We start from the raw sequence: 46,641 nt of genomic DNA, 5'->3' as shown, positions 1-46,641 counted from the left end.
GCATCGTTGCCTTGGTGAGCCGTTACCTCACCAACTAGCTAATGCGACGCGGGTCCATCCATAAGTGACAGCCGAAGCCGCCTTTCAATTTCGAACCATGCAGTTCAAAATATTATCCGGTATTAGCCCCGGTTTCCCGGAGTTATCCCAGTCTTATGGGCAGGTTACCCACGTGTTACTCACCCGTCCGCCGCTAACTTCTTGAGAGCAAGCTCTCAATCCATTCGCTCGACTTGCATGTATTAGGCACGCCGCCAGCGTTCATCCTGAGCCAGGATCAAACTCTCCAATAAAGTTAGTTTGTCTAGCATCTAAAAATAAAAATTGACGTTTCACGTTGTTTGTTTCGTTCAGTTTTCAAAGAACTACTTGGTCGCTCATTTGCGACTTCCTTATGTTAACATCTTCATTTTTCGATGTCAACTAAGTTTTTTAATTTCTTTTTTGTCGTTTTCTGCGTTTCCGCATCAGCGACGGTTATTAATATATCATGGTGAAAATTGAAATGCAACACCTTTTATAAACTTTTTTTAAAACCACCCACATTTCTTTTTTAATATCATATACTTAAACGAAATATCTCTTTCATGTATAAGCAATTCCTACATATATTCTATATAAAGTTACTCTATCAAAAACCGTTTCTTTCTATAATAAACGTTTTATTCCTATAAAATATCATACAAGGAGGAATACATATGGACTATACCGATTTATTACTCAAACTAGGTCTCTCGGCTATTTTAGGATTCGCCATCGGTTTAGAACGTGAATTAAAACGTAAACCACTTGGTTTAAAAACTTGTTTAGTTATCTCTATTATTAGTTGCCTCCTCACTATTGTTTCTATTAAAGCAGCTTACAATTTACCACATACCGACCATATGAATATGGACCCCCTTCGACTTGCTGCTCAAATTGTATCAGGAATTGGTTTTTTAGGTGCAGGTGTTATTTTACGAAGAGGAAACGATAGTATTGCTGGGCTAACGACCGCCGCCATGATTTGGGGTGCTTCTGGTATTGGCATTGCCGTTGGAGCTGGTTTCTATATTGAAGCGATTTTCGGAATGTGCTTCCTTATGATTAGTGTAGAACTTATACCATTAACGATGAAATTTATAGGACCTAGGTCATTTCGTCAACGTGATATCGCAGTGAAACTTGTTGTACGAAATATGGACAATATCCCGATCGTAATTGAAGAAATAAAAGAAATGGATATAAAAGTTAAGAACATGAAGCTCAAAACATTGGAAAATGGTTCGCACTATTTACATTTAAAATTATCTATCGATCAAAAAAGACATACTGCTGATGTTTATTATGCTCTTCAACACCTTGAAAGTGTTCAACAAACTGAAGTTGAAAGTATGTAATAGAAAACAAACTCTCTTTTAAATTAGAGAGTTTTTCTTTTTTCTATAATGGTAACAATGAATGTAGTCCTGCAAAGTAAGGAGGAATTGGCAATTGAAATCCCGTCCAAATTTAGTAGATACATTTCGTGATTCCATTATTTTTCGTTTAATTTGCTTTATTGTTGTACTTACTGCTTTTTCCGGCTTTCTTATACATAGATTAGAACCATCGCACTTCACCACATGGTTTGATGGAATTTGGTGGTCAATCGTTACAATTTTCACTGTTGGCTATGGTGACTTTGCCCCACATACACTAATAGGCAAACTCATCGGTATGAGTATTATTTTATTTGGAACCGGTTTTTGTTCTTATTATATGGTTCTATTCGCCACTGATATGATTAATAAACAATATATGAAAGTTAAAGGAGAAGAAGCTGCGACTGCTAGCGGTCATATGATTATTGTCGGCTGGAACGAACGGGCAAAACATGTTGTAAAACAAATGCACATCTTACAACCAAACCTTGATATCGTTTTAATTGATGAAACACTTTCTTTACTTCCAAAACCATTTCATCATTTAGAGTTTATAAAAGGTTGTCCACATCACGATCAAACGTTATTAAAAGCTAACATTACAACGGCACACACCATATTAATAACGGCTGATAAAGAAAAAAATGAAAGCTTAGCTGATACACAGTCCATCTTAAATATTTTAACTGCAAAAGGACTTAATCCAAACATTCATTGCATCGCTGAACTTCTTACTTCGGATCAAATTCAAAATGCAACGAGAGCTGGTGTATCAGAAATTATAGAAGGAAATAAATTAACGAGCTATGTATTTACCGCTTCTCTTTTATTTCCTTCTATTTCAGGTGTACTATTCTCACTTTACGATGAAATCTCTGATAACAAATTACAACTGATGGAGCTTTCTCCGCCTTGCACCGGACAAACTTTTGCAAATTGTAGCTATACTCTTTTAAAACAAAACATTCTCTTACTAGGTATAAAGCGTGACGACCAATATATGATTAACCCAGTCCATACCTTCATTCTTATCGAAAGCGACATACTCATTGTTATTCACCATTAAAAAAGTGACGCTCTAGTTCCTGTACTAATACTTTCCCAATATTAATATACTTACTTTTCACATCTCCATCTGGATCTTTCGGCTCAGCAAATTGATCAAATCCGCTCGTTCCAGCTGTTAACGCATTCACATTATCATCTAGTTCGTCTTGATACACATGCGAAAGAATATACGGCGTTTCAAGACGGACTATTACACCAGGCACATCTAATTCCCCATCCACAGCTGTAAATGGCACTCGTAAAAATTGATAGCCATCTTCTTCGTCGATTTTGTAATCAAAGCACCCTTTATCGTAATCCCAATTGCCACCAATACTATATCCAAGTGGTTTCATAACCTCTTCTAACTTATATAACGCATATGTATGTCCTTTTAACTTTGATTGAATCGGAATCAAGCCCATCCCTCCAAGACTTTTCCTTTAGCATACCCATTCTAGTTTGAATATACCGATGGACATTTCAGTAAAATAATAAAAAGCGACCGGAGATCCGGTCGCTTTTTATTATTTTAAACGCTCTTCTAATTCTGCTTTTAATTCTTCAAATCCTGGTTTACCAAGTAAAGCAAACATGTTTTTCTTGTATGCTTCTACTCCTGGTTGGTCAAATGGATTTACGCCTAATAAGTAGCCGCTCATCGCACATGCTTTTTCGAAGAAGTACACAAGGTAACCGAATGTGTACTCATTTAATTCAGGAATATTTACGATTAAGTTTGGTACTCCACCATCGCTATGTGCAAGTAATGTACCTTCGTATGCTTTTGTGTTTACGAAGTCTACAGTTTCACCAGCAAGGTAGTTTAATCCATCTAAATCGTTTTCTTCTGATTCGATTGTCAGTTCATGTGTAGATTTACCCACTTTAAGAACTGTTTCAAATAAGTCACGACGACCTTCTTGAACGTATTGACCTAATGAGTGTAAGTCAGTTGAGAAATTTGCTGAAGATGGGAAAATACCTTTTTGATCTTTTCCTTCACTTTCACCAAATAACTGTTTCCACCACTCAGCGAAGTATTGAAGTGCTGGCTCATAGTTAACAAGCATTTCAATTGTTTTTCCTTTATTGTATAAAGCGTTACGAACTACTGCGTATTGATAAGCTGGGTTTTCTTCTAGTTCTGATGCCCCGAAGTCGTCATGGCCAGCAGCTGCACCTTTCATCATCTCTTCAATATTTAAGCCACTTACTGCGATTGGTAATAAACCAACTGGCGTTAATACAGAGAAACGTCCTCCAACATCATCTGGAATTACGAATGTTTCGTAACCTTCGTTATCAGCTAATGTTTTTAATGCACCACGCGCTTTATCTGTAGTTGCATAAATACGTTTGCGAGCTTCTTCTTTTCCATACTTCTCTTCTAATAACTTACGGAAAATACGGAATGCAAGTGCAGGCTCTGTTGTTGTACCTGATTTGGAAATAACGTTAATAGAGAAGTCTTTACCTTCTAATACATCCATTAAATCTTTCATGTAAGTGGAGCTAATGTTTTGTCCAACAAATAGCACTTGTGGAGTTTTACGTTGTTCTTTAGAAAGCGTATTGTAGAATGAATGGTTTAACATTTCAATTGCTGCACGTGCTCCTAGGTAAGAACCACCGATACCTACAACAAGTAAAATGTCAGAGTCATTTTTAATTTTTTCTGCGCATTTTTGAATGCGAGCAAATTCTTCTTTGTCATATTGAAGCGGAAGCTCTACCCACCCAAGGAAATCGTTCCCAGCTCCAGTTTTTTCGTGGATTGCATGATGTGTTACTTTCACTGCATCACGTAAATAAGTGATTTCATGTTCACCGATGAAGGATAACGCTTTAGAATAGTCGAACGTTACATGTGTACTCATCTTTTTCCCTCCAATTATGGATATGTATTTCTGTATTCACTTTAGCGAAACTGAAGTTGTAAATCAAGCGATTCAACCAGTGTAAACGTAACCAATATATATTTTTTAGAAAAAGTTCATTTTTTGCATAAAAATTCGCATTTTTCGGTATAGATGTATATACATCCTTTTTTCACACATTTTTTATGTATAAAAACAACATAACTGCACCATTCTATAAAAGAGTTGATTAACTCAGCGCTTGCTCATGCTTCACAATTAAGGGGGGCTTTTTCATGAGTACATTGCAACGTATCGCATTAGTCTTTACTGTAATTGGTGCAGTAAACTGGGGACTAATCGGGTTCTTCCAGTTTGACTTAGTAGCAGCCATTTTCGGCGGACAAAACTCAGCTCTTGCACGTATTATTTACGGCATCGTTGGTATATCTGGGCTTATCAATCTTGGTTTACTGTTTAAACCATCTGAAAATCTTGGTACACACCCAGAAACAAACGAAATTCGATAACCAGTATGTCCTTTCACCTCCGACATACGAATATGATTGCATGCAATCATATTTGCAAATATATATCATAAGATAAAGTAAAAGAGGAACGCTCATATGCGCTCCTCTTTTACTTTGTTAACTCGGACTCTTCAATCCATTCTGTCAGCTTTTCTCGCAACGTATTAAATCCGTCCTTAGATGGATTCGGTATAAGAATCCTTCCTTGTTTTCTTTTCGCCGCTTTTAACGATAAACTCATTTTTCTGTGCTCTTCATCAATTGAAAGTACTTTTACTTCTACTGTATCGCCGACTTTCAAAAAGTCATGAATATCCTTTACATATCCATTTGTAATTTCAGATATATGCACAAGTCCTTGTGTTTCTGCATCTAACGCTACAAATGCACCGTAATCTTGAATTCCAGTCACTTTCCCTGTTACAACCACTCCTGTTGTATATTGTTCTGACATATGAAACACTCCCATACGTTTACCATTTTCTCTACAAATGTAGATTGCAAAACAGATGTACTTATTTTAAATATCCGATTAATTAGTACGCCTGTTACGTATCGCTACCTAACAGGCGCATACCTTATATTAGTAAATTATACCACTATGACAGAACTCATTCAAAATTCACGAAAAAATTTCCTGTAGCACGTATAATTCTCCAATATTGGGATAGAATACTAACACATGGCTTTCTAGTATTCCCCCCCTTTTATGGACAAAACGTATTATGTTTTGTCCTTTTTTTATTCTCGACGAACCGTTCCATTCTCTTCATTGCTTCTATAAGTTGTTCAAGCGATGTTGCATACGAACAACGAATAAATCCTTCACCACTTTCTCCAAATACACTTCCAGGTACAACAGCCACTTTTTCTTCTAGTAATAACTGTTCTGCAAATTCCACTGAAGTTAGTCCAGTTGAGGCAACAGAAGGAAAGACATAAAACGCTCCGCCCGGCACATGACACGTTAATCCCATCTCATTGAAAGATGTCGCCATAAAATTACGGCGTTTCTTATAGCTATCTCTCATTCGAATGACTTCATCATTCCCTCCGCGTAATGCTTCAAGAGCTGCGAACTGGGACATCGTCGGTGCACACATCATAGAATATTGATGAATTTTAAGCATCAACTCTGAAAATTGAACGGGAGCTGCGATCATACCGAGACGCCATCCTGTCATCGCAAATCCTTTTGAAAATCCCGAAATTAAAATCGTATGTTCGCGCATGTTTTGAATGCTCGCGAAACTCGTATACACTTCGTCATATACAAGCTCTGCATAAATTTCATCAGATAATACGATTAAATTGTACTTCTCAACCATTACTGCTAACTTTTCTAGTTCGGATTTGTTTAACATTGCACCTGTTGGATTATTTGGGGAACAAAGTAAAATTGCCTTTGTTTTCGCTGTAATAGCTGCTTCAATTTGTTCGGGTTGTAATTTAAACTCTTTTTCTAAAGTAGTCGCTATAGGAACTGGAACTCCTCCAGCTAATGTTACAAGCGGTGCATAAGAAACGAAGCTCGGTTCAATAATGAGTACTTCATCATCAGGATTTATAATGGCACGCATCGCTACATCTAACGCTTGGCTCGCTCCAACCGTAACAATGATTTCATCGTTTGGATCATAAGATACTGCAAATTGTTTTTTTAGATACTTTGCTATTTCTTGACGGAGCTCCAATAATCCTGCATTTGCTGTATACGCTGTATATCCTTGCTCTAAAGAACGGATACATGCTTGCCTTACATTCCAAGGTGTAACAAAGTCAGGCTCTCCCACTCCAAGTGAAATAACACCTTTCATACTTGCGGCTAAATCGAAAAACTTTCGAATACCAGACGGTTGTAAAGATTCTGCTACTCTAGATAGTTCAAACTGCTTCATGGTGTCACCACAATTCGCTTATCATCATCGTTTTTTTCATAAATAATTCCCTCATGTTTATACTTCTTCAAAATGAAATGAGTTGTTGTAGAAACGACAGATTCAATCGTTGCTAATTTCTCAGAAACAAACATCGCTACTTCTCCCATCGTCTTTCCTTCTAATGTAATAGAAAGATCATATGTCCCTGACATTAAATACACGGATTTCACTTCTGAATAGCGATAAATTTGTTCAGCAACTGCATCAAACCCAACACCGTGCTTCGGCGTAACTTTCACATCAATCATCGCTGTTAAACCCGTATATTCTTTTACTTTTGTCCAATCAATATGTGTTACATAATCCACAATAATCTTTTCACTTTCTAATTTCGCAACCATCTTCTTCACTTCTTCTACTTCTATATTTAATAGCTTCGCCAATGTATCTACAGACAAACGACTACTTTTTTCAAGACAAGCCAATAATTCTAATTCCTTTTCAGTCACCGTATAAATCATCCTTCCTTTTCGTTTCTGTCTAAATTATACAAATACCCTTTCCAATTTGAAAAGAAGATTTTTTTAGAGAATTATGTCAAAATAAAGTGAAACTTTAATCAGTGGAAAGGTTCATCCCGCTGATTATTAGTTGATCCAATCGGGCATTTACGGACAGTTGCTTTCCAACTTATATTCTTTGCCTTAGCTGTTCTTCAAGGCGGAAAGCTTACTGTCCGTTAATGCGGGGTAAAGTGAAACTTTAATCAGCGGAAAGGTTCATCCCGCTGATTATTAGCCCACACCAATCGGGCTTTTACGGGCAGTTAGTCTCCCCCTACCTTCTTTGCTTCAGGCATTTTTAGGGGCGGGAGGCTTATTGTCCGTTAACAAGGGATAAAAGTGAGAGGGGATGGAACCGTGAAACCAAAAGTATATATCGCTGAACCAGTTCCAACATTTGTAGAAAACTATTTATCAGAACACTGTGATTATGAAACATGGAATCAAAATGAGAAAGTACCTCGTGATGTTCTATTAGAGAAGATACAAGATAAAGATGGGTTATTAAATTTCGGATCTGCCATAAATGAAGAATTGTTAAATGTAGCACCGAAATTAAAAGTAGTGAGTAACATTTCTGTTGGCTATGATAATTTTGATTTACTAGCGATGGAAAAGCGAAATGTCATCGGAACGAATACACCATACGTATTGGATGATACAGTAGCTGACCTCGTTTTCGCTCTTATGTTATCTGCAGGTCGTCGTGTTTGCGAACTCGATTCCTATGTGAAAAATGGTGAGTGGAACGCTGAAATCGGAAAAGAACATTTCGGACTAGATGTGCATCATAGTACAATCGGTATTATCGGAATGGGACGAATTGGAGAAGCTGTTGCAAAGCGAGCAAAATTCGGATTTGATATGAACGTCCTGTATTATAACCGTCGTCGTAAAGAAGAAGCAGAACAAAAATTTGATGCTACATATTGTGATTTACATACGCTACTAAAACAGTCTGACTTTATTGTTCTTCTTACTCCATTAACAGATGAAACGTATCATCTTATCGGAGAAAAGGAATTTTCATTAATGAAAGAAACAGCAATCTTCATTAATGCTTCTCGCGGGAAAACAGTAGATGAAGAAGCTTTAATCCATGCCTTAACAGAAAAGAAAATCTTTGCAGCAGGCATTGATACTTTTACACAAGAGCCGATTCAAAAAGATAATCCGCTCTTATCATTACAAAATGTTGTGACTTTACCGCACATCGGATCTGCGACATTAAAAACTCGGCAGCAAATGGCCATGACAGCCGCTGAAAATTTAGTTGCAGGGTTACAAGGAAAAACACCGCCTAATATTGTTCGCGGGTAATGATGAATAAGCGAAAGGCAAGATGACAATGTCATCTTGCCTTTTTTTGTTAACATATTTTTTTCTACCTTGGAGATGATATGAACAAAAATCAATGGAGTGACAAAAAATGAATCATGAATATACTTGTCCTTATTTCACTTTTTCCACTCGCGGCACTACTATTCATTACGAATTGTATGAACATAAAAATAAAACAAAACGTCCTACTTTCGTACTCGTTCACGGCTTTTTATCTTCCTCATTCAGTTACCGCCGTCTCATTCCTTTACTATCGACAGCAGGAACAGTACTGGCTCTTGATTTGCCTCCATTCGGAAAAAGTGATAAGTCTCATCTCTTTAAGTATTCTTATCACAATTTAGCAACCATTATTATCGATTTAATCGAACATTTATCTCTCTCAAATATTGTGTTAATTGGGCATTCTATGGGCGGGCAAATTTCTCTCTATGTAAACCGTATACGTCCTGAACTAATCTCAAAGACGATTTTACTATGTAGCTCTAGCTATTTAGCACGCGCAACCTTACCTTTACTGTATTCTTCTTATTTACCGTTCTTTCATTTATACGTAAAGAACTGGATTATAAGGCGCGGGATTGTTCATAACTTAATGAATGTCGTTCATGATCACTCATTAATTGATGATGAAATGAAGGAAGGCTACTCCGCTCCTTTTTATGACAACCGTATATTCCCCGCCCTAACTCGCATGATACGAGACCGTGAAGGTGACTTATCTTCAACTGAATTACAAAAAATTGAAACGCCTATACTACTCATTTGGGGTGAAAAAGATCGCGTCGTCCCTGTACATGTAGGACACCGTCTCCATAAAGATTTACCGAATTCAACATTCATCTCTTACGAAAATACAGGGCATTTACTACCTGAGGAAAAGCCTGAACATGTTTATGAAGAAATTATCGCTTTTTCCGCGCAATAAAGTGAAACTTTAATCAGCGGAATGTTTCACCCCGCTGATTATTAGCCCGCACCAATTGGGCTTTTACGAGCAGTGGATCTCCCACCTCACTTCTTTGCCTCAACCGTCTTTTTAGGTGGGGGTCTTACTGCCCGGCAAATAGCGAGATAATATTAAAAAGGCTGTCGGAAATTCCGACAGCCTATAATGAGCAACTTCCGCCTTCTTTTAATACAAGTAACTCTTCAGCTAATTTCTCACATTTTTCAAGCGCAGGTACTTCCTCAAAAGACATAAAGTATATATGTTGAATCTTCTTTGCAATATATTTCGAATCGTCAAACACAGTTACGACGTTCACTACATCGCTCGCTTCTGTTTCATAAAACTCCGGTCCCATTCGAAACGGATCCCAATTCTTCACAACCTCTATCATCTTTTCATATGTACCCATCTACTTCCCGCCTTTTCACTTTTTAATACTTTTCTTTATCCTATCACATCAGCTATTCTATAAGAAGAGAGAGAACTTTCATAACTTAGCAGTTTCACAGAAGAAAGGGGCAAACATATGCAGCTATTTCATAAAACGGTAAATCGGCGCGGAACACATAGTACAAAATGGGATACTTATAAAAACGAAGAACTCATTCATGCCTGGATTGCCGATATGGATTTTGAAGTACCAAAACCAATTCAAACTGCATTACAAAAACGTATCGAACACCCTATTTTTGGCTATACACTTCCACCTGAACATATTGGAGACATTATTTGTAACTGGACAAAAAAACAGTACGACTGGGATATTCAAAAAGAATGGATCGTATTTAGTGCGGGGATCGTTCCAGCTCTTAGTACGAGCGTACAAGCTTTCACAAAGGAAAACGAACCCGTTCTTGTACAACCACCTATTTATCCTCCATTTTTCGAAATGGTTACAACAAACAACAGACAATTATGCGTGAGCCCATTATATAAACAAAATGGCGCATATATGATAGACTTCGATCATTTAGAAAAACAATTTCAACAAGGGATTAAACTAATGCTTCTTTGTAGTCCTCACAATCCTATTGGACGCGTTTGGACGAAAGACGAGCTAATGAAGCTCGGAGCGTTATGTACAAAATATAATGTAATTGTTGTCTCAGATGAAATTCATGCCGATATTATTTACGGAGATCGTACTCATACACCATTCGCCTCTTTATCTGAAGAATTAGCAGCACGTACCATTACTTGTATGGCTCCAAGTAAAACATTTAATATAGCTGGATTACAAGCATCTATCATTATTATTCCAAATGAAAAACTACGTAATACCTTTACGTCTATTCAATATAGACAAGGGTTCCATGGGCTAAATACATTTGCTTATACCGCGATGCAAAGCGCCTATACAGAATGTAATGATTGGCTAAATGAAATCCGACTATATATAGAAGATAACGCTCAATTCGCTTGTGAATATATCAAAAATCACATACCTACTCTTTCCGTAACGAAGCCAGAAGGTAGCTTTTTATTATGGATTGATTGTTCTCACCTAAAACTTTCTCAAAACGAGCGCACCACGTTACTTGAGGAAAAAGGAAAACTTATCGTCGAACCTGGTGAAAAGTACGGATTAGGCGGCGAAGAACATATTCGAATTAACATTGGCTGCCCACGATCTGTTTTAGAAGAAATTTTAAACAGACTGCGCCATACGTTTTCATAATAAGAAAGGAGCCTGCCCACGAATCAATTTGGGGCAGGCTCCTTTCTCAATTTTTGTCGGTAAATCGATATATTTTAAAAATCGCTGATATATTTTGAGTTACGGTCGATATATTTCAATAATCGCCGATATATTTTGAGTTGCGGTCGATATATCCCAATAATTGCTGATATATTTCCAATTACGTTTCACAAAGAAAGCTACCATCCACGGTAGCTTTTACTTTTTCTTCATATCCGACGCTTTTTTTACAATCACACCGCAAGCAATTCGATCACCAGATTTACCCGTTGGTTGTGTCATGCCATCATCAGGGTTTTCAGTAATAATAATAGACGCTCCATCTTTTCTATGAATCGTCGTTTTCCCTTCTTCAAGCGTTATGTGCGGTGCATCGATATCCGCTTTAATCTTTCCAGAACCATCTGCAATTACATTCGGTAAATCACCATTTTCCGCACCCTTCGGATTGAGTAAGCCATGCTTTTTATTATCTGGATTAAAATGATTACCAGACGATTCAAAACGAGGCGCTTTACACTCTCCAATTTCATGTACATGTATGCCGTGCGGACCAGGCGCGAAACCTTCCCCTTTAATCGTAATTTTCACTCCACTTGTTTGCTGAACTACTTTCGCAGTCCCTACTTCATCTCCTGAAGCATTATGTAATTTCACTTCAATTTCTTTCGGCTTTCCTTGGTCACAACCTGCCATCAGAAATAATAAACAACAACTGAAAAAAAGCCGTCTTTTCATTCTATTCCCTCCAAAATACATTCTGCCCTTAGATTGTCCGAGCATAGAGGGAAACATACAAAAATGAATTACCGTTTCTTTTCAGCTAAAAGCTTTTCTTCTACTTTCTGTAATCGCTCTGCTTCTCGTTTGGATACACGAATGAACATACGCCACGTAGCAACGGCACCAATGATAAATAGAACGCAAACAATCCCTGGAATAATATATTCTGTTTTATCTTCCGGAAAATATAAAGGCATCATATGAAACACTCCTTATTGTAGGATTCAAAAACCATCAGAATTTTCTGTTATATTATTTTAAATTATAGTTGAACCAATTCATATTCTCAAGGGGGCGTTCCGAAAGCGAATGATTTCTTTGACTCCTTCTCCTACTTTCCTTACTATAAACTTGAGGTGAAAAATATGAGAGAAACATTTGAAATTGGTGAAATCGTTACTGGTATTTATAAAACGGGAAAATACATCGGCGAAGTCACAAATAGCCGCCCGGGCAGTTACGTCGTAAAAGTATTAGCTGTTTTAAAACATCCGGTGCAAGGTGACTTACATAACGTAAAACAAGCTGACGTACCATTTTTCCATGAAAGACGTGCTTTAGCTTTCCGGGAACAGACGAACATTCCAGAACAAATGGTGAAGAAATATGAAGGAGAGATTCTAGATTATACAGATTCACTCAAATTAGCATTAGAAACTCAAATGAATTCATTTTCTGAAGATGATTCACCTTTTGCGGTTCGTAGTCTAGAAACATTAGAGCAGTTAAAAAAAGACTACAAACTTTAAAAAAACAAAACGACCAAATTACATACTGTGCAATTTGGTCGTTACTGTGTACTCACTTTCTTTAACACTTTTGAAAAGTCCACGAGTTCCCCTAATGTTGGAGGTGCTGGTTTCACTAAATACTCTTTATCTTTTTCTACTAATTTAAAAATATTGTACGTCGTCATCGCATCATCTAGCGCACAATGATGCTTACCCGTTCCTACTTTTCCATACGCCTCAATCGCTTTCCATAATCCTGTTTGATTTCTTTCTCCAAAAAACTTCTTATACTCAAGCGATAAATCACGACACTGTCCGAAAAACGGAAAAGCTACTCCCGACATTTCACAATTATGCTTCAGCACTTTCATATCCATATTTCCCCACGTTACAATGGTCGGTTTACATCTTTTTTCGTATTCTGCAAGTTTATCAATGAGTTCAGGAAATGAAATTCCTTTATCCACGATTTCTTGTTTAATTCCTAAAAATTTCTTGCATCGATCTGTTAAAGAAGGAAATGTTTTCGGCCTGACATGTGATGAATACGTATCTTCTACCTTACAACCTACAACCGAGACGAGTCCTACCTCAATAATTTCCGGGAAAAATCCTTTTGGTTTCTTTCGATGCTGGGGCATCGTAAACTCAAAATCTAAAAATAAAAATCGTTGTTCATCCATACGATCCCTTCCTTATCATCTTTGTCATTCCTTTCTATTTGACACTCCTACACGAACAAGCTCGAATGCTAATTCCATTTTAAATATTCAGATTGGATGTATCTTATATATATGTCAAATGCCCACAAATATTTTTAAAAATGAGAAAAAATGACCTATGCAGAAAATATGACAAAATCCCTCCTTTCATTTACATCCGCAGTTTTTCTACTTTATAATGACGTTATGTGTGTTTCATCTAGTTAATATTTGACACACTAAGAAAAATGAATGAAAGGAGATGAGATTTTTGCACGAAACAACGCAAGAACTCGCTAACTGGCAGTATTATTTTGCTATCGCAGTCTTTTTAATTACATATGCCATTATTATTTCTGAAAAAATTAATCGCGCTGTCATCGCACTTCTTGGTGCAGCACTCATGGTAATTGTGGGGGTCGTCGATTTACATAACGCCTTTACGAAACATATTGAATGGGGAACGATTACGCTACTCATCGGTATGATGATTTTGGTGAACATTACGAGTAAATCAGGTGTTTTCCAATACGTTGCCATTAAAGCAGCAAAAGGGGCACAAGGAAATCCAATTAAAATTTTAATTTCCCTTTCCCTACTTACCGCGCTTGGCTCCGCATTTTTAGATAACGTTACAACTGTACTTCTTGTTGTTCCAGTTACTTTATCTATTACGCGCATCTTGCAAGTAAATCCTGTTCCTTATTTACTTTCTGAAATTATTTTTTCAAACATTGGGGGAACAGCAACATTAATTGGTGATCCGCCAAATATTATGATTGGTTCTGCAAATAAGCACCTAGACTTCAATGCTTTCTTACTGAATCTAGCACCAATCGTAATTATTATTATTGCAGTTACAGCAACAATACTTTACTTCATGTACCGTAAACAATTAATTGCTGATCCTGTACAAGTTAAAAAATTAATGAGCTTAGATGAAAAACAATACATTAAAGATCCAGTATTAATGAAAAAATCTTTAACAGTACTTGGACTTACAATTGTAGGTTTCATGACTCATTCCATTTTCCATGTTGATGCAGCTATTATCGCCTTGACTGGTGCTACTGTACTTATGCTAATCGGTGTGAAAGAACATGAAATTGAAGAAGTATTCGCAAGCGTAGAATGGGTGACGATTTTCTTCTTCGCGGGACTATTCGTACTCGTTGGAGGACTTATCGATATCGGTCTTATCAAAATGTTAGCTCAAAAGGTAGTCGGAATAACAGGCGGAGATATTTCTCATGCATCTATCCTTATTCTATGGGTATCTGGTATCGCCTCTGCAACAATCGATAACATTCCATTCGTTGCAACAATGATTCCACTTATTAACGATATGGCAGTTGGGCTAGGTTTATCACCTTCTGACGCACAAATCGACGTATTATGGTGGGCATTAGCATTAGGTGCTTGCCTAGGTGGAAACGGAACTTTAATCGGGGCTTCTGCTAACGTAATCGTAGCCGGAATCGCAAGTCGTGAAGGACATAAATTTAGCTACATGGAATTCCTTAAAGTCGGCTTCCCAATTATGATTGTTTCATTAATCATTTCTCATATTTACATTTATTTACGCTATCTTATGTAGTAGAAAAAGGGCTGTCCTATGTGGCAGCCCTTTTTTCTTGGTCAACGAAATATCAATTAACCAACAAAGAGCTGTTCCAAAATAGCTTCGAAACAGCTCCCCGCATATATCTACTCGTTATATCTTACCGGCTCATTTCGGATAATGAATAAATGAATCGGCAAGAAAACCGAAAATGTGATTACATGAATAATCGTAAATAGTATAGAGTTCGTTCCATATCTGTCTAAAATAGCATAAATGAGATAAATGGACAGCACAATCGATACGGCTGTTGCTAGTAAACTTATAATTGGTACGAAGTTAAAGATGAAACATGCGACATATATACCGAATACTTTCCACCCTGCCTCTTCTTTCAAGAAATCTGGTAATTTATCCTTCGCCAAGTCACCCCACGTCTTACTATTCAAAAATGGAATAAACGCAAGAACCCCATCAGTTGCACCATCATTTTTTGCCATTGTATAAAGTGCAAAAGCCGTTAACAAATACGAAATAATTGCCCAAATTATTATAACAAGAATAAACGCAAAACTAAGAGCAAAGAAACCTGCTAGTACGCTCTGATCTTCCATCTTATCCTCTCCCCTCTCTTTTCAACATATTTCATTACATTGCAAGTTATGTTTTAAAATTTAACCAAACTCTTTGTATAATAAGAGAAGAAAGGTAATAAGAGAGGAGAAACACTTATGCATCCATTTGTACAAGCATTACAAGAGCATTTTACAGCTCATCAAAATCCTGAAAAAGCAGAACCAATGGCTCGTTATATGAAAAATCACTTCCCATTTCTAGGTATTCAAACACCGGAAAGACGCCAATTATTAAAAGACGTCATTCAAATACATACTCTCCCAGATAAAAAAGACTTCCAAGTTATCGTACGTGAACTTTGGAACTTACCAGAACGTGAATATCAAGCTGCCGCACTTGATATTATGCAAAAATATAAAAAGCATATAAACGAAACTCATATCCCATTTTTAGAAGAACTTATTGTTACGAAATCTTGGTGGGATTCTGTTGATAGCATCGTCCCTACATTTTTAGGTACTATCTTTTTACAACATCCCGAATTAATTTCTGCATATATTCCAAAATGGATTGCATCAGATAACATATGGTTACAACGTGCCGCTATTTTATTCCAACTAAAATATAAACAAAAGATGGATGAAGAACTTCTTTTCTGGACTATTGGACAACTACATTCTTCAAAAGAATTTTTCATTCAAAAAGCGATCGGCTGGGTTCTTCGCGAGTATGCAAAAACAAAGCCTGATATCGTTTGGGAATACGTGCAAAATAACGAGCTTGCCCCGCTCAGTAAACGTGAAGCAATTAAGCATATTAAACAAAATTACGGAATAAATAACGAAAAAATAGGCGAGACTCTATCATAGATAGACGCGTTCCTCTATTGAGATTTAAAAAAGAACGTGTTAGAATATGTTCATTATTATTAATATAAGTAGCGATGACGGACTTATAAGTACTTGCACAAAAAGCGATTCAGGGATAGTGAAAGCCTGAAGACGCAAGGAAACGGCAGTCTCGAGCATTACATGATAAAGTGGATGCACCTTTTGTGTATCAACTAGGGTGGAACCGCGGGCAAACGCTCGTCCCTAGGCAAATATGCCTTGGGATGAGCGTTTTTTTATGTTTTTCAAAGCATATACTGCTCATTTCACAAGTACCAGAGCACGTCATCGCCAATACGTTAACTTTCAAAAGGAGGATTTTATTATGTATTCAATGGAACAAGTTGTAAACTTAGCGAAACATCGCGGTTTTGTTTTCCCTGGTTCTGAAATTTACGGTGGTCTTGCAAACACTTGGGATTACGGTCCACTTGGAATCGAATTAAAAAATAACGTTAAAAAAGCTTGGTGGAAAAAATTCATTCAAGAATCTCCACACAACGTTGGTTTAGATGCAGCTATTTTAATGAACCCAAAAACTTGGATCGCTTCTGGTCACGTTGGTAACTTCAACGATCCAATGATCGACTGTAAAAAATGTAAAGCGCGTCACCGTGCTGACAAATTAATTGAAGATGCATTAGATGCAAAAGGCATTGAAATGGTTGTTGACGGTCTTACTTTCGACCAAATGGCTGACTTAATGAAAGAACATGAAGTAAAATGTCCTGATTGTGGTAGTGAAGAGTTCACTGAAATTCGTCAGTTCAACTTAATGTTCAAAACATTCCAAGGTGTTACAGAGTCTAGCACAAACGAAATCTTCCTTCGTCCTGAAACAGCACAAGGTATTTTCGTAAACTTCAAAAACGTACAACGCTCTATGCGTAAAAAACTTCCATTTGGTATTGGCCAAATTGGTAAGAGTTTCCGTAACGAAATCACGCCTGGTAACTTCACATTCCGTACACGTGAATTCGAACAAATGGAACTTGAATTCTTCTGTAAGCCTGGTGAAGATTTAGAGTGGTTCGCATTCTGGCGTGAAACTTGTAAAAACTGGTTACTTTCACTTGGTATGCATGAAGAGAGCATGCGTCTTCGTGACCACGGTGAGGAAGAGCTATCTCACTACAGTAACGCAACAACTGACATTGAATTCAAATTCCCATTCGGTTGGGGCGAACTATGGGGCGTTGCATCTCGTACAGACTTCGATTTAAAACGTCACATGGAACACTCTAACGAAGACTTTAACTATATCGATCCACAAACGAACGAGCGTTACGTACCATACTGCATCGAGCCATCTTTAGGCGCAGACCGTGTAACATTAGCGTTCTTATGCGATGCATATGAAGAAGAGCAATTAGAAAACGATTCTCGTACAGTTCTTCGTTTCCACCCTGCTTTAGCACCATACAAAGCAGCAATCTTACCATTATCTAAAAAGCTATCTGAAGGTGCTACTGAAGTATTCGCAGAACTAGCTAAAGACTTCATGGTAGACTTTGATGAAACTGGTTCTATCGGTAAACGTTACCGTCGTCAAGACGAAATCGGTACACCATTCTGTATCACATACGACTTCGACTCTGTTGAAGACAAAGCTGTTACAGTACGTGACCGTGACACAATGGAACAAGTTCGTATGCCAATTAGCGAACTAAAAGGTTTCTTAGAAAAGAAAATCCAGTTCTAATTATAAAAAAAGAGGCTGCTCATGAGAGCTGCCTCTTTTTTATTTTTCACGTTTTTCTTTAATTGCTACTGTACATCTTGAAATACATATTAAATCATCATTTTCATCAATGATACGAATATCCCAAACCATCGTTGAATGTCCTCTATGTATCGGTGTCCCGATTGCTGTTACGATTCCATCTTTCTTTGAGCGAATATGATTTGCATTAATTTCTAGACCGAAGCAAATACATTTCTCTTGATCAATTAAATTATATGATCCAACACTTGCTACTGTTTCCGCTAACGCTATAGAAGCACCACCATGTAAAAATCCAAACGGCTGATGCGTACGCTCGTCAACAGGCATCGTAGCAACTACTTTATCTTCTGTCATTTCTAACAACTCAATTCCAAGTGAGTCCATTAAAGTTTTTGCCATATCGTTTTCGCCTTCTCTCTTTAATTAAATGTATAATTTTACCTATTTATTTTCAAACTACCTATAACACTTATATAAGGAGGTTTCACCACAATGAAACAGAAACTTTGTATACTATTGCTCATGTTCTCCTTGCTGACTATTGTACCAAATTGTGCAATGGCAGCCAAAGCATCTAACCTGACAATCGATGTTCAGACTATAACGCAAAAAGGTAAGAAACCTTATATAGAATATCAAATTAGTAGGCCTTCTTTTCACAATTTTTCCGATTCTAAATTTCAAAATAAGCTCAATTTCTATTACAAAAAATCTACTGACAAATTTAAAAAAAAATTAGAAAAAGAAGCAAAAAAATATTATAAAGAAACAGAAGGGTCTAGTACACCCTTCCATCCGTACGTGGCGAATGTTGATTATAAAATCTCCTTAAATAAACCACCTTTTCTCAGCCTATATGTGAATTACTATCAATATACGGGCGGGGCACACGGCCTTTATACGTGGAAAGCAAACACATTTGATTTAAATGAAAAAAAATTACTACGCTTAGACGATTTATTTCAACAAGAAGATAAATATAAAGAAGTAATCCGTGCAGAAATTGTAAGGCAAATTAAACAAAATGAAAGTATTTATTTTCCTGATGCAACGGAAAAAGTAATGAGTGCTAAAAAGTTTCACTTCTTTTTAGAACCAAACAATCTCGTTATTTATTTCCCTTTATATGAGATCGCTCCTTATTCAAGTGGCATTCCACAATTTCGTATTCCGTATACGTTGCTAAGAGACTATTTGAAGCCTTCTTATCAAAATAATTTGATTGACAACAAGTAAATATTTTCGCTACGATAATGTTAACCTAAAAACAACAGGAGGTTAACATTATGAGAAGATTTCATGTTTTAGATTTAGCATTAGCTGCCATGTTTGTTGCTCTTATGGCCATTGGTGCAAACATTGTATCTTGGGCGCCATTCCTGCAAATAGCGGGCGTTCCGTTATCTATGCAACCATTTTTCGCAATTTTAGCAGGCCTTCTTCTTGGAAGTAGACTTGGTGCATTATCAATGACTGTGTATATGCTAGTTGGCGTAGCCGGCGCACCAATCTTCGCTAACTTCAAAGCCGGATTCGGAGCACTTTTAGATCCTACTGGTGGTTTTATTATCGCATTTATTATCGTTGCTTACGTATCAGGAAAAATAGTAGAACAAAAAGAAAGACCAACATTCAGTACATTTGCTATCGCTTCTTTCACAGGAATCATTTTAACTTATATTATCGGTACTACTTACATGTACGGGGCGGTCAATCTCTTCATGGGCGGTAATATGAGTTATAAAGCTGCCTGGATGATTATGATGTGGTTTGCAGTAAAAGATATTGCATTTACAATTATCGGTGCTATTATCGCACCTCGCATATACTATGCTGTACGCCGTTCTGCTTATCAACGTTCTCATTCGACGATTTCTTAATAAAAAAGAGTTATTTCAGTACACTGAAATAACTCTTTTTTTATATTAAGACTCTTGATTCGTTTGTTCTTCTAAAATTCTCTTCATCATTGTAACCATGTCACCACGTAATTCTGGGTGTTGCAGGGCCATTTCAATTGTCGTTTGAACGAATCCTAACTTTTCACCAACATCGTAGCGTTTTCCTTCGAAGTCGTAAGCAAATACTCGTTGAATTTCATTTAAGTTTTGAATTGCATCTGTTAACTGAATTTCACCGCCAGCACCGACATTTTGCTGTTCTAAGAACATGAAAATTTCAGGCGTTAAGACGTAACGTCCCATAATTGCTAAGTTTGATGGTGCTGTACCTGCTGCTGGTTTCTCAACGAAATTACGAACTTGGTAACGACGTCCTTCCTGCTCTAATGGGTCGATAATTCCATAGCGATGTGTTTCATCTTCTGGAACCGTTTGTACACCAATAACAGAAGAAAGTGTTTTATCATATTCGTCCATTAACTGACGTAAACATGGTTTTTCAGCTTGAACGATATCATCACCTAATAAAACAGCAAATGGCTCATCACCGATGAATTTACGTGCACACCAAACTGCGTGTCCTAATCCTCTTGGTTCTTTTTGACGGATATAATGAATGTCTACCATTTTTGAAGAAGCCTGTACTTTTTCAAGTAACTCATACTTTTTCTTTTCTAATAAATTTTGCTCTAATTCAAATGCATTATCAAAATGATCTTCAATAGATCGCTTTGTTTTACCAGTAACGATAATAATATCTTCGATTCCTGATTGTATTGCTTCTTCGACAATATATTGAATAGTTGGTTTATCTACTATCGGTAACATTTCTTTTGGCATTGCTTTTGTAGCTGGTAAAAAACGTGTTCCTAATCCAGCTGCTGGGATTATCGCTTTTCTTACTTTTTTCATAACAAAATACCCTCTCTTCTGTCAGGATCAATAACGATTATTTCCTTACATAGAACAAAAGGGAAGTTTTGCTTCCCTTTTGTTCTGACTACCTAAAATTAATTTATATTATAAACGATTCATAATATCTTCTTTAATAGTAAGTAACTTTTGTTCACTATTTTGTAAAGAATTATCTTTTACACCAAAGTAAAACTTGATTTTCGGCTCTGTTCCAGATGGACGTAAGCAGAACCAAGAACCATCTTCTAATTGATATTTTAACACATTTGATTTCGGTAAGTGAATCTCTTCTTTATGTCCATCTTGTAAAGATGTAACGATGCTTGCTTTATAGTCTTCAACCGCTACAACTGTTAAGCCTGCTACTTCTTTCGGAGGATTTTCACGGAATGTCGCCATCATCTCTTGAATTTGTTCCGCTCCATCTTTCCCTTTTAACGTTAATGACACAAGATCTTCACGGAAGAAACCGTACTTCTCAAATACTTCTAATAAACCATTATATAACGTTTTATCTTGTGATTTGTAGTGTGCAGCTACTTCACATGCAAATAAAACAGACTGTACCGCATCTTTATCACGGCAGAATGGACGGATTAAATAACCATAGCTTTCCTCATAACCGAATTGGAATTCATATTGTCCGCTTTCTTCATACTGTTTAATTTTCTCACCAATAAATTTAAATCCCGTTAACGTATCAACTGTATCTAAACCGTATGCTTTTGCAATTGTACGACCAATTTCAGACGTTACGATTGTTTTTAATACAACACCGTTCTCTGGAAGCGTTCCGTTTTCTTTCTTTTGAGATAGTAAGTAATCAAGCATTAATGCACCTGTTTGGTTACCAGTTAATACTTGGAACTCACCATCATGATTACGAACTGCTACACCTAGACGGTCTGCATCAGGGTCTGTTGCGATTAGCACATCTGCACCAATTTTTTCACCGTCACGAATTGCATATTCAAACGCTGCATGCTCTTCTGGGTTCGGTGATTTTACTGTAGAGAAGTTTGGATCTGGTAACTCTTGCTCTTTTACAACCGTTACATCTGTAAATCCAACTTCCTCTAAACCACGGCGTACAGAAAGATTTGATGTTCCGTGTAATGGTGTAAAGACGATTTTTAAGTCTTTCCCTACCTTTTGTACCATTTCTTTATTAATAATGACATCGTTCAATTCTGCAGCATATGCATCATCTACTTCTTGTCCAATAATATGTAATAAACCGTCAGCTTTTAATTGCTCTACATCAGCTACTTCAACTGTTAATTCATCTTCTACTGCATTTACGTAACTAATTAACTCATCAGCTTCTTTTGGAGGCAACTGTCCACCATCGTCACCATATACTTTATAACCATTATATTCAGGCGGATTATGGCTTGCCGTAAGAACGATTCCACTTACTGTATGTAAATGACGAACTGCGAAAGAAAGCACCGGCGTTGGGCGTAAGCTTTCAAATACATATGTTTTAATACCATGTGCACCAAGTGTTGCAGCTACTTCCATTGCAAATTCAGGTGATTTATGACGAGAATCATATGCTACAACAACACCACGTTCCTTTGCTTCTTCACCTAATTTTTCAATAAATTTCGCTAATCCTTGTGTCGCTTTACGAACTGTATATACATTTAATCGGTTCGTACCAGCACCAAGTTCACCACGCATACCACCTGTACCGAACTCTAAATTTTTATAAAAGCTATCCTCAATTTTCTTCTCATCTTGCTTCATGTTTTCTAGCTGTTCTTTTAATTCTACGTCTAATTCTGCATATGAAAGCCAACGACTAAATTCTTGTTTCCAATTCATATCTCTATCTCCTCCCGCTTGTCATACCTTTATTATATGAAAAAAACAACCTGTATCTCAATATTTTATAAAATATAGCAGGATTTTACTAGGAATATTTGTATACACTATGGTTAAATACTCCACCAAAGGGAATGAGGATTATGCAAGAATGGGGCTTGTCCGAAGAGCTCAAAATACAAACAAAGCAAATGATTGAAAGCGCTGAAAAAGAATTATCTATTATGAGGCAAGCGATTGATAAAGAAGATGAATGTATTTTATGTAAAATGGAAGAGATTCATCATATGTTGGCAAATGTACAAACATTGGCAGCTACATACTATATTCAGGCGTATTTATCACCTTATACAGAAAGCTCACATTTTATCACAACTGCTGTCCAACATTTAAGTGCCCGCAAACACGGTGCTCTTATCGTTGTGGAACGAAACGAGACGCTTGAATCTTGTATTCAAACTGGCACAACATTAAACGCTCATTTAACTGCACCGTTACTCGAATCAATTTTTTATCCAGGTAATCCTCTTCATGACGGAGCCGTTCTCGTTAAAAATAATCATATTGTTTCAGCAGCTAATATTCTTCCGTTAACGAAAAGTATGGAAGTTGATCCTGAACTAGGAACACGTCACAGAGCTGCAATTGGCTTATCAGAAAAAAGTGACGCACTTATTTTAGTTGTCTCTGAAGAAACCGGACGTACTTCCTTTGCTTTAAGCGGGACGTTATATACGATTTCTTTATAAGACGAGCCTTTCACTATGCCACACGTTTTTAAACAGCATAATAGTAAATGAAGTTGTATCGACTTACCGACAAAAACTGATCACACTCGTACCATATCAATAAGAAAAGACTGCCTCAAATGTTTGAGACAGTCTTTTCTTCAAAAATTATTCTTCCCCGAAACGCTCAACAAGTGTTGCAAGTGTACGTACCATTGCACCTGTCGCCCCGGCCGGCCCTAAATCATGTGCTCCTGATGTTTCAGATGTTCCAGCGATATCTAAGTGTACCCACGGTGTATCTTCAGCAAATTCACCTAGGAATGTACCTGCCATAACCGCATGTCCTTCACGGCCTGGTGAGTTATTTAAATCAGCAAACTTACTATTTCGAACGCGTTCTTTATCACGATCAAAAATTGGTAATTGCCAAATTGATTCATCCGTTTCCATTGAAGCTTCTAGCACTTGCTCAAACAACTCTTCATTGTTTGTCATTGCGCCTGTCGTATGATTTCCAAGTGCAACAATTACACCGCCTGTTAATGTCGCAACATCAATAAGGTAGTTTGCACCTAGTTTTTTCGCATACGTAATACCGTCCGCTAACGCAAGGCGACCTTCTGCATCTGTATTTAATACTTCAATTGTTTTTCCGCTCATAGATGTAATTACATCGTCTGGCTTAAATGCTGTACCACTTACAACGTTATCAGTTGATGGAATAACAGCGATCACATTTTGCTCTGGGCGAAGTTCACCGATAATTTCCATCGCACCTAATACAGCAGCAGCACCGCCCATATCACCTTTCATACCGACCATGCCTTCACGTGGTTTTAAAGAATAACCACCTGTATCGTATGTGATTCCTTTTCCAACAAATCCAATGACATCTGTCCACTCTTCTTTTCCTTTATAAATAAGAGCAATCATTTTTGGCGGCTCTGTACTACCTTGGTTTACTGCAAGTAACGCACCCATACCAAGATCTTCCATCTCTTCTTTCTCAAGAACTTTATAATCCATATCATACTTTTCCGCTAACTCAACAGCATACTCAGCAAGCTTCGTCGCTGTTAATACGTTTGGCGGCATATTTACAAGTGTACGAGCCGAATTTGTTGCGCGTCCATGCACGTAGCCAACTGTTAATGCAGCTTCAATTTCCTGTGCATCTTCCGCTGTAATAGCCGTGAACTTCTCTAACTCTACACGATCCTTTTTATCTGATTTATACGTTTGTAATTCATATGTACCAAGACCTTGTACTTCTGCCGCTATATGAGCTACATCAATCACATCTAATTTCTCTGTTACGAAAGAATCAAGTAAGATTGCTGCATCTTGTACTTTTGCTGCCTGTAACGTTTTAAACGCCTTACCAAGAGCCGCACGTAACGTTTCTGTCGTATAAGATTCTTTCTTTCCTAAACCGACGAAGTAATAGCGTTTTACATTTGTTTTTCCTAAACTATGTACTTTTGAAATAGCTTTCTTCTTAGTAGAAAGTTCTTTCTCTTCTAATAAAACTTGTAATTGCCCTTCAAACGCTTTGTCCAGTTCTTGTACAAAACTACTCGTTTTCTCTTCTTCAAATAAGGCAACAATTACCGCTTCATGACCTGCTAATTCTTTTTGTACTTGAAACATGTTCAGACCCCCTAAATTTCTCTACTCTGCCTTTATTATAACTTTATTTTCGATAAAATGCGACAATTCTAACTTCTGTTACATCCTATATAAAGTGAACCTTTAATCAGTGGTGTTTTTCTTCATCCCCCACTGATCATTAGCCTTCACCAATCGGGCTTTTATGGGCAGCCCGCCCCCCGCCTAATTTCTTTGCTTTCGCTGAATTTTGAGGTGGGGGTTTTACTGCCCACAAATAGCGGGGTGATCCATCTTTCTTCTATTATCAAATAAAAAAGTCTAGCGTAATTACCACTAGACTATCTTTGTTTTAAATATTGGCCACGAAACACTTGCATCGTTTCGTCTTCATTTAACATCGTTAACTCTTCTTCTGTAAACTTACCATTTCCTACCTTAACTACATATACATTTACTTTTTTCTTACCCCATTGGCTATAAACATCTTTCACCGTATCATAATATAAATCGAGACGGTTTCCTTTTATAGCACCGCCCTTATCAGCGACAACCCCATATCCGTAATCTGGCACGAATAAAATCGTTCCAATCGGGAATACACGTAAATCCGCAGCGATTGTAGAATATAAATCCCTTTTCGCTTTAACACCTGAATATGTAATACCATACTCTGGATGTCCTGGACTCTTACCAGTTGACTCCACTCCTGACGTATAACCAGTTGCAGTCATTTCAATTGAACGATATTTAGACCAGTCGTTTGCCTGCTCTAAAGCATTTATCACTTCTTTACTCGGAGCAACATTTCTCTTAACTTCTGCTGCATGTACTTCTTTTGCACTCGTTCCCTCATATTTCTTTACAATCTCTAATAAAGAAACTCCTGTGAAAGCCTTCCATGTTACGCATAATGCGGATACAAGTAAACAAGTCATCATAATGCGAATACAATATCGTTTTAACATTTTTATATTCCACACTCCTTCATCGTTAATCATTCCCTATACGATGAAGGAATATGCAAAAAAATAATCTTCAAATTGATTGGAGATTAAAACATTTGATATCCACTCTTTCGAAGTTTCTTAATTACGATTCCTGCCAAAGCAGCACCTACTAATCCAGTAGATAAAATAAACATATCGGCTTGTCCTAAATGCGATACACTTGTCCCAAATGAAGAAAATGTTTCTTTCGGCTTTGAAAAATAATCCCACACACTCGCTTTATTAATAATAAGCATACAAACAATCGGATACACAATAACCATTACCCATGTAGCTCGCAAAATCATGTTGAGTAAAAATCCAATTCCAAAAAACAAAATAAAGAATAACATCATTGAAATAAGTAGTACCGGTATACTCACTCTTTCTCCCTCTCCTTCGCATGCGCCGTAAATACGTGATAGGCTGTATAACCAAATTGCTCTCCTGGATTTAATGTTTTGTCCATTTCAAGATGTAGTTCTGATCTTCTTTCTAGCAAATATTTAATAAGTACAGACGTATTGGGATCGTCAGCAATCGTCTCTGGATGTAAAAATGCTACTTCAGACAATTCCTTCTCCTGTACAATAATATTTTCCCCTTCAGGCTCCAAAAGGAAAATAATCATATTATCACTAATTTCATTACGAATAACGCCCGACCGAATACCTATAATCCCCTTCACATGAGCGACAATACCTGTCTCTTCTAATACTTCACGTTTCACAGCTTCATCAACCGTCTCACCTTCATTTACAAAACCAGCCGGCAAAGACCATTTCCCCTTTAATCCACTGTATTTTTTCTTAACAAATAGCCACCTGCCATCTTTTGTAGCTACTAAACCACTAACAGCTAACCACACTTTCCCTCGTTTCTCCATGATGTAATAACCTCCTCCACCGGAACGGACAGAATATTCTTTCTTTTTATATATTATACTATATTTTTAATATGAAAAAAGCAGAAACAGCTCTTAGCCGTTTCTGCTTTTTCTATTATATATTAAAAGAACTTTAATTTACCTTTTTTAAGAACTAATAAAGGTCCACCTAATAAGAATAGGTAACGGTTATCAATTACTTTCTTCATGAAGGAAGCTTTCCAACCTGTTAACTTTTTACCCATAACAACGCCCATTGCATCGTCATGACCTAAAGAACATACAGATCCTTTATTGTCGAATGCGAATTTTTTCATTTCGCCCTTACCACGAACTAACACAGTTAAGTTATGTGCAATGTTGTAACCTTGTTGAATTGCAATTTGTGCTGTTGGTGGGTATGGACGGTTAATTTCTTCGTTAATGATTAACGCTGCATCACCAACCATGAATACATCTTCGTATCCTGGAGCGTGCATGTACTCATCGACTTTTACACGTCCGCGCATTGCTTCAAAGCCAGACTCTTCCACAATACCATTACCACGAACACCTGCAGCCCAAACTACTGTTTCAGACTTAATTAATTCAGTGTCATCGCCATTCGCAACGATAATACCTTCTTCAGTTGCTTCTTTAATTGCTGTACCGATGCGGAATTCTACACCTTTTTTCTCAAGTTGTTTTACAGCGTATTCTACTAACGCTGGATCGAAACCTGGAAGTGCTGTTGGAGCAGCTTCTACACAGATGATACGTGCTTTTTCACGTGGTACATTGTACTCTTTGCAAAGTTCAGGAACACGGTTTGCAAGCTCACCTACGTACTCGATACCAGTAAATCCAGCACCACCAACAACGATTGTTACTAACTCATCGCGTTTTTCAGTTGCATATTTAGCGAAACTAGCTTCCATATGCTCACGAATTTCACGAGTTGCATTAATGTTAGCGATTGAGAATGCATGCTCTTTTAATCCTGTAATTCCGAATGTTTCTGATTCGAAACCAAGACCAATTACTAAGTAGTCATACTCTAACTCGCCGTCTTTTAAGATAATGCGTTTTTCAGCAGCTTTAATTTCTACTACTGTATCTTGTACAAAGTTCACTTTATTTGTATCGATAACGTCTTGAATATCTAGACAGATTTTTTCATCTTGTAATGTACCAGCTGCACTCTCATGTAACCAAGTCGCTTGGTAGTGATAGCTGTTGTTGTTTACTAACGTAATTTCAGCTTCATTTACAGATAATGCTTTTTGCAGACGAACAGTCGTAATCATCCCGCCATAACCTGCACCTAAAACTACGATTTTTGGAGTCTTCACCAAATCACAACCCTTTTCTTTATATAATAGTAATGAAAAATAATACCAAGTACTAAAAACTCTATTTGTCAAGAATGTGGAATTTATCACATTCTATATCGTAACAAAACGCAGTCAAAAAATCGTACGAATTTTGTCATAGAAATTTAACATAATACTTCCCTATATTAGTCGGTTTTATTCCATAATTCAAGCACCTAGCGAATTATCAATATTTTAAAATAACATAGCGTTTACAAGGGTTTTTCAGCCTTTTTTTCATGTATTTTCCTTTCTGTATATTTTATACAATGTAAAAAACATCTATGCGGAAACTTACTTATAATTCAGTCGTTTTCAGAAGTATTATGAACTGAAATATGCTATCATTTATTTGAAAGTATCATCATTTGCAGGATTTTCATGTACATATGAACAATATATGAAATCAATATCAAAATTCCATCTATAGGGGGAATGAAAGTGGCAGAAAATCAAAAAGTTTACGACATAACAATTATTGGTGGTGGTCCAACTGGACTTTTCACAGCATTTTATGGCGGTATGAGACAAGCAAGTGTAAAAATCATTGAAAGCTTACCTCAACTTGGAGGACAATTATCCGCACTCTACCCTGAAAAATACATTTATGATGTAGCTGGATTCCCAAAAGTGCGTGCACAAGAGTTAGTTGATAACTTAAAAGAGCAAATGAAGAAATTTGATCCAACAGTTTGCTTAGAAGAAGCTGTTGATACGCTTGAGAAACAAGCTGACGGTATATTTAAACTTGTTACGAATAAACAAACTCACTATTCTAAATCAGTCATTATTACTGCTGGTAATGGTGCTTTCCAGCCACGCCGCTTAGAATTAGAGGGGACCGCAAAATACGAAAAGAAAAACTTACATTATTTCGTTGATGATATGAATAAATTTGCTGGCAAGCGTGTTGTTGTATTTGGCGGCGGCGACTCAGCGGTAGACTGGACAATGATGTTAGAACCGATTGCTGACAAAGTTACAATCGTTCATCGCCGTGATAAATTTCGTGCACATGAGCATAGCGTCGAAAGCTTAATGAATTCTCGTGCAGAAGTAAGCACACCGTACGTTCCAGTTGAACTTATTGGTGATGATAAAATTGAACAAGTCGTTCTTCAACACGTAAAAACAGAAGAAAAACTTATCATCGATGTTGATGACGTAATTGTAAATTACGGCTTCGTTTCTTCTCTTGGTCCAATAAAAAACTGGGGCTTAGATATACAAAAAAACAGCATTCTCGTGAACTCGAAAATGGAAACAAATATTCCTGGCATTTACGCTGCTGGTGACATTTGTACATATGAAGGAAAAGTAAAACTCATTGCTTGCGGCTTTGGTGAAGCACCAACAGCAGTAAACAATGCAAAAGCTTACTTCGATCCAAACGCAAAACTTCAACCAATGCATAGCTCCAGTATGTTTTAATATAGAACTACGAAGAACCCTTTTCACATATGAAAGGGTTTCTTTTATATCTCCTCAAAAAATTAACACTTTCTAAAAAGCTCTACTTTTCTCCAAAAACATGTTACACTAAAATAGAACAAATGTTCTTGTTTAAAAGGAGGAATTTTCATGATTAACGAACCTATTATCGTAAAAAAAGAAGCTTTCCAAGCAATCGGTGTTTCTCTTACAACGACAAATGAAAAAGAGGCGTCTACTGAAGGAAAAATCCCAGGGCTTTGGAACAAATACTTCCAAGAACAAATGATGCATCACATCCCAAATCAACAAACAAAGGAAACGTTCGCTTTCTATTCAAACTACAAATCAGATGAAACTGGTACATATAAATTTACAATCGGTATGCCCGTTTCTTCATTAAAAGACGTTCCTGAAAATATGACAACTTTAACAATACCTGCCGCTACATATGCGGTATTTACATCGAGAAAAGGCCCAGTTTCTGAAGTCGTGTGCGAAGCTTGGGAATACATTTGGCAATGGTCGCAAGAAAACAAACGTGCTTTTACAACAGATTTCGAACTGTATGATGAAAAAGCGGTAGACCCAAATAATGTGCAAGTAGATATTTATATCGCATTAGCTTAAAGAAGATACTCTTTGGTATCTTCTTTTTTTGTCGTTAAATAGCTACTGGGCAAATTCATTATTATTGTCTACAATGAGAAAGTGCAGTATAGAAATATTAGAAACTGTATAAAACGATGGTTAATAGGTTTTTTTGTTTAAATTTGTCACATAGAAAGGAAGCAATATGGAGGAACTACAACAAAATAAAACTGCTTTAGAAGGAAGCGGAAAACCGTTATTAAAAAATACGAATTTCCTTTTCCTTTGGGCAGCTACTCTTTTTTCAAGCTTTGCTTTAGCCTTTTTTACTTTTTCACAAACGTGGTACATAGCAAAAACATTAAACCTTGAGGCTTCACTCGGTGTTGTTTTCGTAGCTCTTAGTGTTCCAAGGCTTATTTTTATGATTATCGGCGGTGCTGTAGCTGATAAATTCCCGAAAAAAAATATTATGTTTTACTCCAATATTATCCGAGCTATTCTTGTCGCAACCATTCTCACATGGTTCATCGTCGGTGATGTAACACTATATACATTTGCTTTATTCGCTTTATTCTTTGGACTTGCTGATGCTTTTTTCTGGTCCGCAGATGGATCTATTCTGCCAGAACTTGTAGAAAAAAGCCGCTTAACGCAGGCAAATTCACTTACACAAATGACGAATCAAGCGTCGGTCATCTTGGGCCCTGTACTTGGTGGAATTCTCATCAAATTTACGAACTATGAAACAATCTTTTCGATTACGATTTTACTACTGATCGTTGCGGCCATACTCGTTCAAAAAATACAATTTACGATGTCAGAGCAAAAAGATACCGACAAAGGCATGTTTACTTCTATTAAAGAAGGAATCTTATATGTAAAGGAATCACCATTCCTTTCAACTTTCCTTATTTGTAGCGCCTTTCTAAACTTATTTTTAATCGGTCCGATGCAAGTCGGTTTCCCGCTCTTCGTTAAAAATGTCCTGCACGGTGATTCACTTCAGTTCAGTTACTTAGAAGCTGCTGTTGGTGGTGGAATGGCGATAGGCGCTGTCATTGTCGGTTTAAAGAATATTAATCGTAGACGCGGCCTATTTTGCATTATCATGATGCTACTGTCTGGTATATTCTTCTTATCCATTAACTTTAGTACGGTACTTTGGCAGGCATTATTAGCTGGTATGTTTTACGGTATTACAATCGCAATGGCGATCGTTCCACTTATGGCAATGATTCAAGCAACTGTAAAAGAAGAGATGATGGGGCGTGTAATGAGTTTACTTATGCTATCATCAATGGGCTTTATCCCGCTCTCTTATGCATTCACATCCATTGCACTTGCAATAGGAATTCCAATCGTAACCGTTATGAAAAGCGGTGCAATCGCCGTTATCGTCTTCGTACTATTTGTAGCGATTCGTGTTCCAGTTGTAAGGAAATTCGATTAACAAGCAAGAGTCATGTATTATAAGCATGGCTCTTTTTTAAACGGATCAAATAGATGTAGTCCCTTTCTCCTCCTTAATGCTGCTCCCCACTCTAATCCAACCTCAAAAAATAAATCTCGCACTGTACTGTACAAAAGTGCCCCAATATCTTTACGAATTTCCCCATATTTATGTGCCCTCACAACACTTTTCACGCGCCAAATGAAATTTCCGTTCACTTCTTCATCAGCTAATATTTGCTCTAATAAAACACCTTGCTCTAGTAAGCCACTCTTTTTATACGCAAGTTCCACCTTACTCCAAAATATATTAATCTTCTTCGGATTACTTGTCATCGGCACCAGTGCATATATAAAAGACTTCGGTATATCATGACGGCAATACGTTTCATCAAGCTCATACGTTATTTTTCTTTTCTCTTTTATTTGTGGAATGTTTTTAAAAAGAATTGTTTCCCCCTCATATTTTTGCTCATTTTTACTACAGCCAGCTGCATAATCCTCACTTTCACATGCGGACATTTTCATACGGTCATCCATGCGGTCAATTGCAGATATAAGAAAAATATATAAGTTCGCACTATACCCGCCGCGCTTATGTCTTTCTTTTGTCGCAACACGCTTTATAATTCCTAGTTCCTCTAACTTTGCAATGGAGCGGCGTACTGTACGAATACTCTTTCCAACATTCGTCGCAATCGTCTCCATTAACGGACAAGCAACTCCTACTGTTTTCTGTTTCTCATTCACCGCATACTTTCCTAAAAAATGAATAATGGTAGCATCCGTTTTATTTAATTGAAATCGATAATATTTCAAAACTTGTTTTTGATATATATTAAACTCCTCTTTACTTTGAAATTCACTATATGGTTTCATTAAATTATATAAGCTTCCCATTCTTATCACCTCATTTATAAGTAAGAAGCAGGAAGAGAAATTGGCGTGATAGTTAATATTTCTTTATTGGAGATGAAAATATGATTGTAATTAGCGCTTGTTTAGGTGGTATCGCTTGTCGTTATGATGGGAATGACAATCTCATTTCAAAAATAGAGGAACTTCTGCAAAAAGAAGATACAGTCCTCATTTGTCCTGAAGTATTAGGAGGACTACCGACGCCTCGTCCTTCCGCTGAAATTATTGGTGGGAATGGCGATGACGTTTTGGACGGAAAAGCGAAAGTGATGACAAAAGATGGAGAAGATGTCACAGAAGCTTTCGTAAATGGTGCTTATAAAGCATTAGAACAACTTAAAGACTTACACCCAGAATATATTATTTTAAAAGAACGTAGTCCATCTTGTGGTAGTTCTACAATTTACACTGGAGAATTTAACGGGAATAAACAAACCGGTTACGGGGTAACAACTGCTTTATTCAAAAGACATGGATTTACAGTCATTTCAGAAGAGGATTTTGAGAATATAAAAAGGAATTGACCCTGTTCGTCAATTCCTTTTTTCTTTCTTATTTTGCACCTAATTTTTCTTTAACTTTCGCTGGAAGCTCGTCTTTTTTCACTTCTTCCCAAGCTGTTACACCTTTTTTATCTGAATTGTATACGCGTAAGAATGCTTCTTTGCGAAGATTTTTTGGAGCTGTGAATTCCAATTCTTTTTCTTCTCCACCTTTATCGAATCCTTTTAATTTATACTCGAAATATTTATGTGGCTCTCCGTTATCAAACTTCTCATTTTTTTCAATTCCATCAGCTGTAACTTGAACATAATACTCATCTTTACCCATACGGTTAATATCACAACCTACTAACAGGCTCGCGAATACAACTAAAATACTAAACAGTGCAATATATCTTTTCATTTCCTTCACCTCATGTGTTTTTTCTTATAGTCTTATCTTAAAGCCCAAAGCTTAAAGAAGAAATTCAAAAACATGACATGAACATTACACTTTTGTAAGATAGTAATTATTTCTTCACTTTAGAAATAGTCATTCGAACACCAATTGGAACGAGGACAGATTCTACCTTCGGATCAGTTGCTACTACTTCATTAAACTTCTTCATACACATCAGCCAACTTCTAATTATGCAAAAGACAAAAATCGTAAGAAAATAGATAAAAAATAATAATTCCTTACTCAACCAACTAGCGATTTCATTTTCAATATGTGAAAAGGGATTTGTAAACGATGAATTGAATATATATTTATTATTTTCTAACTTTTGGCTGAAAGTTTTTTTTATTACATAAATTTCATTATTTCCTAATTTAAAGTTTTCGAGGGGAGAAATAATATGAATCCTATTTTATTAGATGTTCCGTTACAAATAGAAACAGACAAACTCATTCTTCGAGCACCACTGCAAGCAGGTGAAGGGAATGTAGTACACGAAGCTATTAAAGATTCAATTCGTGAATTAAAGCAATGGTTGTCTTTATTTCAGTCCATTCCTACTGTTGAAGAAACGGAAATTCTCCTTAGAAATGCGCATATAGATTTTTTGAAAAGAGAAAGCTTTCGCTATCTTATCTACCACAAGGAGACGAATGATTTTATTGGAACTGCTAGCCTTCACGCAATTAATTGGAAGATTTCTAAATGTGAAATTGGATACTGGATTAACACGCAATTTAGTGGCAGTGGATATATGACAGAAACAGTAAGCGCGTTAACAAACCTTGGATTTCAGTTATTCAAATTTAGAAGAATTGAAATCCGATGTGAATCTAATAACACGAAAAGTCGTGCGATTCCTGAAAACCTAGGCTTTGAGCTTGAAGGGATATTACGTAATGAAGATGTTTCAGCTGACGGCAAACAACTAACTGATACCTGCATCTATGCAAAGATAAAGTGAAACTTTAATCAGCTCTCACCAATTGAGCTTTTACGACAAAAGAAAAGACCTCATTAACGATTATATTCCATCGCTAAAAAGGTCTTTTTCTATTTCAGCTAAACACTTAGCACTCTTCTGGCTTACCAGCATTCGATGCTGTACGGAAAGATGATCCACATCCGCATGATGCGATTGCGTTTGGATTGTCGATTGTGAATTATACGGTCAGTTTGCATTAGACTATAGTGCAGTAATATCAGCATTTAAGGCGCTTTACTGCGATTGTTTCCGTTCAATAAGGTTGTGTACATCACGCATTCTTAACGATGTACTTCGTTAACTACATTCTACCCAAACCCTTCCACATTGACAAGTAAAAAATATCGAATCTACTAAGATAAATCCAGTATTCATGCGCTTTCCTCGTAGTCTTCGTACTCTGCACAAAACGGTATAGACCGAATTTAGACGCACAACTAGTACGTTCACTCATTTCTAATCGCCTTCTAGAGCTAATCTCAACGTATCCTCCTGTGCTTATTTGAGCATAAAAAAAGAGAGCGACTTTTATGCCGCCCCCTCATCGTTTGCTAACGTTCGTTTCATAGCCTTACTTCGTCTTTTTCTCTCTCTTACACACTTCATGCAACGGGCTTTCTTGCCACCCCGTCCGTTGCTCTCGAATTTAATTAGCGGCTTAATATCTTCGCATTGCTTGCAAGCTCGCGCCGTGACCGTCTCGCCGTCTACCACTATAGTGAATAGCTGTGTACGTTCGAATGTGTACCGTGATTCACGAAGGTTACAGTATTTACACCACGTATGCAGTCCGTCGGATTTCGTTCTGTTCTTATGAAATTCACTACTTAACTTTGTCTTCTTACAGTGTACGCATTGTTTCATCCATAGCTTCGTCATTTTAGTTCTCCCTCTCTCTTCATAAATAGATTAGTACAAAATACGAAGCCTATTAAGCCCCGTCATGCCCTCGCTAATCTACCAATTCTATTCGGCTGATTGCGTCGAATCCGATTTTGATATCTTCTAACGTACATTGTAAGTATTGCACTTCACTTTGTAGCGCTAGGATACGTTTTAATGCTTCCGCTAGTGCTTGTTCGCTTACGGCTGCCCCTTCATCGCTATTTACAATCGTAACCATTTCGGCAACCTCGCTGTACATTTCTTTTCCCGCATGTAACTTCTCTTTGATTACTCCGACTTTCTTCGCATTTCCCTTCGATAACATAAATACATCGCTCCTTTTAGTTTGGTTTGTTTTAGTTTAGTAAGGTGAAGCTATTACGCTCCACCAAAAAGTACGCTATCTTCATCGCAGCCGTTTCGAGCTACATAAGCAGTCATGCCGCCGTCACCTTTCACAACCTTTTTATGTGACTTCCATTCGCCCGCATTGTGATCATACGTGATTAAGTACCCGTTTTCTCCGAACTCGGCGCAAGCCTTTGCAATAATCTCGGGCAATGGCTTATGTACATTTGGTGCTTTAGTTTTAGTAGTTGTCTTCGTTGTTGTTATCATTCTCCTTCGTCCTCTCTTCGTTTAGGTTTATCGTTATATTTATGAATATATGAAAATGGCGGGCAAAGTCCACTAAGACCTCACCCAGTTTTCTATCCTTTCTTCCCTTTCCACCACCAGTTTCGTTCCCTCTACTTTACTCTTCGTTATGTTCCTGCTGCGCCTTATACGCACGCTTTACGTTTGCATATAGAACCATATCGTCTGTATGCTGGGAACGTTGCGCAACCTGCATAGCTGCCGTTACGTCCTCTCGTGTAATCTGTTCTTTGTTTCCTAGTTTGGCTTTTACATCGTTACGCATTACTTTGTAATTGAACATATTAGTTTTCCTCCTTATACGCTTCTGGTAAGTCTTTATTTCTGTAAATATACCCTAGCTCATCGTCACTCATTTTCGGCAGTTCTCTATAGTCGAACACATCATTAAAGAAAGGCGAAGCACCTTTTCTTCCTCGACTTAGTTCGTTCAGTTTTGATAATAGCCCTCCGAACTCAGCGTTTAGCTGGTAATATTCTAGTACTGTGCGGTAGTATTCTCCAATAGCCTTTTGCGCTCGCTCTACGATGGGTTGTACACGTTCTTTTTGTAGCATAGGGTCGATAGTACCGAACCAATCAGCCGCTAAATCATCTATTGTGATTTTCCCTTGCAGCTCCTGTTCGGCGTACTCGTTCGCCTGTTTTTCTTCTTTCTCTGCGACCTCTAACGCAGCCTTAGCCTTGTCGATATCACTTAACGCTTTTTTCTTTTGAGTAGCAACACTTTCGCCTGCAAACTCTTTCTTTAAAATGTCCTCGTATGCAGCTGTAGCAGCTGTTACGCCCTCTTTCGCTTCTTTTACCTTTTGTGCGTATCTTTCCGTTAATTCTAGCGCCTTTTTGTCTTGCTCCTTGTAATCCTCGTACAGTTTCCAGTTAAGCATTTTTCGTTTCCCCCTCTAATTTTTCGATTAATTTACGCATCCAGCTAATAAGCACCGTGCGCCATTTTGGTAGTTGTTTTTGCTGCTCTTTTTCCTTTGGATTTTTTAGCTCATATAAATCTATTAGAGTTTCTTTTGTCCTAGCATCTTCGAAGTCCCGTAGTGTTTCCGATGTTTCTTCCTGCGCCTTAAAATGCGCATTTATATCGGATTCACTTAGACATGCTATGTATATTTTTTCGGTACTCGTGTGGACTTCGAAAGCCGGTAAATCATCGCAGTTGCTCCATACTATATCCCGCATCTTTTTAGCTAGTGGCTTCTCGTTTGTAGGTGCGGTTATTTGCGCTATTACGTAATTTCCATCGTATAAGTGAGCGCATAAGAATGCTTGTCCTCGTAGCTCGTGAATATTAGCGACTAGTATAGGCTTCATTCGCTCACCCCCGCCTGCGCTCGCAGCTTCGCATCTAGCTTATCGTTTCGCTGCTCTAGTAACAGGCGGTTAACCTCTTCTATGTCTTCCTGCGTAATATTTAGTTTTGTTTGGATTCGTTTCTGCGCATTCGTGGGTGGCTCATTTAGCCCTGCTTCCCAGCGATACACTGTAGAAGGCATAACTCCTAGAAGCTGCGCAAATTGACGTATTGTATAGCCGATTGTCTTGCGAATATATCGAATCGTATTCCCGTTCATTTGGTCGCCTCCTTCTGTTTTGTATTCTGCATATTTTTATTCATCGTAAGTTAAAAAAGGGAACTGGACGCCATGCGAGGTAGCGCCCTGTCCTGTGTTAGCCATCGTATTTCGACTCTGCGGTATTGCGAGGTATGAAGTAGCGTAGGAAACTACTTCCTCACTTATATATATGGCTAAATACCCCCTTGCTTGGTATATCAGACGAAACTTTTTAAAGTTTTTTTATTTTTACGCACATCTTAACGAGTCTTTTTCTAGTTTGTTAGTGATTTGGTCGAATAGCTTTGTTATACCCACCTCGTGCGGGTTATTTAATACGCCTCTATCACATACATACGGGCTGATTACGTAGCCACGCCCCTTAACGCCAGTCTTCGCACCACTAACGGATATCATTGCCCCGTCATTGATAAGCATTGATAATAGATTGCGTGTCGAGTTGCTTGCGATTCCTAAAATCTTCGCTATATCACGAGAACTTAGAATCTCTACGTTTGACGGCTCGAACTCCTGCGGATTTGCACATAATACATATGTATCCTTGTGCGCATATGGCATTAGTTTGAAAATAGCACCTGCTTGGCGGTCTGATAGTTTAGAAAGAAGTTGTTTCGCCTCTTCTTTGTATACCTTCGTAAAGTTGACGAATGCGCCGCCAGTGTTTCCACATCTTACTAAATCCTCGTTGATATAATAGAGCGTCGGGCGCTGCGAGTTATCTCGAATGACTGCACCGATCTTTTCTAATTCTTCTAGCGCTTTAAGCGTCGATTTCTTCCCACGCCCTAGTAATTGCTGCATGTCTTTCGTTGTTAGCGGTCGAATACCGTACTTACCTCGTCCCGTGTCGTGCATTAATAAACCGCCCGCATTTATTTGCAGGTATAACGATAGTTTGAAAAATACGCCTAGCTGATTAAGTGTTACGTGGCTGTATCTCTCGCCCTTGTTGCCGTTAACCATTACGAAGCGGCGTGTATCTTCCTTGCGTGTTTCCTTGTATCGAATCGCATCTAGTTCGGCTGGGGTTCGTACCCTTTGAGCCTCTGCGATTGCTACTGCCTGTTTTAATGCTGCTTGTTGTGCGTCTGTTAGTCCTTCAATAGAGCTACCGTGTACGATAGCGCTGATTTCTTCGAATGGATTTCCTGTTTTTTTCATTATGTTTCCCCCTTATTTGGTGTAATCGGATGTAAACTTGTCACTTATATGACACCTTCGTCACTGAATTTGTCACTTATATGACACCTTCAAAAATCGACTTCAGCCTTAGAGCCGCAAGCGATGTAAACAGATTTACCCATCAAAGTACTCTGTTATCTGTGTGGATAACGAAACATCTTTGACGCAGCAACTACATAGCGTCACGGCTTCCTTAACGTTGCCGAATAACAGTGTTGAGTAATGCGCTTAATTAATAAAGATCATACGCAGTAACAGTTAATGTGAGAGCCTGCGAACACTCGAAGCGATAGCGTACGATATAATGTTTATCGCTTAACCCTTACAAAGACATAGGTGCGGCTCACGGTCGTATTAGGTGTAATTCTGCGATATTTCTTTAAATTAGTTTTTAACACCCCCGTATGTATAGGTGCGTTAGCATTCGAAGAAAGGGCGATTCTATTAAAATTACTTTTCTCTCTCATTGCCCGCTCTTTTTCATAGGCGCTACTACTCGTTGTTTTTGGCGCATATCTAAGAAATTAATTCGCTACCAATATAGGGGCGCTACGCTATTAGATTAGGTTGCGTTTTGCTCTTACACCCTTATGGGCGCATTAGTAGCGTGCGGCTGGTATCCTACTGCGATAAATTTAAAAATAAATTGCACGCATCATTCGCCTATACAATAGAAGTAAGTAGCAATACCACCTCGAATCTAAAAATCTATATGCGAATTTTTTTAGATGTGAGAATTACGGTGTTATTGAGGGACTTGGGTAAACACGAGGTAAACGTGAGAGCGACGCTATGGTCTTCGTTGGGATTCGAAGACCTTCGATAGATAATAGGCAAGGTGAAGGCGACTGCTTAACCCTTCGGTTTAAAAAATATGTGCGCTAATTGTATACAGCAGTTGCAGCCACTATAGACCCCCGCTTGGAGGGGCGGGTAATTTCACTTTGGGTGGTGCGGCTTTATACCCTCTCTGCTTTTTAACTTCGCTCATTCGCAACAAGAAACGCTTTAAAACGAACGTTCTTTTCTTCCTTCGCTTTTAATCGCAGAAACAAAACAAATAACAATTCAACTCAATTCGATTCACTTAAAGAACTCAATGCGAATCAATCGAATAAACTCAACTCAATTCACTTCGAACTCTTTACGATTCAAATATAATTCACAAACGAATTACTTCACGAACTTAAGTGCAACAACAATTGAATAAGAAACTAAACAAACAACTTCTCGCTAATCTTTTAACATAACAAATAAAAAGATCATACGAAGAAACAACGACAACAATATATCGAAGACACTTACGCAGATACATACAGTACTAGGTCATGCGCTGGCGGTGTGTAGCTTGGTGGGTTAGTGTACTGGGCTTATGACGGCGTATAGCGGTAGCCTGTGACACGCCTAGCGCTTTGTCTGTGCGCTTCTAATAACATCGCATTAGTAAGAGTAATGAAGTATATAGCGCCTGTATGTGGCTATTTGGTACGGCATGGTGTGGCTAGGTATAGCGGCTATGTATGGCAGGGTATTGCGCTATAGTATGTGTGGTCGCAGGTAATAGCGTCGGGGTATATCGGTGTGAGAATGCGTGAAGGTATGCCGCCCTATCTCTATATGAAATGCATTCGGGATAGCAGTCTAAAAAGGTACACCTTTATGTACGTCGTGAAATACGTCCTATATCAGTCTATTAATTAACACACATTAACCTTTATATACGTCCATAATAAAATTGACCTTTATAGACACACGGTGTATATTTAGGCTAACGATAAAAAGAGACGGGGTTTTCATTATGGCAATCAGCTTCGGTTATATCCGTGTATCTACAAAAGAGCAGAACTTAGACAGACAATACAAGGCGCTAGAATCTCATGTAACGGATACAAAATACATATATAGCGATAAGGCTAGCGGTAAGGATATGGAACGTGAGGGCTTTCAGAATATGCTTAAAGCAATGCGTGAAGGGGATACGCTCTATATTAAATCTATCGACCGACTAGGCAGAAACAAGGCGCAGATAAAAGAGTATCTCGAATACTTCAAGAAAGAAAAGATTCGTGTTAAAATTATCGACCTTCCTACGACTATGGCAGACGTACCAGCGGGGCAAGATTGGGTTATTGATATGATTAATAATATTATTATCGAGGTTTATACATCTATCGCAGAACAAGAAAGAAGAACGATAAAAGAGCGTCAACGTGAAGGTATCGACGCAGCAGCAGCGAAGGGAAAACATTTAGGGCGTCCTGTTATGGCACTTCCCGAGAACTGGGATAACTTATACTGCGACTGGAAAGGCGGAAAGATAAAAGCAGTCGAGTTTATGGCGGCTGTTAATATGAAGAAAGCAACGTTCTATAAGAAGGTAAAAGAATACGAGGCAGCGCAGTAATTGGCGGTGTCTTTTTTTATGTTTAGGTACATAAAGACTAAACCCCGTGAGTTTCAAGACCTCCCTCCAGCAGAACGAGCAGCAGGTGGATAGCCGCCATTCACAACGCCACACACACGCCAATCTGACGATATTTTCCCCCGTGACATCGCTTATTTTGTAAATCGTTGTAACTATTTAAGTTGCACGTAAATCATCGTAAACACTACAGTCGCAAGGGATTCGCTATTTCACCGAAAAAATTACACGAGTTTACATTGAGGTTAGCGCCAACAAAATGTTTATGCATAGTTAATAAACGTCGATACTATGCGGTTTACGCATTGCTTGTATAACGAAATAATATATACGATTTACAGTAATTGAAGGGTGGCGTTCGGAGGATGGACATCCGTCACAAGCTTTCGGCTGGTAATATGTAACGTAATGTATAACGGTAAGAGTACGCTTCTTTGTTCAGTTTTGTTAAATATACGAAAAAAAACGCGGAGAAGCGAAATCTAGGAACGAGGAAAAATGAAAAAAGTATCGAAATTTTACTAGAGTGCATGCGGTTGGAACGTACTCTATCAGAGAGAGCTGAGTGGCTTTCTGTTTTGTTTCCTGTAAAAATGGTAAAATTGGAATATATTATAAATTTTTTTGAAGGATCACCTTATGGGGAAATTAAGTCGAAAGGGAGAAGCTGAATATGAATATAAATAATTACAAAATAAAGGATTTAGAAAAGGCTTATACTCTAATATTTGAAAACGCTAAAGAATTAATAGAGGAATCTGAAATACTTTTAGCCAACGAACGATTTGCAAGATCATATACCTTGTCACACATAGCTTCAGAAGAATTATCAAAATTGCCAATTTTATTTAGGGTTGCCACAGACATTCATTTCAAAATAAAAGTTAATTGGAAAGACGTTAATAAAGACTTACGTGATCATGAAGGAAAATTAAGAAGAAAGTTTATACATCAACAAATCCTATTAAATCCAAAGGGGTTTAATGATGAATTACTAAAGTTTATAAAAGACAAGGCGAAACATTACAATACTTTAAAAAATGATAGTTTATATGCTGGCATTCGCAATGGAGAATTTACTAAACCAAGTCGTACTATCGATAGAGAAATTGCCGAGGCGAATATTCAAGTGGTAAAAGAAGAATTAAAACTACATGAAATGACAAAATATCACTTAATAGGATTTAGTAAAGCTCTAACAAAAGCAAATAAGCAAGATTTTCTTTCACTTACATTTAGAGATAAGACTAATTAAAGGAATGCAAATCCCAACAGGCTTGTTACCTATGTATTAAACCCATACTTTGTAACAAGCTATCAGAATACGCATGCTTATTATTACGTTTCAATTTTTTGTACTATTACACTCGCTCATTTTATCTCCCTACAATCACCGTCAATTTGACCTCACAGTTTAATTTATTCGTTATTCATTATATATTCTTCTGTTCTCCTACCGATCTACACTTCGCTTAGTTAGCGGTAGTCACTTTCTTCCTCCACCTATCGTAGCCAGTGGCGTTATTTTTTCGTTCTTCCTTAATATCTGATATTACGCTCGGACTCTACCATCAATTATTAATAGTGGACATACATTAATCACTTTACAAATGCGATAACGCATGTTAACGTGTAGATAACAACAAAATATGCGTTACCGCACTAATCGGGAGGATTCGAATGATTTTAAATAAAGTAATTGGAGTTGAAGAAGCTGCAGTTTTATGGAACTTATCGCCTGGATACATAAAAAATCTATGCGCAAAAGGTGATGTACTATCAAAAAAGATAGGGAAAACATGGGTAATCGATGCTACACAAGGACATCCCGCATTACGTTTGTACATAAAGAATATACAAGGAAGCCCATTTCTAAAGGAAGTATGTATAAGCGAGGATTCTAAAAACGTCAACATTCAATACGTTAATTCTTTCGAAGAATACGTTGCACTAAATGAAAAAACGGGTAATGACGCTAAAGCATACGAAGAATATTTCGGAACAGGCGATAAGATTAATAAAATACTAACTCAAGAAAGTGCTCGCCTACTACGCCAGTTTTCGTTTTTAGATAACGTTTCAATTAGCATTCCTTATAAAGGATTAATTCATGAAGTTGAAATGAACCGAGATAAATTAAACAATTATTTAGGCTATAAAATAGAGGATTTAAGTGTGCAGGATAGAACGTGGCATCAAAAATTTCTAGAAAGACATGCGTATCCAAAAGAAGGTAGAGCTAGACTTATAAATAAATTCGTAACAGTAAAATAATTTCGGAACCTAACATATGACGATTAAAGCCGCTTGAGATAGCGGCTATTTTTGTTACGTGGTTATCTTTCCAGTAGAATATTCGAAGTGACAGCGGATTTTTATAATATAAACATCATAGCTATCCTCTTCTATATTACGTAAAAACAAGTCATTATACACGTCGTTAAAAGTTTCGGAATGATTACGTGTAGTGATTAAACAGCTGAAGAAATAGGAAACATTGGGAAGTCGATATTATAGTTACTTCTTTATATACGTAGTAAAATCGACACTTCCCAGCGCTTTGTGACCACCGTTAACAATGTACGAAAATAACGCGTGATGATAAGATTGTAGTGTTGACTTTTGTTCAGTTAACATATCTACCATCGTACCGATAATAGTACGGTGAGATTATATTTGTCCAAATATTGTCGCACTAAGTTTTATTCATGCAAAAATTGCACAATGGTTTCAATTTAGAACCTTGTACGCTTTCTAATTAACATCCGAATCCGATTTTGATACGTGATTTTTAGTCTTTTGAAGTGTTTTTATCAACTCTAAAACTAAATCTTTCTTTAATGGATCTATAGATACTTTTTCTAACTTATTTTCTATTGCCAAAATAAAAATCTCTATATTATCAACTTCATGGTTATAAAATTCATTTGCATTTATAATCTGTAAATATCTGAAACGTAAAAAACTTATAAATTTATTAATACCACCGTTCGGCATAGAAACAATCTCTTGACTAAACTTTTCTTTATCAATAATTCCAAAGAAATTTTTTTCACTTTCAAGCCTAGAAATACATGATGGAAATTTTTCTTCATCCATCTCTTTTAATGCTTGTACAAATTCAATAAACAAAGTTTTCTCCTGTAATTTTATTAATTCAACTTTTTTGTTTTTAATTTTGCAAACCAGTTTATTATAATTTCCATCCTCATATACCTCATCAGAATATCGAAGTGAATATTCTCCAATTTGTATCTCGTGTTTATTAAACCCTTCTTCTAATCCAGTATTAAAGCTCTCATATAGTTCATATTTGTCTTTTTCAATATATTTCTTATTATTAAAATCACTTAACAATCTATATAGTTCAGGATAATATTCGGGCGAATAATACCCTTTTTCGATTCCTTTAATTACAACATCTACACTTTCTCTAAGCTGCTTTAGTTCAAAGTTATTGTAATCATTAATTACCTTGAGAGCTAATTCTTCTTCTGGCTTTACCGATTCATCATGCTTCTCATCTATCTCTTTTTTTAGTCCTTCAACATCTAAATGTCCTGTTAAAATATAGGTCAATATACATCTATATAAAATAATATCCTTTCCTACCAACGGATTATCTTCAAGATATTTATGGTAAAACATTTCCGCGTAAGTTATTTCTCTTTTATCATCTTTATTCCTCATACCAATTAAAAAGCCAATATACGAATTATATAATGGTTCCAATTGTTCTACATCATGCAATAAACCTTTTTTATACTCATCCGAAATTAAAAGTACGTTAATAAAAAGAGATAACAAAATACTATTATTACAGTTGATTGACGAACTACATTCACTTATGATTTGTTTAAAACTATCAAAAGCAAAACGCAATGTCCTCAAATTAAAGTCTTTCGACATTAAAGCAATTATCTGAACTATTAATGAGCTATTTTCTTCATAAAATCTAGTAATCTCACTATCCTCTCCATATGTGTTCCTTATAAAATCAGGTAATACGTCATTTATTGTTTTATCATATTTTATAGTACGACCTATTACCTTTTCTCTAATTAGCTTAAAATCCCCATTATCATGTAATTGATTTTCGTTTGATACAAATAATGTTTTTATATTTTCATGTTCAACAAAATTTGTATTTATGTATCCTAGAACCTGTTGGATAGAAATTGTTCGATCGATTCGCTCTAAATCATCAAAACATAGAACTGCATTCTTCAACTTTGTAAGTTGTTTTGTAATATTCGACACTTCACTTTCTATCTCTTTTGCCAAACCTAACCCTGGTAATTTCCCCATAACTCTTAAACCTATTTTTGTATACTTATACGCTTTATTTCCATATTGGTTAATAGAATTTAAAAACAAACTCTCATCTATTTCATCTACATTTTTTATACCATTTAACGATATATATATAAATTTATAATTTTCGGTACTATTAGGGACAAATAGATCTTCGATTTTTGGTTTTAATATTTTATTCACATAATACGTTTTCCCTGTTCCCCATGGACCATTTAATTGAATTGCATAATTTGTTTTAGGTAAACTTAAGTATTCTTTAATTGTTTCAAAAATAGTATCCATTTCCTACCACCTTTTTAAAAAATCTATAAATCCTAATTTTAATATATATTACTAGTTTATAATGCTATTTCTTTACTCAAACATTTGGTCCAGCTTATCCGCCACCTCCCGTTGCATTGTCGGCAGCACATGACTATAGGTATTAATTGTCATCTGTATATATGTACTCCCTTTCAAAGGTAAACGTATTTCTCTATCTCACTTATCTTTCACTTCACTCTTCTTGCGTCGCCTACGTTCAGTTACAATCACTACACCTATCGCAGTAGGTATCACCTATTATTGTCGTTATATCCTTTTAACTTATCCCGCATGCGCAACACCGTTTCCGTAAGCTGTGCGGCTATGACAGATAAGGCGAATAATGCCGAAAATAATTGTACGTAAAAGTTATCTGATACATTCAGCAGCCACAATGCGAATAAAGCTAGCGTAAGCAATATAATAGAAGGTTTCCGCCCCTTCTTAATCTTAATTCGAAGCATGGTAAGCCCTCCTAATAAAGTGAAAAGCGCTAGGGTGGTTAATCCGCAGCGC

51 protein-coding genes, 1 rRNA gene and 1 pseudogene are annotated in these 46,641 nt (G+C 37.1%); 21 read left to right on the top strand and 32 right to left on the bottom strand.

The window, feature by feature from the left end:
* Positions 1-293 (bottom strand): 16S ribosomal RNA (locus tag ACS2MN_RS21520); the annotation flags it as partial.
* Positions 294-698: 405 nt separating this feature from the next.
* On the opposite strand from ACS2MN_RS21520, the gene ACS2MN_RS21515 reads away from it, so the two are divergent.
* Together ACS2MN_RS21515 and ACS2MN_RS21510 are read left to right on the top strand one after the other, a co-directional pair.
* Entirely contained in the window at positions 699-1,379 is a 681-nt protein-coding gene (locus ACS2MN_RS21515; RefSeq protein ID WP_000386692.1) for an MgtC/SapB family protein, read from the top strand.
* Between the two features lie 94 nt (positions 1,380-1,473).
* The gene (locus ACS2MN_RS21510; RefSeq protein ID WP_000842336.1) at positions 1,474-2,469 is read left to right on the top strand and encodes a potassium channel family protein; all 996 of its coding nucleotides are present in this window, start codon (positions 1,474-1,476) and stop codon (positions 2,467-2,469) included.
* Here ACS2MN_RS21510 and ACS2MN_RS21505 read toward each other — a convergent pair.
* Together ACS2MN_RS21505 and ACS2MN_RS21500 are read right to left on the bottom strand one after the other, a co-directional pair.
* On the bottom strand, positions 2,456-2,869 hold the full coding sequence (locus ACS2MN_RS21505) for a YugN-like family protein (protein WP_000612324.1): 414 nt from the start codon (positions 2,867-2,869) through the stop codon (positions 2,456-2,458). The genes ACS2MN_RS21510 and ACS2MN_RS21505 overlap by 14 nt on opposite strands.
* A 108-nt stretch (positions 2,870-2,977) precedes the next feature.
* Positions 2,978-4,330, bottom strand: a complete 1,353-nt coding sequence (locus ACS2MN_RS21500) for a glucose-6-phosphate isomerase (protein WP_000103665.1) — start codon at positions 4,328-4,330, stop codon at positions 2,978-2,980.
* A 275-nt stretch (positions 4,331-4,605) separates the two neighbouring features.
* On the opposite strand from ACS2MN_RS21500, the gene ACS2MN_RS21495 reads away from it, so the two are divergent.
* Positions 4,606-4,839 (top strand): DUF378 domain-containing protein, encoded by a 234-nt coding sequence (locus ACS2MN_RS21495; protein WP_000105788.1) that lies wholly within the window; start codon positions 4,606-4,608, stop codon positions 4,837-4,839.
* Positions 4,840-4,948: 109 nt separating this feature from the next.
* On the opposite strand, the gene yugI is transcribed toward ACS2MN_RS21495, so the two are convergent.
* From yugI to ACS2MN_RS21480, 3 genes are all read right to left on the bottom strand, one after another.
* On the bottom strand, positions 4,949-5,293 hold the full coding sequence (yugI, locus tag ACS2MN_RS21490) for a S1 domain-containing post-transcriptional regulator GSP13 (RefSeq protein WP_000003767.1): 345 nt from the start codon (positions 5,291-5,293) through the stop codon (positions 4,949-4,951).
* A gap of 253 nt (positions 5,294-5,546) precedes the next feature.
* Positions 5,547-6,737, bottom strand: a complete 1,191-nt coding sequence (locus ACS2MN_RS21485; protein ID WP_000808547.1) for an aminotransferase — start codon at positions 6,735-6,737, stop codon at positions 5,547-5,549.
* Positions 6,734-7,240, bottom strand: a complete 507-nt coding sequence (locus ACS2MN_RS21480; RefSeq protein WP_002049317.1) for an Lrp/AsnC family transcriptional regulator — start codon at positions 7,238-7,240, stop codon at positions 6,734-6,736. Before ACS2MN_RS21480 ends, ACS2MN_RS21485 begins: the two co-directional genes overlap by 4 nt.
* Positions 7,241-7,621: 381 nt before the next feature.
* On the opposite strand from ACS2MN_RS21480, the gene ACS2MN_RS21475 reads away from it, so the two are divergent.
* Together ACS2MN_RS21475 and ACS2MN_RS21470 are read left to right on the top strand one after the other, a co-directional pair.
* A complete protein-coding gene (locus ACS2MN_RS21475; RefSeq protein WP_002049319.1) occupies positions 7,622-8,602 on the top strand; it encodes a 2-hydroxyacid dehydrogenase in 981 nt (326 codons plus the stop codon).
* A 109-nt stretch (positions 8,603-8,711) separates the two neighbouring features.
* A complete protein-coding gene (locus ACS2MN_RS21470; RefSeq protein ID WP_001015214.1) occupies positions 8,712-9,551 on the top strand; it encodes an alpha/beta fold hydrolase in 840 nt (279 codons plus the stop codon).
* A 181-nt stretch (positions 9,552-9,732) separates the two neighbouring features.
* On the opposite strand, the gene ACS2MN_RS21465 is transcribed toward ACS2MN_RS21470, so the two are convergent.
* The gene (locus ACS2MN_RS21465) at positions 9,733-9,984 is read right to left on the bottom strand and encodes a YugE family protein (RefSeq protein ID WP_000537646.1); all 252 of its coding nucleotides are present in this window, start codon (positions 9,982-9,984) and stop codon (positions 9,733-9,735) included.
* 117 nt (positions 9,985-10,101) lie between these two features.
* Here ACS2MN_RS21465 and ACS2MN_RS21460 point away from each other — a divergent pair, with 117 nt between their 5' ends.
* Positions 10,102-11,253 carry a MalY/PatB family protein gene (locus ACS2MN_RS21460; RefSeq protein WP_001175855.1) on the top strand — a complete coding sequence of 384 codons (1,152 nt, stop codon included), beginning with the start codon at positions 10,102-10,104 and terminating at the stop codon, positions 11,251-11,253.
* 219 nt (positions 11,254-11,472) lie between these two features.
* On the opposite strand, the gene sodC is transcribed toward ACS2MN_RS21460, so the two are convergent.
* Together sodC and ACS2MN_RS21450 are read right to left on the bottom strand one after the other, a co-directional pair.
* Complete coding sequence (gene sodC / locus ACS2MN_RS21455) at positions 11,473-12,012, bottom strand: superoxide dismutase [Cu-Zn] (protein ID WP_000829097.1); 540 nt, start codon at positions 12,010-12,012, stop codon at positions 11,473-11,475.
* A 68-nt stretch (positions 12,013-12,080) separates the two neighbouring features.
* Complete coding sequence (locus ACS2MN_RS21450) at positions 12,081-12,257, bottom strand: hypothetical protein (protein WP_000982764.1); 177 nt, start codon at positions 12,255-12,257, stop codon at positions 12,081-12,083.
* 165 nt (positions 12,258-12,422) lie between these two features.
* On the opposite strand from ACS2MN_RS21450, the gene ACS2MN_RS21445 reads away from it, so the two are divergent.
* Positions 12,423-12,806 (top strand): kinase-associated lipoprotein B, encoded by a 384-nt coding sequence (locus tag ACS2MN_RS21445; RefSeq protein ID WP_001209336.1) that lies wholly within the window; start codon positions 12,423-12,425, stop codon positions 12,804-12,806.
* 41 nt (positions 12,807-12,847) lie between these two features.
* On the opposite strand, the gene kapD is transcribed toward ACS2MN_RS21445, so the two are convergent.
* Entirely contained in the window at positions 12,848-13,471 is a 624-nt protein-coding gene (gene kapD, locus ACS2MN_RS21440) for a 3'-5' exonuclease KapD (protein WP_000344367.1), read from the bottom strand.
* 289 nt (positions 13,472-13,760) lie between these two features.
* Here kapD and ACS2MN_RS21435 point away from each other — a divergent pair, with 289 nt between their 5' ends.
* Complete coding sequence (locus ACS2MN_RS21435; protein WP_000545233.1) at positions 13,761-15,086, top strand: ArsB/NhaD family transporter; 1,326 nt, start codon at positions 13,761-13,763, stop codon at positions 15,084-15,086.
* Between the two features lie 110 nt (positions 15,087-15,196).
* Here ACS2MN_RS21435 and ACS2MN_RS21430 read toward each other — a convergent pair whose 3' ends face one another.
* Positions 15,197-15,664 carry a hypothetical protein gene (locus ACS2MN_RS21430; protein WP_000390112.1) on the bottom strand — a complete coding sequence of 156 codons (468 nt, stop codon included), beginning with the start codon at positions 15,662-15,664 and terminating at the stop codon, positions 15,197-15,199.
* A 117-nt stretch (positions 15,665-15,781) separates the two neighbouring features.
* Here ACS2MN_RS21430 and ACS2MN_RS21425 point away from each other — a divergent pair, with 117 nt between their 5' ends.
* Positions 15,782-16,495 (top strand): DNA alkylation repair protein, encoded by a 714-nt coding sequence (locus ACS2MN_RS21425; RefSeq protein ID WP_000553337.1) that lies wholly within the window; start codon positions 15,782-15,784, stop codon positions 16,493-16,495.
* Positions 16,496-16,841: 346 nt separating this feature from the next.
* A complete protein-coding gene (locus ACS2MN_RS21420) occupies positions 16,842-18,218 on the top strand; it encodes a glycine--tRNA ligase (protein WP_000287143.1) in 1,377 nt (458 codons plus the stop codon).
* A gap of 39 nt (positions 18,219-18,257) precedes the next feature.
* On the opposite strand, the gene ACS2MN_RS21415 is transcribed toward ACS2MN_RS21420, so the two are convergent.
* Positions 18,258-18,641 carry a hotdog fold thioesterase gene (locus ACS2MN_RS21415; RefSeq protein WP_001140604.1) on the bottom strand — a complete coding sequence of 128 codons (384 nt, stop codon included), beginning with the start codon at positions 18,639-18,641 and terminating at the stop codon, positions 18,258-18,260.
* Positions 18,642-18,734: 93 nt separating this feature from the next.
* On the opposite strand from ACS2MN_RS21415, the gene ACS2MN_RS21410 reads away from it, so the two are divergent.
* Both ACS2MN_RS21410 and ACS2MN_RS21405 read left to right on the top strand, forming a co-directional pair.
* Positions 18,735-19,478: a DUF3298 and DUF4163 domain-containing protein gene (locus ACS2MN_RS21410; protein WP_000810655.1), complete on the top strand. Its 744-nt coding sequence runs from the start codon at positions 18,735-18,737 to the stop codon at positions 19,476-19,478.
* Between the two features lie 50 nt (positions 19,479-19,528).
* Positions 19,529-20,122: a biotin transporter BioY gene (locus ACS2MN_RS21405; protein WP_001252145.1), complete on the top strand. Its 594-nt coding sequence runs from the start codon at positions 19,529-19,531 to the stop codon at positions 20,120-20,122.
* Positions 20,123-20,167: 45 nt separating this feature from the next.
* On the opposite strand, the gene galU is transcribed toward ACS2MN_RS21405, so the two are convergent.
* The gene (galU, locus tag ACS2MN_RS21400) at positions 20,168-21,055 is read right to left on the bottom strand and encodes a UTP--glucose-1-phosphate uridylyltransferase GalU (protein ID WP_000757818.1); all 888 of its coding nucleotides are present in this window, start codon (positions 21,053-21,055) and stop codon (positions 20,168-20,170) included.
* Positions 21,056-21,163: 108 nt separating this feature from the next.
* Positions 21,164-22,888, bottom strand: a complete 1,725-nt coding sequence (locus ACS2MN_RS21395) for a phospho-sugar mutase (protein ID WP_346994806.1) — start codon at positions 22,886-22,888, stop codon at positions 21,164-21,166.
* Positions 22,889-23,031: 143 nt separating this feature from the next.
* On the opposite strand from ACS2MN_RS21395, the gene cdaS reads away from it, so the two are divergent.
* On the top strand, positions 23,032-23,637 hold the full coding sequence (gene cdaS / locus ACS2MN_RS21390; protein WP_001158744.1) for a sporulation-specific diadenylate cyclase CdaS: 606 nt from the start codon (positions 23,032-23,034) through the stop codon (positions 23,635-23,637).
* Between the two features lie 147 nt (positions 23,638-23,784).
* Here the strand turns inward: cdaS and pepA are convergent, their stop codons facing one another.
* The 5 genes from pepA to ACS2MN_RS21365 all read right to left on the bottom strand — a co-directional run bounded on the left by pepA (position 23,785) and on the right by ACS2MN_RS21365 (position 28,433).
* A complete protein-coding gene (gene pepA / locus ACS2MN_RS21385) occupies positions 23,785-25,269 on the bottom strand; it encodes a cytosol aminopeptidase (protein WP_000487961.1) in 1,485 nt (494 codons plus the stop codon).
* 299 nt (positions 25,270-25,568) lie between these two features.
* The gene (locus tag ACS2MN_RS21380) at positions 25,569-26,195 is read right to left on the bottom strand and encodes a 3D domain-containing protein (RefSeq protein ID WP_000920107.1); all 627 of its coding nucleotides are present in this window, start codon (positions 26,193-26,195) and stop codon (positions 25,569-25,571) included.
* A gap of 86 nt (positions 26,196-26,281) precedes the next feature.
* Positions 26,282-26,599 carry a YuiB family protein gene (locus ACS2MN_RS21375; protein WP_000027018.1) on the bottom strand — a complete coding sequence of 106 codons (318 nt, stop codon included), beginning with the start codon at positions 26,597-26,599 and terminating at the stop codon, positions 26,282-26,284.
* The gene (locus ACS2MN_RS21370; RefSeq protein WP_000415305.1) at positions 26,596-27,102 is read right to left on the bottom strand and encodes an NUDIX hydrolase; all 507 of its coding nucleotides are present in this window, start codon (positions 27,100-27,102) and stop codon (positions 26,596-26,598) included. The genes ACS2MN_RS21375 and ACS2MN_RS21370 overlap by 4 nt, the downstream gene beginning before the upstream one ends.
* Before the next feature lie 122 nt (positions 27,103-27,224).
* Entirely contained in the window at positions 27,225-28,433 is a 1,209-nt protein-coding gene (locus ACS2MN_RS21365) for an NAD(P)/FAD-dependent oxidoreductase (RefSeq protein ID WP_000856606.1), read from the bottom strand.
* A 462-nt stretch (positions 28,434-28,895) separates the two neighbouring features.
* Between ACS2MN_RS21365 and ACS2MN_RS21360 the strand changes: the two genes are divergently transcribed.
* The 3 genes from ACS2MN_RS21360 to ACS2MN_RS21350 all read left to right on the top strand — a co-directional run bounded on the left by ACS2MN_RS21360 (position 28,896) and on the right by ACS2MN_RS21350 (position 31,929).
* Positions 28,896-29,885 carry an NAD(P)/FAD-dependent oxidoreductase gene (locus ACS2MN_RS21360; RefSeq protein ID WP_000829781.1) on the top strand — a complete coding sequence of 330 codons (990 nt, stop codon included), beginning with the start codon at positions 28,896-28,898 and terminating at the stop codon, positions 29,883-29,885.
* A 150-nt stretch (positions 29,886-30,035) separates the two neighbouring features.
* On the top strand, positions 30,036-30,515 hold the full coding sequence (locus ACS2MN_RS21355; protein ID WP_000606666.1) for a GyrI-like domain-containing protein: 480 nt from the start codon (positions 30,036-30,038) through the stop codon (positions 30,513-30,515).
* A gap of 166 nt (positions 30,516-30,681) precedes the next feature.
* A complete protein-coding gene (locus tag ACS2MN_RS21350) occupies positions 30,682-31,929 on the top strand; it encodes an MFS transporter (RefSeq protein ID WP_000391933.1) in 1,248 nt (415 codons plus the stop codon).
* 17 nt (positions 31,930-31,946) lie between these two features.
* Here the strand turns inward: ACS2MN_RS21350 and ACS2MN_RS21345 are convergent, their stop codons facing one another.
* On the bottom strand, positions 31,947-32,828 hold the full coding sequence (locus ACS2MN_RS21345) for a helix-turn-helix domain-containing protein (RefSeq protein WP_000535234.1): 882 nt from the start codon (positions 32,826-32,828) through the stop codon (positions 31,947-31,949).
* 80 nt (positions 32,829-32,908) lie between these two features.
* Here ACS2MN_RS21345 and ACS2MN_RS21340 point away from each other — a divergent pair, with 80 nt between their 5' ends.
* Positions 32,909-33,370, top strand: a complete 462-nt coding sequence (locus tag ACS2MN_RS21340) for a DUF523 domain-containing protein (RefSeq protein WP_000635467.1) — start codon at positions 32,909-32,911, stop codon at positions 33,368-33,370.
* Between the two features lie 28 nt (positions 33,371-33,398).
* On the opposite strand, the gene ACS2MN_RS21335 is transcribed toward ACS2MN_RS21340, so the two are convergent.
* Both ACS2MN_RS21335 and ACS2MN_RS21330 read right to left on the bottom strand, forming a co-directional pair.
* On the bottom strand, positions 33,399-33,752 hold the full coding sequence (locus ACS2MN_RS21335) for a YxeA family protein (protein ID WP_000833133.1): 354 nt from the start codon (positions 33,750-33,752) through the stop codon (positions 33,399-33,401).
* 106 nt (positions 33,753-33,858) lie between these two features.
* Positions 33,859-33,963, bottom strand: a complete 105-nt coding sequence (locus tag ACS2MN_RS21330) for a hypothetical protein (protein ID WP_000335910.1) — start codon at positions 33,961-33,963, stop codon at positions 33,859-33,861.
* 225 nt (positions 33,964-34,188) lie between these two features.
* On the opposite strand from ACS2MN_RS21330, the gene ACS2MN_RS21325 reads away from it, so the two are divergent.
* Positions 34,189-34,752: a GNAT family N-acetyltransferase gene (locus tag ACS2MN_RS21325; protein WP_001068183.1), complete on the top strand. Its 564-nt coding sequence runs from the start codon at positions 34,189-34,191 to the stop codon at positions 34,750-34,752.
* 106 nt (positions 34,753-34,858) lie between these two features.
* On the opposite strand, the pseudogene ACS2MN_RS21320 reads toward ACS2MN_RS21325, so the two are convergent.
* The 8 genes and pseudogenes from ACS2MN_RS21320 to ACS2MN_RS21285 form a co-directional block, all read right to left on the bottom strand.
* A pseudogene (locus tag ACS2MN_RS21320) lies at positions 34,859-34,951 on the bottom strand (iron-sulfur cluster assembly accessory protein); the annotation flags it as partial.
* A gap of 774 nt (positions 34,952-35,725) precedes the next feature.
* Complete coding sequence (locus ACS2MN_RS21315) at positions 35,726-35,983, bottom strand: hypothetical protein (RefSeq protein WP_438894771.1); 258 nt, start codon at positions 35,981-35,983, stop codon at positions 35,726-35,728.
* Between the two features lie 53 nt (positions 35,984-36,036).
* Positions 36,037-36,276, bottom strand: coding sequence for a hypothetical protein (locus tag ACS2MN_RS21310; protein ID WP_438894770.1), 240 nt, complete (start codon positions 36,274-36,276; stop codon positions 36,037-36,039).
* Between the two features lie 136 nt (positions 36,277-36,412).
* A complete protein-coding gene (locus ACS2MN_RS21305) occupies positions 36,413-36,598 on the bottom strand; it encodes a hypothetical protein (RefSeq protein WP_438894769.1) in 186 nt (61 codons plus the stop codon).
* Between the two features lies 1 nt (position 36,599).
* The gene (locus ACS2MN_RS21300) at positions 36,600-37,202 is read right to left on the bottom strand and encodes a hypothetical protein (protein ID WP_438894768.1); all 603 of its coding nucleotides are present in this window, start codon (positions 37,200-37,202) and stop codon (positions 36,600-36,602) included.
* Positions 37,195-37,638 (bottom strand): hypothetical protein, encoded by a 444-nt coding sequence (locus tag ACS2MN_RS21295; RefSeq protein WP_438894767.1) that lies wholly within the window; start codon positions 37,636-37,638, stop codon positions 37,195-37,197. The genes ACS2MN_RS21300 and ACS2MN_RS21295 overlap by 8 nt, the downstream gene beginning before the upstream one ends.
* Positions 37,635-37,898: a helix-turn-helix domain-containing protein gene (locus tag ACS2MN_RS21290; RefSeq protein ID WP_438894766.1), complete on the bottom strand. Its 264-nt coding sequence runs from the start codon at positions 37,896-37,898 to the stop codon at positions 37,635-37,637. Before ACS2MN_RS21290 ends, ACS2MN_RS21295 begins: the two co-directional genes overlap by 4 nt.
* A gap of 231 nt (positions 37,899-38,129) precedes the next feature.
* On the bottom strand, positions 38,130-38,756 hold the full coding sequence (locus ACS2MN_RS21285; RefSeq protein WP_438894765.1) for a hypothetical protein: 627 nt from the start codon (positions 38,754-38,756) through the stop codon (positions 38,130-38,132).
* Positions 38,757-40,881: 2,125 nt separating this feature from the next.
* Between ACS2MN_RS21285 and ACS2MN_RS21280 the strand changes: the two genes are divergently transcribed.
* The 3 genes from ACS2MN_RS21280 (at position 40,882) to ACS2MN_RS21270 (ending at position 43,779) form a co-directional block, all read left to right on the top strand.
* Complete coding sequence (locus tag ACS2MN_RS21280) at positions 40,882-41,487, top strand: recombinase family protein (protein ID WP_438894764.1); 606 nt, start codon at positions 40,882-40,884, stop codon at positions 41,485-41,487.
* Positions 41,488-42,178: 691 nt separating this feature from the next.
* Entirely contained in the window at positions 42,179-42,760 is a 582-nt protein-coding gene (locus ACS2MN_RS21275; RefSeq protein WP_098656217.1) for an AbiV family abortive infection protein, read from the top strand.
* A gap of 425 nt (positions 42,761-43,185) precedes the next feature.
* On the top strand, positions 43,186-43,779 hold the full coding sequence (locus ACS2MN_RS21270; protein ID WP_438894763.1) for a hypothetical protein: 594 nt from the start codon (positions 43,186-43,188) through the stop codon (positions 43,777-43,779).
* 480 nt (positions 43,780-44,259) lie between these two features.
* On the opposite strand, the gene ACS2MN_RS21265 is transcribed toward ACS2MN_RS21270, so the two are convergent.
* Positions 44,260-46,104 carry a P-loop NTPase fold protein gene (locus ACS2MN_RS21265; protein ID WP_438894762.1) on the bottom strand — a complete coding sequence of 615 codons (1,845 nt, stop codon included), beginning with the start codon at positions 46,102-46,104 and terminating at the stop codon, positions 44,260-44,262.
* Between the two features lie 272 nt (positions 46,105-46,376).
* Positions 46,377-46,589, bottom strand: a complete 213-nt coding sequence (locus ACS2MN_RS21260) for a hypothetical protein (RefSeq protein ID WP_438894761.1) — start codon at positions 46,587-46,589, stop codon at positions 46,377-46,379.
* Positions 46,590-46,641: the final 52 nt, after the last annotated feature.

The sequence above is a fragment of the Bacillus cereus group sp. BceL062 genome (genome assembly GCF_051780025.1).
Classification (GTDB): domain Bacteria; phylum Bacillota; class Bacilli; order Bacillales; family Bacillaceae_G; genus Bacillus_A; species Bacillus_A toyonensis.
The sequence above is the reverse complement of the archived record's forward strand: the minus strand, read 5'-3'. Positions and strand labels throughout refer to the sequence as shown.

Bases quoted from the DNA above. Each gene is read 5' to 3' on its own strand.
- ACS2MN_RS21370 (WP_000415305.1), bottom strand. From the start codon at position 27,102: ATGGAGAAACGAGGGAAAGTGTGGTTAGCTGTTAGTGGTTTAGTAGCT.
- ACS2MN_RS21335 (WP_000833133.1), bottom strand. From the start codon at position 33,752: ATGAAAAGATATATTGCACTGTTTAGTATTTTAGTTGTATTCGCGAGC.
- ACS2MN_RS21460 (WP_001175855.1), top strand. From the start codon at position 10,102: ATGCAGCTATTTCATAAAACGGTAAATCGGCGCGGAACACATAGTACA.
- yugI (WP_000003767.1), bottom strand. From the start codon at position 5,293: ATGTCAGAACAATATACAACAGGAGTGGTTGTAACAGGGAAAGTGACT.
- ACS2MN_RS21410 (WP_000810655.1), top strand. From the start codon at position 18,735: ATGAAACAGAAACTTTGTATACTATTGCTCATGTTCTCCTTGCTGACT.
- ACS2MN_RS21495 (WP_000105788.1), top strand. From the start codon at position 4,606: ATGAGTACATTGCAACGTATCGCATTAGTCTTTACTGTAATTGGTGCA.
- kapD (WP_000344367.1), bottom strand. From the start codon at position 13,471: ATGGATGAACAACGATTTTTATTTTTAGATTTTGAGTTTACGATGCCC.
- ACS2MN_RS21265 (WP_438894762.1), bottom strand. From the start codon at position 46,104: ATGGATACTATTTTTGAAACAATTAAAGAATACTTAAGTTTACCTAAA.
- ACS2MN_RS21310 (WP_438894770.1), bottom strand. From the start codon at position 36,276: ATGATAACAACAACGAAGACAACTACTAAAACTAAAGCACCAAATGTA.
- cdaS (WP_001158744.1), top strand. From the start codon at position 23,032: ATGCAAGAATGGGGCTTGTCCGAAGAGCTCAAAATACAAACAAAGCAA.
- sodC (WP_000829097.1), bottom strand. From the start codon at position 12,012: ATGAAAAGACGGCTTTTTTTCAGTTGTTGTTTATTATTTCTGATGGCA.
- ACS2MN_RS21280 (WP_438894764.1), top strand. From the start codon at position 40,882: ATGGCAATCAGCTTCGGTTATATCCGTGTATCTACAAAAGAGCAGAAC.
- ACS2MN_RS21420 (WP_000287143.1), top strand. From the start codon at position 16,842: ATGTATTCAATGGAACAAGTTGTAAACTTAGCGAAACATCGCGGTTTT.
- ACS2MN_RS21305 (WP_438894769.1), bottom strand. From the start codon at position 36,598: ATGTTCAATTACAAAGTAATGCGTAACGATGTAAAAGCCAAACTAGGA.
- ACS2MN_RS21315 (WP_438894771.1), bottom strand. From the start codon at position 35,983: ATGTTATCGAAGGGAAATGCGAAGAAAGTCGGAGTAATCAAAGAGAAG.
- ACS2MN_RS21275 (WP_098656217.1), top strand. From the start codon at position 42,179: ATGAATATAAATAATTACAAAATAAAGGATTTAGAAAAGGCTTATACT.
- ACS2MN_RS21290 (WP_438894766.1), bottom strand. From the start codon at position 37,898: ATGAACGGGAATACGATTCGATATATTCGCAAGACAATCGGCTATACA.
- ACS2MN_RS21485 (WP_000808547.1), bottom strand. From the start codon at position 6,737: ATGAAGCAGTTTGAACTATCTAGAGTAGCAGAATCTTTACAACCGTCT.
- ACS2MN_RS21345 (WP_000535234.1), bottom strand. From the start codon at position 32,828: ATGGGAAGCTTATATAATTTAATGAAACCATATAGTGAATTTCAAAGT.
- ACS2MN_RS21300 (WP_438894768.1), bottom strand. From the start codon at position 37,202: ATGCTTAACTGGAAACTGTACGAGGATTACAAGGAGCAAGACAAAAAG.
- ACS2MN_RS21470 (WP_001015214.1), top strand. From the start codon at position 8,712: ATGAATCATGAATATACTTGTCCTTATTTCACTTTTTCCACTCGCGGC.
- ACS2MN_RS21260 (WP_438894761.1), bottom strand. From the start codon at position 46,589: ATGCTTCGAATTAAGATTAAGAAGGGGCGGAAACCTTCTATTATATTG.
- ACS2MN_RS21285 (WP_438894765.1), bottom strand. From the start codon at position 38,756: ATGCACGACACGGGACGAGGTAAGTACGGTATTCGACCGCTAACAACG.
- galU (WP_000757818.1), bottom strand. From the start codon at position 21,055: ATGAAAAAAGTAAGAAAAGCGATAATCCCAGCAGCTGGATTAGGAACA.
- ACS2MN_RS21295 (WP_438894767.1), bottom strand. From the start codon at position 37,638: ATGAAGCCTATACTAGTCGCTAATATTCACGAGCTACGAGGACAAGCA.
- ACS2MN_RS21515 (WP_000386692.1), top strand. From the start codon at position 699: ATGGACTATACCGATTTATTACTCAAACTAGGTCTCTCGGCTATTTTA.
- ACS2MN_RS21450 (WP_000982764.1), bottom strand. From the start codon at position 12,257: ATGATGCCTTTATATTTTCCGGAAGATAAAACAGAATATATTATTCCA.
- ACS2MN_RS21430 (WP_000390112.1), bottom strand. From the start codon at position 15,664: ATGGAAGATCAGAGCGTACTAGCAGGTTTCTTTGCTCTTAGTTTTGCG.
- ACS2MN_RS21270 (WP_438894763.1), top strand. From the start codon at position 43,186: ATGATTTTAAATAAAGTAATTGGAGTTGAAGAAGCTGCAGTTTTATGG.
- ACS2MN_RS21445 (WP_001209336.1), top strand. From the start codon at position 12,423: ATGAGAGAAACATTTGAAATTGGTGAAATCGTTACTGGTATTTATAAA.
- pepA (WP_000487961.1), bottom strand. From the start codon at position 25,269: ATGTTTCAAGTACAAAAAGAATTAGCAGGTCATGAAGCGGTAATTGTT.
- ACS2MN_RS21325 (WP_001068183.1), top strand. From the start codon at position 34,189: ATGAATCCTATTTTATTAGATGTTCCGTTACAAATAGAAACAGACAAA.
- ACS2MN_RS21480 (WP_002049317.1), bottom strand. From the start codon at position 7,240: ATGATTTATACGGTGACTGAAAAGGAATTAGAATTATTGGCTTGTCTT.
- ACS2MN_RS21355 (WP_000606666.1), top strand. From the start codon at position 30,036: ATGATTAACGAACCTATTATCGTAAAAAAAGAAGCTTTCCAAGCAATC.
- ACS2MN_RS21380 (WP_000920107.1), bottom strand. From the start codon at position 26,195: ATGTTAAAACGATATTGTATTCGCATTATGATGACTTGTTTACTTGTA.
- ACS2MN_RS21500 (WP_000103665.1), bottom strand. From the start codon at position 4,330: ATGAGTACACATGTAACGTTCGACTATTCTAAAGCGTTATCCTTCATC.
- ACS2MN_RS21425 (WP_000553337.1), top strand. From the start codon at position 15,782: ATGCATCCATTTGTACAAGCATTACAAGAGCATTTTACAGCTCATCAA.
- ACS2MN_RS21350 (WP_000391933.1), top strand. From the start codon at position 30,682: ATGGAGGAACTACAACAAAATAAAACTGCTTTAGAAGGAAGCGGAAAA.
- ACS2MN_RS21330 (WP_000335910.1), bottom strand. From the start codon at position 33,963: ATGTGTATGAAGAAGTTTAATGAAGTAGTAGCAACTGATCCGAAGGTA.
- ACS2MN_RS21405 (WP_001252145.1), top strand. From the start codon at position 19,529: ATGAGAAGATTTCATGTTTTAGATTTAGCATTAGCTGCCATGTTTGTT.
- ACS2MN_RS21465 (WP_000537646.1), bottom strand. From the start codon at position 9,984: ATGGGTACATATGAAAAGATGATAGAGGTTGTGAAGAATTGGGATCCG.
- ACS2MN_RS21395 (WP_346994806.1), bottom strand. From the start codon at position 22,888: ATGAATTGGAAACAAGAATTTAGTCGTTGGCTTTCATATGCAGAATTA.
- ACS2MN_RS21415 (WP_001140604.1), bottom strand. From the start codon at position 18,641: ATGGCAAAAACTTTAATGGACTCACTTGGAATTGAGTTGTTAGAAATG.
- ACS2MN_RS21340 (WP_000635467.1), top strand. From the start codon at position 32,909: ATGATTGTAATTAGCGCTTGTTTAGGTGGTATCGCTTGTCGTTATGAT.